General features: G+C 73.2%; 50 protein-coding genes and 2 pseudogenes (1 of these 52 cut by a window edge). 33 read left to right on the top strand and 19 right to left on the bottom strand.

The genetic code is table 11. From position 1 onward, the window contains the following. Positions 1-124 precede the first annotated feature (124 nt). The 3 genes from ACTVZO_RS04900 to ACTVZO_RS04890 are packed head-to-tail and all read left to right on the top strand — an operon-like array spanning position 125 to position 4,133. Positions 125-2,497, top strand: a complete 2,373-nt coding sequence (locus tag ACTVZO_RS04900; RefSeq protein WP_443297171.1) for an FHA domain-containing protein — start codon at positions 125-127, stop codon at positions 2,495-2,497. Then, a complete protein-coding gene (locus tag ACTVZO_RS04895) occupies positions 2,494-3,165 on the top strand; it encodes a hypothetical protein (RefSeq protein WP_443297170.1) in 672 nt (223 codons plus the stop codon). The genes ACTVZO_RS04900 and ACTVZO_RS04895 overlap by 4 nt, the downstream gene beginning before the upstream one ends. Then, a complete protein-coding gene (locus ACTVZO_RS04890) occupies positions 3,165-4,133 on the top strand; it encodes a serine/threonine-protein kinase (protein ID WP_443297169.1) in 969 nt (322 codons plus the stop codon). Before ACTVZO_RS04895 ends, ACTVZO_RS04890 begins: the two co-directional genes overlap by 1 nt. 49 nt (positions 4,134-4,182) lie before the next feature. Here the strand turns inward: ACTVZO_RS04890 and ACTVZO_RS04885 are convergent, their stop codons facing one another. Continuing rightward, positions 4,183-5,466 carry a streptophobe family protein gene (locus ACTVZO_RS04885; RefSeq protein ID WP_443297168.1) on the bottom strand — a complete coding sequence of 428 codons (1,284 nt, stop codon included), beginning with the start codon at positions 5,464-5,466 and terminating at the stop codon, positions 4,183-4,185. A gap of 339 nt (positions 5,467-5,805) precedes the next feature. On the opposite strand from ACTVZO_RS04885, the gene ACTVZO_RS04880 reads away from it, so the two are divergent. Then, positions 5,806-7,347, top strand: coding sequence for a DUF6777 domain-containing protein (locus ACTVZO_RS04880; protein WP_443297167.1), 1,542 nt, complete (start codon positions 5,806-5,808; stop codon positions 7,345-7,347). 40 nt (positions 7,348-7,387) lie between these two features. Here the strand turns inward: ACTVZO_RS04880 and ACTVZO_RS04875 are convergent, their stop codons facing one another. Continuing rightward, positions 7,388-7,627: a hypothetical protein gene (locus ACTVZO_RS04875; RefSeq protein WP_443297166.1), complete on the bottom strand. Its 240-nt coding sequence runs from the start codon at positions 7,625-7,627 to the stop codon at positions 7,388-7,390. Positions 7,628-7,753: 126 nt separating this feature from the next. Here ACTVZO_RS04875 and ACTVZO_RS04870 point away from each other — a divergent pair, with 126 nt between their 5' ends. The 3 genes from ACTVZO_RS04870 (at position 7,754) to ACTVZO_RS04860 (ending at position 11,992) form a co-directional block, all read left to right on the top strand. Further along, the gene (locus tag ACTVZO_RS04870) at positions 7,754-8,980 is read left to right on the top strand and encodes a sensor histidine kinase (RefSeq protein WP_443297165.1); all 1,227 of its coding nucleotides are present in this window, start codon (positions 7,754-7,756) and stop codon (positions 8,978-8,980) included. 18 nt (positions 8,981-8,998) lie between these two features. After that, positions 8,999-9,658, top strand: a complete 660-nt coding sequence (locus tag ACTVZO_RS04865) for a response regulator (RefSeq protein WP_443297164.1) — start codon at positions 8,999-9,001, stop codon at positions 9,656-9,658. 261 nt (positions 9,659-9,919) lie between these two features. Beyond that, the gene (locus ACTVZO_RS04860; protein WP_443297163.1) at positions 9,920-11,992 is read left to right on the top strand and encodes a SpoIIE family protein phosphatase; all 2,073 of its coding nucleotides are present in this window, start codon (positions 9,920-9,922) and stop codon (positions 11,990-11,992) included. Positions 11,993-11,998: 6 nt separating this feature from the next. Here ACTVZO_RS04860 and ACTVZO_RS04855 read toward each other — a convergent pair whose 3' ends face one another. The 3 genes from ACTVZO_RS04855 to modA form a co-directional block, all read right to left on the bottom strand. Next, the gene (locus ACTVZO_RS04855; RefSeq protein ID WP_443297162.1) at positions 11,999-12,823 is read right to left on the bottom strand and encodes a DUF4328 domain-containing protein; all 825 of its coding nucleotides are present in this window, start codon (positions 12,821-12,823) and stop codon (positions 11,999-12,001) included. A gap of 122 nt (positions 12,824-12,945) precedes the next feature. Then, entirely contained in the window at positions 12,946-14,916 is a 1,971-nt protein-coding gene (locus ACTVZO_RS04850; RefSeq protein ID WP_443297161.1) for an ABC transporter permease, read from the bottom strand. Between the two features lie 166 nt (positions 14,917-15,082). Further along, a complete protein-coding gene (gene modA, locus ACTVZO_RS04845) occupies positions 15,083-15,895 on the bottom strand; it encodes a molybdate ABC transporter substrate-binding protein (protein WP_443297160.1) in 813 nt (270 codons plus the stop codon). Positions 15,896-16,106: 211 nt separating this feature from the next. On the opposite strand from modA, the gene ACTVZO_RS04840 reads away from it, so the two are divergent. Then, a complete protein-coding gene (locus ACTVZO_RS04840) occupies positions 16,107-16,511 on the top strand; it encodes an RNA-binding S4 domain-containing protein (RefSeq protein ID WP_443297159.1) in 405 nt (134 codons plus the stop codon). 30 nt (positions 16,512-16,541) lie between these two features. On the opposite strand, the gene ACTVZO_RS04835 is transcribed toward ACTVZO_RS04840, so the two are convergent. From ACTVZO_RS04835 to dhaK (ACTVZO_RS04825), 3 genes and pseudogenes are all read right to left on the bottom strand, one after another. Next, on the bottom strand, positions 16,542-16,922 hold the full coding sequence (locus ACTVZO_RS04835; RefSeq protein ID WP_443303048.1) for a PTS-dependent dihydroxyacetone kinase phosphotransferase subunit DhaM: 381 nt from the start codon (positions 16,920-16,922) through the stop codon (positions 16,542-16,544). A gap of 186 nt (positions 16,923-17,108) precedes the next feature. Continuing rightward, positions 17,109-17,672 (bottom strand): annotated as a pseudogene (dhaL, locus tag ACTVZO_RS04830) (dihydroxyacetone kinase subunit DhaL); the annotation flags it as partial. Positions 17,673-17,767: 95 nt separating this feature from the next. Further along, entirely contained in the window at positions 17,768-18,772 is a 1,005-nt protein-coding gene (gene dhaK / locus ACTVZO_RS04825; RefSeq protein ID WP_443297158.1) for a dihydroxyacetone kinase subunit DhaK, read from the bottom strand. 165 nt (positions 18,773-18,937) lie between these two features. On the opposite strand from dhaK (ACTVZO_RS04825), the gene ACTVZO_RS04820 reads away from it, so the two are divergent. Next, positions 18,938-19,579, top strand: coding sequence for an alpha-ketoglutarate-dependent dioxygenase AlkB (locus ACTVZO_RS04820; protein WP_443297157.1), 642 nt, complete (start codon positions 18,938-18,940; stop codon positions 19,577-19,579). A 41-nt stretch (positions 19,580-19,620) separates the two neighbouring features. Further along, positions 19,621-19,992 (top strand): VOC family protein, encoded by a 372-nt coding sequence (locus ACTVZO_RS04815; protein ID WP_443297156.1) that lies wholly within the window; start codon positions 19,621-19,623, stop codon positions 19,990-19,992. A gap of 29 nt (positions 19,993-20,021) precedes the next feature. On the opposite strand, the gene ACTVZO_RS04810 is transcribed toward ACTVZO_RS04815, so the two are convergent. After that, positions 20,022-20,336: a YkvA family protein gene (locus tag ACTVZO_RS04810; RefSeq protein WP_443297155.1), complete on the bottom strand. Its 315-nt coding sequence runs from the start codon at positions 20,334-20,336 to the stop codon at positions 20,022-20,024. 48 nt (positions 20,337-20,384) lie between these two features. After that, the gene (locus tag ACTVZO_RS04805) at positions 20,385-20,849 is read right to left on the bottom strand and encodes a MarR family winged helix-turn-helix transcriptional regulator (RefSeq protein ID WP_443297154.1); all 465 of its coding nucleotides are present in this window, start codon (positions 20,847-20,849) and stop codon (positions 20,385-20,387) included. A gap of 127 nt (positions 20,850-20,976) precedes the next feature. Between ACTVZO_RS04805 and ACTVZO_RS04800 the strand changes: the two genes are divergently transcribed. Both ACTVZO_RS04800 and ACTVZO_RS04795 read left to right on the top strand, forming a co-directional pair. Continuing rightward, complete coding sequence (locus ACTVZO_RS04800; RefSeq protein WP_443297153.1) at positions 20,977-21,549, top strand: DoxX family protein; 573 nt, start codon at positions 20,977-20,979, stop codon at positions 21,547-21,549. A 64-nt stretch (positions 21,550-21,613) separates the two neighbouring features. Further along, entirely contained in the window at positions 21,614-23,419 is a 1,806-nt protein-coding gene (locus tag ACTVZO_RS04795; RefSeq protein WP_443297152.1) for a glycoside hydrolase family 15 protein, read from the top strand. 92 nt (positions 23,420-23,511) lie between these two features. Here the strand turns inward: ACTVZO_RS04795 and ACTVZO_RS04790 are convergent, their stop codons facing one another. The 3 genes and pseudogenes from ACTVZO_RS04790 to dhaK (ACTVZO_RS04780) form a co-directional block, all read right to left on the bottom strand. After that, positions 23,512-23,901 (bottom strand): PTS-dependent dihydroxyacetone kinase phosphotransferase subunit DhaM, encoded by a 390-nt coding sequence (locus tag ACTVZO_RS04790; RefSeq protein ID WP_443303047.1) that lies wholly within the window; start codon positions 23,899-23,901, stop codon positions 23,512-23,514. A gap of 117 nt (positions 23,902-24,018) precedes the next feature. Continuing rightward, positions 24,019-24,675: pseudogene (gene dhaL / locus ACTVZO_RS04785) on the bottom strand (dihydroxyacetone kinase subunit DhaL); the annotation flags it as partial. A gap of 35 nt (positions 24,676-24,710) precedes the next feature. Further along, the gene (gene dhaK / locus ACTVZO_RS04780) at positions 24,711-25,709 is read right to left on the bottom strand and encodes a dihydroxyacetone kinase subunit DhaK (RefSeq protein ID WP_443297151.1); all 999 of its coding nucleotides are present in this window, start codon (positions 25,707-25,709) and stop codon (positions 24,711-24,713) included. A 293-nt stretch (positions 25,710-26,002) separates the two neighbouring features. On the opposite strand from dhaK (ACTVZO_RS04780), the gene ACTVZO_RS04775 reads away from it, so the two are divergent. After that, entirely contained in the window at positions 26,003-27,112 is a 1,110-nt protein-coding gene (locus tag ACTVZO_RS04775; RefSeq protein ID WP_443297150.1) for a glycerol dehydrogenase, read from the top strand. A 74-nt stretch (positions 27,113-27,186) separates the two neighbouring features. Here ACTVZO_RS04775 and ACTVZO_RS04770 read toward each other — a convergent pair whose 3' ends face one another. Beyond that, complete coding sequence (locus tag ACTVZO_RS04770) at positions 27,187-29,247, bottom strand: SpoIIE family protein phosphatase (protein ID WP_443303046.1); 2,061 nt, start codon at positions 29,245-29,247, stop codon at positions 27,187-27,189. A gap of 314 nt (positions 29,248-29,561) precedes the next feature. Here ACTVZO_RS04770 and ACTVZO_RS04765 point away from each other — a divergent pair, with 314 nt between their 5' ends. From ACTVZO_RS04765 to ACTVZO_RS04750, 4 genes are all read left to right on the top strand, one after another. Further along, entirely contained in the window at positions 29,562-29,795 is a 234-nt protein-coding gene (locus tag ACTVZO_RS04765) for a FeoA family protein (RefSeq protein WP_443297149.1), read from the top strand. Then, complete coding sequence (feoB, locus tag ACTVZO_RS04760) at positions 29,792-31,957, top strand: ferrous iron transporter B (protein ID WP_443297148.1); 2,166 nt, start codon at positions 29,792-29,794, stop codon at positions 31,955-31,957. Before ACTVZO_RS04765 ends, feoB begins: the two co-directional genes overlap by 4 nt. A gap of 32 nt (positions 31,958-31,989) precedes the next feature. Next, on the top strand, positions 31,990-32,316 hold the full coding sequence (locus ACTVZO_RS04755) for a hypothetical protein (RefSeq protein ID WP_443297147.1): 327 nt from the start codon (positions 31,990-31,992) through the stop codon (positions 32,314-32,316). 134 nt (positions 32,317-32,450) lie between these two features. Then, positions 32,451-33,197, top strand: a complete 747-nt coding sequence (locus ACTVZO_RS04750) for a class I SAM-dependent methyltransferase (protein WP_443297146.1) — start codon at positions 32,451-32,453, stop codon at positions 33,195-33,197. A 52-nt stretch (positions 33,198-33,249) separates the two neighbouring features. Here ACTVZO_RS04750 and ACTVZO_RS04745 read toward each other — a convergent pair whose 3' ends face one another. Continuing rightward, positions 33,250-34,161, bottom strand: coding sequence for an alpha/beta hydrolase fold domain-containing protein (locus ACTVZO_RS04745; RefSeq protein ID WP_443297145.1), 912 nt, complete (start codon positions 34,159-34,161; stop codon positions 33,250-33,252). A gap of 214 nt (positions 34,162-34,375) precedes the next feature. Here ACTVZO_RS04745 and tdh point away from each other — a divergent pair, with 214 nt between their 5' ends. The 3 genes from tdh to ACTVZO_RS04730 all read left to right on the top strand — a co-directional run bounded on the left by tdh (position 34,376) and on the right by ACTVZO_RS04730 (position 37,684). Further along, positions 34,376-35,404, top strand: a complete 1,029-nt coding sequence (gene tdh, locus ACTVZO_RS04740; protein WP_443297144.1) for an L-threonine 3-dehydrogenase — start codon at positions 34,376-34,378, stop codon at positions 35,402-35,404. Positions 35,405-35,548: 144 nt separating this feature from the next. Then, on the top strand, positions 35,549-36,757 hold the full coding sequence (locus tag ACTVZO_RS04735) for a glycine C-acetyltransferase (RefSeq protein WP_443297143.1): 1,209 nt from the start codon (positions 35,549-35,551) through the stop codon (positions 36,755-36,757). Positions 36,758-36,769: 12 nt separating this feature from the next. Further along, complete coding sequence (locus tag ACTVZO_RS04730) at positions 36,770-37,684, top strand: LysR substrate-binding domain-containing protein (RefSeq protein ID WP_443297142.1); 915 nt, start codon at positions 36,770-36,772, stop codon at positions 37,682-37,684. Positions 37,685-37,700: 16 nt separating this feature from the next. Here the strand turns inward: ACTVZO_RS04730 and ACTVZO_RS04725 are convergent, their stop codons facing one another. Then, positions 37,701-38,480, bottom strand: a complete 780-nt coding sequence (locus ACTVZO_RS04725) for a DeoR/GlpR family DNA-binding transcription regulator (protein WP_443297141.1) — start codon at positions 38,478-38,480, stop codon at positions 37,701-37,703. Positions 38,481-38,626: 146 nt separating this feature from the next. Between ACTVZO_RS04725 and ACTVZO_RS04720 the strand changes: the two genes are divergently transcribed. From ACTVZO_RS04720 to ACTVZO_RS04700, 5 genes are all read left to right on the top strand, one after another. Beyond that, entirely contained in the window at positions 38,627-39,529 is a 903-nt protein-coding gene (locus ACTVZO_RS04720) for an SIS domain-containing protein (RefSeq protein ID WP_443297140.1), read from the top strand. Further along, positions 39,526-40,362 (top strand): class II fructose-bisphosphate aldolase, encoded by an 837-nt coding sequence (locus tag ACTVZO_RS04715; RefSeq protein ID WP_443297139.1) that lies wholly within the window; start codon positions 39,526-39,528, stop codon positions 40,360-40,362. Before ACTVZO_RS04720 ends, ACTVZO_RS04715 begins: the two co-directional genes overlap by 4 nt. A gap of 127 nt (positions 40,363-40,489) precedes the next feature. After that, positions 40,490-41,041: a DinB family protein gene (locus ACTVZO_RS04710; protein ID WP_443297138.1), complete on the top strand. Its 552-nt coding sequence runs from the start codon at positions 40,490-40,492 to the stop codon at positions 41,039-41,041. Between the two features lie 115 nt (positions 41,042-41,156). Continuing rightward, on the top strand, positions 41,157-42,347 hold the full coding sequence (locus ACTVZO_RS04705) for an acyl-CoA dehydrogenase family protein (protein ID WP_443297137.1): 1,191 nt from the start codon (positions 41,157-41,159) through the stop codon (positions 42,345-42,347). 293 nt (positions 42,348-42,640) lie between these two features. After that, the gene (locus ACTVZO_RS04700) at positions 42,641-44,248 is read left to right on the top strand and encodes a DUF6119 family protein (protein WP_443297136.1); all 1,608 of its coding nucleotides are present in this window, start codon (positions 42,641-42,643) and stop codon (positions 44,246-44,248) included. A gap of 83 nt (positions 44,249-44,331) precedes the next feature. Here the strand turns inward: ACTVZO_RS04700 and ACTVZO_RS04695 are convergent, their stop codons facing one another. The 3 genes from ACTVZO_RS04695 to ACTVZO_RS04685 form a co-directional block, all read right to left on the bottom strand. Next, entirely contained in the window at positions 44,332-44,985 is a 654-nt protein-coding gene (locus ACTVZO_RS04695; protein ID WP_443297135.1) for a CBS domain-containing protein, read from the bottom strand. 10 nt (positions 44,986-44,995) lie between these two features. Continuing rightward, positions 44,996-45,466: a cyclic nucleotide-binding domain-containing protein gene (locus ACTVZO_RS04690; protein ID WP_443297134.1), complete on the bottom strand. Its 471-nt coding sequence runs from the start codon at positions 45,464-45,466 to the stop codon at positions 44,996-44,998. A 94-nt stretch (positions 45,467-45,560) separates the two neighbouring features. Beyond that, a complete protein-coding gene (locus ACTVZO_RS04685; RefSeq protein ID WP_443297133.1) occupies positions 45,561-46,982 on the bottom strand; it encodes an MBL fold metallo-hydrolase RNA specificity domain-containing protein in 1,422 nt (473 codons plus the stop codon). A 175-nt stretch (positions 46,983-47,157) separates the two neighbouring features. Here ACTVZO_RS04685 and ACTVZO_RS04680 point away from each other — a divergent pair, with 175 nt between their 5' ends. From ACTVZO_RS04680 to ACTVZO_RS04645, 8 genes are all read left to right on the top strand, one after another. After that, complete coding sequence (locus ACTVZO_RS04680; protein ID WP_443297132.1) at positions 47,158-48,234, top strand: zinc-dependent alcohol dehydrogenase family protein; 1,077 nt, start codon at positions 47,158-47,160, stop codon at positions 48,232-48,234. Positions 48,235-48,239: 5 nt separating this feature from the next. Continuing rightward, the gene (locus ACTVZO_RS04675; RefSeq protein WP_443297131.1) at positions 48,240-48,926 is read left to right on the top strand and encodes a helix-turn-helix domain-containing protein; all 687 of its coding nucleotides are present in this window, start codon (positions 48,240-48,242) and stop codon (positions 48,924-48,926) included. Then, positions 48,923-49,681, top strand: coding sequence for an HAD family hydrolase (locus ACTVZO_RS04670; RefSeq protein ID WP_443297130.1), 759 nt, complete (start codon positions 48,923-48,925; stop codon positions 49,679-49,681). Before ACTVZO_RS04675 ends, ACTVZO_RS04670 begins: the two co-directional genes overlap by 4 nt. After that, positions 49,678-52,077: a glycoside hydrolase family 65 protein gene (locus ACTVZO_RS04665; RefSeq protein ID WP_443297129.1), complete on the top strand. Its 2,400-nt coding sequence runs from the start codon at positions 49,678-49,680 to the stop codon at positions 52,075-52,077. Before ACTVZO_RS04670 ends, ACTVZO_RS04665 begins: the two co-directional genes overlap by 4 nt. 83 nt (positions 52,078-52,160) lie before the next feature. After that, positions 52,161-52,610 (top strand): universal stress protein, encoded by a 450-nt coding sequence (locus ACTVZO_RS04660; protein ID WP_443297128.1) that lies wholly within the window; start codon positions 52,161-52,163, stop codon positions 52,608-52,610. 32 nt (positions 52,611-52,642) lie between these two features. Beyond that, on the top strand, positions 52,643-53,008 hold the full coding sequence (locus ACTVZO_RS04655) for an iron chaperone (protein WP_443297127.1): 366 nt from the start codon (positions 52,643-52,645) through the stop codon (positions 53,006-53,008). Between the two features lie 369 nt (positions 53,009-53,377). Continuing rightward, a complete protein-coding gene (gene ppsA / locus ACTVZO_RS04650; protein WP_443297126.1) occupies positions 53,378-55,819 on the top strand; it encodes a phosphoenolpyruvate synthase in 2,442 nt (813 codons plus the stop codon). 43 nt (positions 55,820-55,862) lie between these two features. Then, positions 55,863-56,111, top strand: partial view of a flavodoxin domain-containing protein gene (locus ACTVZO_RS04645; RefSeq protein ID WP_443297125.1) — the beginning only. Its footprint extends 252 nt past the window's final position; only the first 249 of its 501 coding nucleotides appear in the window; the start codon lies at positions 55,863-55,865; its stop codon lies off the right edge, out of view.

The following is a 56,111-nucleotide window of genomic DNA, read 5'->3' as shown; positions in this document are numbered from 1 at the left end:
AGCGCACCCCGGCGAGATGGGCAAAGGCTGCAACGGGGACCGTTGTCATTACCCTTAAGGGGCCTCTGACCTGCGGTGATGCCCGACCGGTGCCGTGTCGTCCGGATCGTGGGAAAATCTGGTCATGGTCCAGCGCCCCGGTGTGCCGACCGCGCCCGAGCTCGTTCTGGAGACCGACCGGGGCTCCACGCGGATGAGCCCGGGCCGGAGCTACCACGTCGGCCGCGACCCCCTCTGCGAGATCTGCCTCGAGGACGCCCGCGTCTCCTGGCACCACGCCGTACTGCGCCCCGACGGCGACCACTGGACGGTCGAGGACGAGGGCAGCACCAACGGCACCTGGGCCGACGGCCACCGCATCCACGAATGGATCGTCGGCCCCGGCAGCGAACTGCGCTTCGGCAGCGCCGACGACGGCCCGCGCGCCGTCCTGGCCGACGCACCACCGGCCGGACCGGCCGCCGGCCGCCCCTCCCAGGTCTCGAACCCGGGCATGACCGGCACCTTCAAACAGCCGACGACGGTGCGCCCGCTGCCGGCCCGCACCGCCGTCCGGATCGGCCGCGGCCCCGACAACGACCTGGTCATCGAGGACCTCATCGTCTCCCGCCGGCACGCCGAACTCCGCGCCCTCGCCGACGGCAGCTACGAGATCGCCGACCTCGGCAGCCACAACGGCACCTACCTCAACGGAGCCCGCGTCGACCGGACGGCCCGCCTCACCGAGGGGGACATCGTCGGCATCGGCCGCTCCGCCTTCTGCCTCGTCGGCGACGAGCTCCAGGAGTACGTGGACACGGGCGAGGTCTCCCTCGACGTCCAGGACCTCACCGTCGCCGTCGACCGGGGCCGCAAGACCCTGATGGACGGCGTCTCCTTCCCCGTCGGAGCCAAGTGCCTGCTCGCCGTCGTCGGCCCCAGCGGAGCCGGCAAGTCCACCCTGCTGGGCGCACTGACCGGGCTGCGCCCCGCCGACCGGGGCACCGTCCTCTATGACGGCCGCGACCTGTACCGCGACTACGCCGAACTGCGCAGCCGCATCGGCCTCGTGCCCCAGGACGACATCCTGCACGCCCAGCTCACCGTCCGCCGCGCCCTCGTCTACGCCGCCGAACTGCGCTTCCCGCAGGACACCGCCAAGGCCGAACGCGAGGCCCGGGTGGACGAGGTGATCCGCGAGCTCGGCCTCGTCCAGCGGGCCGGACAGCCCATCCACAGCCTCTCCGGCGGCCAGCGCAAGCGGGTCTCCGTCGCCCTCGAACTGCTCACCAAGCCGTCCCTGCTCTTCCTCGACGAACCCACCTCCGGCCTCGACCCCGGCATGGACCGCTCGGTCATGCACATGCTGCGCGGCCTCGCCGACGACGGCCGCACGGTCATCGTCGTCACCCACAGCGTGCTCAGCCTCGACGTCTGCGACCGGCTGCTGTTCCTCGCCCCCGGCGGGCGCGTGGCCTACTTCGGGCCGCCCGAGGAGGCCCTGGGCTTCTTCGGCTTCGAGCACTGGCCGGAGGCCTTCGAGGCGTTCGAGACCCAGCAGGACCGCGACTGGGCCGGGGCCTACCGCGCCTCGCCGGTCCACCGCCGGTACGTCGACGCCACCGTCAGGCCCGGATCCCCCGACGCGGCCGCGGTGCCCGCCCGGGCCGCGCCGCTGCCACCGCCCAAAGCGCAGAGCTGGGGCTCCCAGCTGTCCACCATGATCCGCCGGTACGCCGCCGTGCTCGGCGCCGACCGCACCTTCCTCGTCATCATGGTCGCGCTGCCGTTCATGATGGGCGCCATGGCCCGCGCACTCGCCGGGAGCACCCTCACCGCCGAGACCGCGTTGAACGCCCTGCTCATCCTGACCATCGGCGGAGTGCTCACCGGCGCCGCCAACGCCGTCCGCGAACTCGTCAAGGAACGCGTGATCTACCAGCGCGAACGCGCCGTCGGGCTGTCCCGCTCCGCCTACCTGATGTCCAAGGTGGTGGTACTCGGCACGATCACCGTCGCCCAGGCCGTGGTGCTGACCGTCGTGGCCCTCGCCGGAGTGAAGCTCAACGCCCCGGGCGGCAAGGGCGTCGTGATGCCACCGCTGATCGAGATCACCCTCGCCGTCGCCCTGCTGTCCTTCACCGCGATGATGCTCGGCCTGCTGATCTCCGCCCTGGTCCGCAAGGAGGAAGTGACCATGCCCCTGCTGGTCCTCCTCGCCATCGTCCAGGTCGTCTTCTGCGGAACCCTGCTCAAGCTCTACGACGTCGCCGTCCTCGAACAGGTGGCATGGCTCGCGCCGGCCCGCTGGGCGATGGGCGCGATGGGCGGCACCATCGGGCTCGCGGCGATCGTCCCCGGCCGGCTCACCCAGGACCCGATCTTCAAACACGACGCGGGCGTCTGGCTGATCAGCATGAGCATGCTGCCGGTCCTGTCCGTGCTCTTCGGCCTGCTGGTGTCCCGGCTGCTGCGCAGGCACGAGCCCGCCGTCATGCGGAAGCAGCCCCGGAAATGAGCTTCTCCGAGGGGGCCGAGGACTTCCGCCCCACCCACGTCGTCCCGCAGGAGGGCCTGCCCGCGTGGGAGACCCCGGACGTGTCCTACCCGACCGTTCCGCTCGACGCGTTCCTCCCCGTGCAGCTGCTGTCCCGGCGCGGGGACTGGGGCGAGGTGCTGTGCGCCAACGGCTGGTCCGCGTGGGTGGACGGTCGCCTGCTGGTCTCCGTACCGCAGCCGCCGCCGACGGCCGGAGGACGGGCCCCGGGGCGCGCCGAGGACCCCGGACCGCAGCTCGAGCGCGCCTCCGCGTCCCTGGAGCGCTACCGGCGGGCCGTCGCCGAACTCGCCGCCGGACGCACGGACGGCGAGGCCTTCCGGCGGTCCGTACGGGGCCTGCGCGCCGGGATCGTCATCGACGGGGAGTCCGTGTGGCTGTACGACGTGGCCGCGGGCCGGTGGATGTACGGCGACGGGACCCGCATGACGACCTACGCGGCCCTCGCCGGACCGGGAGCCCCGCCCGTACCGGGTGCCCCGCCCGCACCCGTCGGCCCGCCCGGGCACGCCCCGTCGGGGCCGCCCGACCCGGTCGCGGTCCAGCTCGACGTGGAGCCCGAGCCCCAGCCCGAGTTGGGGCACGCCCCGACCCGCATCGTGGACAAGCCCGGGCACGGCGGCGAGTGATGGCGACGCCCGATCCGGTCGGCGGCCGCCCCTCCGACCTGCGCGGCAAACGCATCGCCGGATACCAGGTGGAGAGCGAGATCGGGCGCGGCGGGATGGCCGTCGTCTACCGGGCGCGCGACCTGAACCTGGACCGTACGGTCGCGCTGAAGCTGCTGGCCCCCGAACTGGCCCGCAACGACACCTTCAGACAGCGGTTCGCGCACGAGTCGCGGGTGGCCGCCGCCATCGATCACCCGCACATCGTGCCCGTCTTCGAGGCGGGCGAGACGGACGGACTGCTGTACATCGCGATGCGCTTCGTCGCGGGGCAGGACCTGCGGGCGATGCTGAACCGCTCCGGGCCGCTCCCGGTGGACACGGCCGTCCGGATCGCGGGCCAGGTCGCCTCGGCGCTGGACGCGGCGCACGACCACGACCTCGTGCACCGCGACGTCAAGCCGGGCAACATCCTGGTTTCGCGGGGCACGGACAGCGACCACCCCGAGCACGTGTACCTCACGGACTTCGGGCTGACGAAGAAGTCGCTGTCCCTGACCGGTTTCACCAGTGTGGGGCAGTTCGTCGGGACGCTTGACTACGTGGCGCCGGAGCAGATCTCCGGCAAGCCGGTCGACGGCCGGTGCGATGTGTACGGCCTCGGGTGCGTCGTCTACGAGACCCTCGCCGGGGGCCCGCCGTTCGAGCGGGACGACGACATGGCCCTGCTGTGGGCCCACCAGTACGACGAGCCGCCGCCGCTCAGCTCACGGCGGCCCGGGCTGCCCGAGGCGCTGGACGGGGTCCTGGCGAAGGCACTGGCCAAGTCCCCGGAGGACCGCTGGAGCACCTGCCTCGAATTCGCCGGAGCCCTCCGCCGGGCCGGCGCGTCCGCCGCCCCGCCGCCCCGCCCGGAGCCCCCGCGGAACCTCGCGCCCCCGCCGCCTCCGGCGTGGGCGCTGCCGGTGTTCGAAGGCCGGGACGACTGAGCCGGGACGCTAGCCGGGACGCTTGAGCGGAGATGAGCGGAGAGGCGGGCTACCGCGGGACCGCGGCGGGTTCCCCGACGCGGCCGGGGTGGCGCAGGGGGCGGGCCAGCAGCCCGCCCAGGAAGCCCGCCACCGCGCCCCAGAGCAGGGCGAGGCCGACCGTGCGCCACAGGACCGGGACGAGTTCCACCGCGCCGCCGAGGCCGTCCTCCTCACCGATGCCCAGGAGGGAGAGGCCGAACCGGGCCTGGACCCGCGCGAGCAGACAGACCGTCAGGGTGGCGAGGGCCAGCGCCACACCCAGGTGGAGCGCGTGCTGCCAGGGCCGGACGTGCGCGGGCGACCGTACGGCCGCCAGCACGCCCGTGCCGAGCAGCATCACTGCGGCCACCGCCGCCAGCCACCACGCCCGGGAGTCCCGCTCCGCGAGCGAGGCCATGTCGACGGTGGACAGGTCGGAGCCGCGCAGCACCTCGTCCAGCAACTGCGGCATCGGCAGCCCGAACGGGCCCTCGACCCGGCCCTCCCAGGCGCCGCCGAAGCCCAGGGTGAGCGCGAGCCAGGCCAGGTTCGGCAGGCCCAGCAGGATCACGGCCAGGGTCCGGGCACCGTGGCCCTGCGTGAGGGTCACGACCACGCCGACCCCGATGCCGAGGACGACGTACGCGAGCAGCAGCGCGACGGTGGCGAAGGCGGCCGGGCGCACCGCCGCGTGGAAGCGGACCAGCCGGACCGGCAGCGGTGCGCGGCGCGACACCAGCAGGGCCACCAGCAACAGGCCCAGGATCCACAGCAGTCCGAAGAGGAGCGTGGCGGGCAGGTCGGCCCGGAAGCCCACGGTCGGGGCGGAGTCGAGGAGTTCGCCGATCACTCCGATGGGGGAGTCGCCGGTGGAGAGCCCGAAGGTGTGCCGGGCGAGGAGGGCCGTGCCGGTCAGGGCCAGCAGCCACAGGACGATCAACGGGGCGGCCCGGCCGAGGAGTTCGCGGGGCCGGGCGACCGCCCGGTTGTGCAGGGGACGCAGGAAGAGGTAGCCGGCCGTGAGGGCGCCGGCCAGGCTCACGGAGAGCGGGAGCACGGACAGGCTCGCGTCCGCCCCCGCCAGGAAGCCGGCGCCGCCCGACACCTCGACCGAACCGCCGGCCGCCATCACGACGACCGCGGCCGTCACGCGGGGGAACGCGCCGCCGGGCAGATCGCCCGCGCCCGCGCACGCGAGACCCGCCGCGGCGACCGCGGCCATCACGACGAAGGCCACGACGACGGCGACGAGCGCGTCACGCCATGCCCTTGCGGAGCCCCCGGACGACGGTGATCTCGGTGTCTGGCTCACCCTGCAACCGTGGCACTCTCGGCTTGCGGGCACCACCCGGACGGCGCACACAATGGTCCGCAGGGAACTCACTCCTCCTGTGAAGGAGAGCCCGTGACCACGCAACCCTCCGGCCGACCACCCTCGTCAGAGCGCCCCACCGGGCCGCCGTCAGGCCCGCTCTCGGGCGGGCAGCAGGGGTCTCCGCCGCCGCCCCCGCCTTCGGGGCCGCCCGGGGGGACCGGTGGGCCCGGCAGCACGGGAGGATCCGGGGGCGCCGGCGGCACCGGGGGCACCGGTGGCCCGGCCAAAGGCCCGTGGTGGCGCTCCATACCCCGGCTGGCCACCGCGCTCGTCGCGGTGGCCGCGGCCGTGGCCCTGGCCGTGGTGCTGACCCGGCCCACCGGCACCGCCGAGGGCGGCGAGGTGTTCCTCCAGCCGGTCGCCGCCTCGGGCCCGGACCCGTTCACCGAGTCCACCGCCGTGAGCGAGGCCCCACCGCCGCCGGAGACCCCACCGCCGCCCGGGACCGGGAAACCGCCCGGGACCGGGAAACCAGCCGAGACCGGGAAACCCACCGAGACCGGGAAACCCACCGAGACCGGAAAGCCGACCGGTCAGCAGAAGCCTCAGGAGACGCAGACGCCGCCCGCCGCCACGCGTCCGGGCACCACGGCCCCTGCGGGCACCCCGACCGTCAACGGGTCTTCGCCGGGCGTGTACGCCGGCACCAGGAACGTCGCGAGCTGTGACGTCGAGAAGCAGATCAAGGTGCTGACCGGGCAGCCGGCCAGGAACAGTGCGTTCGCCTCGGTCTCCGGCCTCCAGACGGGGGCCGTCCCCGGCTACCTCCGCTCGCTGACCCCGATGCAGCTGCGGATGGACACCCGGGTCACGAACCACGGCTTCCGGGACGGCAAGGCCACCTCCTACCAGGCGGTGCTCCAGGCCGGAACGGCCGTGCTCGTGGACGACCGCGGGGTGCCGCGGGTGCGGTGCGCGTGCGGGAACCCGCTCGGCCCGCCGGTGGCGCTCAAGGCCAATCCGAAGCGGTTCGGGCAGGTGTGGAACGCGTACCAGCCCTCGCGGGTCGTCGTCATCGCACCGGCCGTGTCCATCGTGAACAACTTCGTGATCTACGACCAGCGCAACGGGCACTGGTACGAGCGGGAGCGGGGCGACCGCCCCAGCACGCCCGACCGGCGCGTGCCGCCGCCCGTGTTCACGACTCCGCCGATCACCACGGTCACCCCGTCGTTCCCCACGCCGACCAGGCCCACCGGGTCGCCGTCGACGCCGACACCGACCGGGTCGCCGCGCACGCCGACACCTTCGGGCACGCCTACGGAGACCCCGTCCAGGACCCCGTCCGAGACGCCTTCCGGAACCCCGTCCACGACCCCTTCCGAGACGCCCTCGGAGACGCCCTCCGAGACGCCTTCGGGCACGCCTTCCGAGAGCCCGTTGACGTCGCCGTCCGAGACGCCCTCCGAGACCCCCTCGGCGACGCCCTCGGGGACACCGTCACCGACCCCGTCGGAGACCCCGTCCGAGACGCCGTCACCGACCCCGTCACCGACCCCGTCGGAGTCGCCGTCAGCTGTCGCGTCACCGACGCCGTCCCCGACCCCGCGGTCCCCGTCCCCGACCCCGGCGTCCGAGCCCCCGACCTCGGCGCCGCCGACCGAGCCGCGCTCGGTGGCCCCGTCGCCCCCGCCCCCGCCGCCCTCGCCCGAGGTGCCGCGACCGGTGCCGACTCCGGCGCCGCCGGCCGTCCCGACCCCGGAGGAGCCCGTACCTGAGGTGCCCACGCCTGCGGCGCCCACCGCCGAGCCGCCCGCTCCCGAGGAGCCCGAACAGGAACAGCCCGACCAGCAGGAGCCCAACCAGCAGCAGGAGTAGCGGCAGCCCGTAGGGGCCGCCCCCCTGGAGGGGGCGGCCCCTACGTACGCCGCCGTCCGGCGAGCGCGTCGCCGGCCGCCCCCACCGCGATCCCGAGCGCCGCCATCACCACGTAGCCGTAGACCTCGTAGCCCTCGGGCACCAGGAAGCGGACGAAGCCCATGAAGTGGATCCAGCCGAGCCATTCGTGCAGCAGCCCGCTCGCGCCGCCGACGACGAGGACGAAGCTGATCAGTCCGGTCACGGCCGTCACGGGGGATTTCGGTGAGGTGGAGGTCATGCTCCGACGGTAGGCGGGCCGCGTCGGGCGACGGATCGGCCGTTGGGCGCTCGCGGAGGGTACTTAAGTATCCGGTTCGCCGCGCGGATGCCCGGTCACGGCCCGCGCCGCGTAGATTTCCGGGACATGCGCCGCCTCCCCCGCGTCCCCGGCTTCCACCGGATCGCCCGCATCGAGCGGATCCCCCGCACCCGCCGGGACTGGGCCGCCGACCTGGCCCTCGTCCTCTTCGCCGCCTGTTTCGCGGCCGTCAGCTCGCAGTCCATCCCGGTCGCCGACAGCGTCGGACCCGCGTGGCGGGCCGCGGACCAGGCGGCCGGCGGACTGGCCTGCGCGGCGGTGCTGCTGCGGCGGCGCTGGCCGGTGCAGCTCGCGGTGGTGCTGCTGCTGGCGGGCACGCAGGCGCACTACCTGACCGGCCCGGCGCTGGTCGCGGTGTTCACGGTGGCCGCGACCCGGCCGTGGCGGGTCACGGCCTGGGTGGCGGCGCTGGCCTTCGCCCCGCTGCCGCTGTTCCTGTGGCGGCTGCCGGACATGACCGAGGACCGGGCGGGCCCGGCGGTGACGTACTTCGCCCTGATCGCCGGGGCCATCGGCTGGGGCCTGTTCCGGCGCTCCCGGCAGCAGCTCATCGCCTCGCTGCGGGAACGCGCCGAACTGGCCGAGGCGGACGCGGAGTCGAGGGCCCAGCGGGTGCGGATGGAGGTGCGTGAGGAGATCGCCCGCGAGATGCACGACGTGCTCGGGCACCGGCTGTCGCTGCTGAGCGTGCACGCGGGCGCCCTGGAGTACAACCCGGGCGCAGCGCCCGCCGAGACCGCGCGGGCGGCCGGGGTGATCCGCGAGAGCGCTCACCTGGCCCTGCACGACCTGCGCGAGGTGATCGGGGTGCTCCGGTCCGGAACGGGCATCGACACCGCCGAGGGCCGGCGGCCGCAACCCGAGCTGGCGGACCTGGAACGGCTGGTGGCGGAGGCCCGGGAGGCGGGCGGCCGGATCGAGCTGACCGGACCGCCCGACGGGCCCGCGCCGCCCGCCCTCGCGGGCCGTACCGCGTACCGGATCGTGCAGGAGGCGCTGACCAACGCGCGCAAGCACGCGCCCGGCGCGACGGTCCGAGTAAAGGTGGCGGGCGTCCCGGGGGAGCGGCTGACGGTGGAGGTGCACAGCGGCCGGCCGCCCGGTCCGGTGCCGGAGACCGGGCCGGACCGCGGGCCCGGCGTGGGCGGTGAGGGCGGCGGGCAGGGGCTGGTCGGGCTGGTCGAACGGGCCCGGCTGGCGGGCGGCGGCCTCACGGCCGGTCCCGCGGACGACGGCTTCCGGGTGGAGGCCTGGCTACCCTGGCAGAACTGAACGCAGGGAGGGGCGCGGGTGATCCGGGTACTACTGGTCGACGACGACGCGATCGTCCGGGCCGGGCTGCGCCTGATGCTGGGCGGCGCCCCGGACGTCGAGGTCGTCGCGGAGGCCGCGGACGGGGCCGAGGTGCCCGCGCTGGTCACCTCGTACCGCCCCGACCTGGTGCTGATGGACATCCGGATGCCGGGAGTCGACGGGCTGGCCGCCACCGCGGCGCTGCGGGCCCTGCCCGGCGCGCCCGAGGTGCTCGTCCTGACCACCTTCCACACCGACGCGCACGTCCTGCGGGCGCTGCGCGCCGGGGCGGCCGGCTTCCTCCTCAAGGACACCCCGCCGCAGGAGATCGTGACGGCGATCCGGGCGGTGGCCGCCGGGGATCCGGTGCTCTCGCCGGCGGTCACCCGCCGGCTGATCGACCGGGTGGCGGCCGGCACCGGCCAGGACACCCGGGTGACCGCCGCCCGCGAACGGCTGGAGCTGCTCGCGGGGCGGGAGCGGGAGGTGGCGCTCGGGGTCGGGCGCGGCCTGTCCAACGCGGAGATCGGACGGGAACTGCACCTGGCGCTGCCGACCGTCAAGACGCACGTGTCCCGGATCCTGACCCGGCTGGACCTCAACAACCGGGTCCAGATCGCCCTGTTGGTACACGACGCGACCTCGCCGGACGGCTAGGGCCTGTCGTCAAACTCCCGTCGTCGCCCGGAGGGCGGCCCTGCGGCGAGAGCGCGTGCCAGGCGTCGCGGGGCAGACGGGAGTTTGACGACAGGCCCTAGGGGCCGGTGTGGCCAGGCGCCTCCGGCGGACCCGGCCGCGGGCTGGACCGGATCAGGCCGGGGCGGCGGGGCCCGGCGGTCCTCGTCCCGGGAGAGGGGGCCGAGGACCAGGGGGTCCCGATATGAGGAGAAAGCCCGCGGAGGGTGAGACGCTGGCTGCATGGCCCAGTGGGGACAGAATCCCGAGGTCGACTGGCCCGCGCGGCCGGACACGAGCCTGGCGCTCAATCGCATGGGCACCTTCGACTGGGACCTCGACAGCGGGCGGATGTTCCTCGATCCGACCGCCCTCGAGGTCCTCGAGCTGCGCCCGGACGAGTTCGACGGGACCACCGCCGGGCTCCGCCCCCGCATCCCGCCCGCCGACGAGGCCCGGCTCGGGGCCCGCGTGGCCCGGGCCCTCGAGGACGGGCACAGCCACTACGGGGCCTACGTCCGCGGCCGCCGCCGCGACGGCACCCTGGCCTGGCTCCACATCCAGGGGCACATCATGCGGGACCCGGGCGGACGCCCGTACCGGGTCATCGGGATCCTCCGCGACGCCGCCCACGACCCCGGCGAGCCCGGCGCCGCCGGGGAGCGGGCCGAAGGGCGGCGCCGGATGACCGGCGTCGTCGAGCGGACCACGGCGATCCTCGCCCACGCCCGCACCGTCAACGACGTGACCGACGTCCTCAAGGACCCGGAGGCCCTCGGCCACCTCGGAGCGGTCAGCGTGATGCTGGGCGTCGTCGACGGCGGTCGCATCCACCTGGTCGCCGAGGGGCAGCTGGGCTCGTACGTGCCCGAGATCGAGTACACGCGCATCGACGCCCGGTTCCCGATGAGCGAGGCCGTACGCACCATGCAGCCGGTCTACCTCGCCTCGCGGGAGGAGTTCCAGCTGGGCTACCCGCAGCTGTGGCCGTACATCGAGCCGCTGTCCGTCCGCAGCGGGGTCTACCTGCCGCTGATCGCCCAGGGGCGGCCCATCGGCGCGCTCGGGCTGCTCTACACCCGCGACGGGGACTTCACCGCCGAGGAGCGGAACGTCCTGATGGCGCTCGGCAGCGGCATCGCACAGAGCCTCCAGCGGGCCATGCTCTTCGAGCAGGAGCACGACCTGGCGGAGGGCCTCCAGCGGGCCATGCTGCCCCGCCGGATCCCCGAGGTGCCGGGTGCGCTGATCGCCGTGCGCTACCGGTCCGCCCGGATGGGGCGGGACATCGGCGGCGACTGGTACGACGTGATCCCGCTCGGCGAGGGCCGGGTCGGCGTCATGATCGGCGACGTGGAGGGCCACGACACGGACGCCGCCGCCGTCATGGGCCAGCTGCGCATCGTGCTGCGCGCCTACATCGCCGAGGGGCACACCCCCGGCACCGCCATGGCGCGGGCCTCGGCCTTCCTGCGCGACCTGCAGACCGAACGCTTCGCCACCTGCACGTACGCCGAGGTGGACCTCATCAGCGGGATGCTCCGGATGGTCCGCGCAGGCCACCTCGACCCGGTGGTGCGGCGCGGGGACGGCAGCTGCCACCGGATCCAGGTGGCGGGCGGGCTGCCGCTCGGGCTGCCGGCCCGCGAGCAGTCCGGGACCGGCTCCGGCTACCCGGTCACCAGCCTGGAGCTGCACCCCGGTGACACGCTGCTGCTGTGTACGGACGGGCTGATCGAGCGGCCCGGATCGGACCCCGACACCGGTATGCGCGAGCTCATGGACGCGGTCCGCGGCGGCCCGGTCGACGTGGAGGAACTCGCCGACGTCCTGTGCGACCTGGTCGGGGACTCGGGCGGCGGGGACGACATGGCCCTGCTCGTCCTGCGCCGCCGCGGTACGCCCGCCGGGCGCGGCGGCGGCCCGCTGCGCCAGCGACTGGAACCCGGTGACCCGGACGGCCCGGCGATGGCCCGGCACCTGATCCGGGCTGCGGCGGCCGCCTGGGGAGCGCGGGACCGGGCCGACGAGATCGAACTCGTGGCGGACGAGCTGATGACCAACGCCCTGGTGCACACCGACGGCCCCGCCGAGGTCCGCATGCGGCTGACGGCGGACGGCCGGATCCGCGTCGAGGTCGAGGACTCCAGCAGCGCCCTGCCCAGGCGCCGTGAGGCGGGGGACTGGGCGGTCTCCGGGCGCGGGCTGCTCCTGGTGGAGCGGCTCGCGGACGCGTGGGGCGTGGAGCCCCGGGGCGGCGGGAAATGCGTGTGGTGCGAGTTTGCCGTCACCGCCCCGGAGCCGGCGGCCGGCTGACCTTCGTCAGGCGGCGGCGTACGGGCCCTGCACCGCCTTGGTGTTCTGCAGGGCGGTGAGCTTGCGGACGAACAGCACGGCGAGCGCCGCGGCGGCGACCATGAGCAGGTCGGAGAAGACACCGACGGCGGAGGCGTCGCGCACGGCCTCGGGGGTCTCGGCGTGCTTGTACATCTGTGAGAAGACGCGGTCGGCACAGGCCGCGAGGACCCAGACGAGCCACCAGGCCGTGAGGGGCGCGGCGGAGACGGGGCGGTGGGAGCCGTCGGGTGCGAACTGGGTGCTGGCCGTCCAGATCTGCCGTGCGGTCCGGAAGGGGAGGAACAGGTTGCCGATGGGGACGAACCAGGCGCCGATGGCCCAGCCGCGGCCCAGCGTGAAGACGTCGGGGCGGAAGATCTCGCCGTTCACGCGCACGCGGTGGAACCAGATGATGAAGACGGTCGCCGTGCCGAGCAGGATCAGGAGCTGCAGGCCCCCGGCGAGGGCGGTCAGCCCGTCCGACTGCGCGAGCGATTCCTCCGCGACCCCGTCGGCGTCGGCGATGAGGTCCTTCATCAGCGACCAGGCGAACAGGTTCGCGCCGGCCGAGAACAGGTTGACCGCGCCGGCTACGGACAGCAGCACCGTCAGCGCGGTCGCGAGGCCCTGCGGGGAGCGCAGCACGTCGACGGGCGGCGGCGGGCCGGGATACACCGGCGGGCCAGGGTACGGCTGCCCGGGGTACTGCTGCCCGGGGTGCGGCTGCCCCGCGTAGGGCTGGGCCGGATACGGCTGGCCCTGGTACGGGCCGGGCGGTGGCGGCGGTGAGCCGGGCGCGCTGAAGGACATGACGGAGGACCCCCCACGGGAAAACGCGTGAACTGCGGATGCCGCCCGACGGCGGGCGCACAGGCAGGGCCGAACATATGCCAGCCCGCTGACCTGCGTCCAAACGATTCCGGCGGGGTGCGCTACAGGCGTACGAGCGTGACCTCGGTGGCCTTCACGCTGGTCCACACCGCGGCCCCGTCGACGATGCCCAGTTCGGCGGCGGCCTCCGGGGTGATCTCGGCGACCAGGTCGGGCGCCTCCTCCGGGGAGATCAGCACGCGCAGCCTGCTGCCGACGGCCGTGATCTCCCGTACGATGCCCGGCCAGACGTTGCGGGGACTGCCGCCCGGGCGGTCCCGGTGCACGGACACCGCCTCCGGGGCGATGATCGCGAGGGCCTGCGCCCCCTCGGGCAGTGCCTCGGCGACGACGAGGCGGCCCCCGGCGGCCAGGTTCAGCCCGTGCGCGGACGCGGTGCCCGGCCAGGCGTTGCGCCCCAGCATCCGGGCCACCCACGGGGAGCGCGGGTGCCGGGTGACCTCGGAGGGCGGCGCGTCCTGGAGGGTCTGCCCGTCGGAGAGCACGAGCACCCGGTCGGCCAGCGAGACCGCCTCGACGGGATCGTGCGTGACGATGAGGCAGACCCCGCCGAAGCCGGACAGGTGCGTGCGCAGGGTGTGCCGGACGCGGGCCCGCGTGGTCTGGTCGAGGGCGGCGAGCGGCTCGTCGAGCAGCAGCAGCCGGGGGCGGGCCGCCAGGGCGCGGGCGAGGGCGACGCGCTGGGCCTGGCCCCCGGAGAGCTGGGCGGGCCTGCGCGCGGCCAGGTGCCCGACGCCGAGCCGGTCCAGCCAGGCCTGGGCCTCGATCCGGGCCTCGGCCCGCCCCACACCGTGGGCGCGCAGCCCGTACGCGGTGTTGGCCAGCGCGCTCAGGTGCGGGAACAGTGCGCCGTCCTGCGGAACCCAGGCGACCTGCCGGCGGTGCGGGGGCAGGGCGGTGACGTCGGTGTCGCCGAGCCTGAGCTCGGCGTGGGCGCGCGGGGTCAGGCCGAGGAGGGCGCGCAGCAGGGTGGTCTTCCCGGCGCCGTTCTCACCGACCACGGCGATCGTCGTGCCCGGCTCGGCATCGAGGGTGAGCCGGTTGAAGCCGGTGACGGTGGCGTGCAGCGACCAGTGCCCGCCCCCGGCCGGCGCGGCGTCCACCGGTCCACAGCGGAGCGCGGACGCGGACGCGGCTACGGGCGCGGATGCGGAGGTGGGCGCGGGTGCGGACGGCTCCTCGGCCGGCGCCGGAGCCCCGTCGGGCTTGCGGGTGACGGGAGTGCCCGTCCAGCGGCCGCGCAGGGCGATCAGTACGGCCATGGCGATCGCGAGCAGCAGCAGGGAGACGGAGGTGGCGGCCTCGGGCTCGTCCTGGAGCAGCAGGTACACCTGGAGCGGCAGCGTCTGGGTGGTGCCGGGCAGGTTCCCGGCGAAGGTGATGGTCGCGCCGAACTCGCCGAGCGCGCGGGCCCAGGTGAGCGCGGCTCCCGCGACCAGGCCGGGGGCCACCATCGGCAGCGTCACCGTGAAGAACACGCGGACGGGCGAGGCGCCGAGCGAGGCAGCGGTCTCCTCGTAGCTCTGCCGGAGCCCGCCGAGGGCGCCCTCCAGGCTGATGACGAGGAACGGCATCGCCACGAACGTCGCCGCGACGACGGCGCCCGAGGTGTGGAAGGGCAGGGTGACCCCGAAGGTCTCCTCCAGCCAGGGACCCAGCAGACCGCGCCGGCCGAAGCCGAGCAGCAGGGCGACACCGCCGACGGTCGGCGGCAGCACCATCGGCAGCAGCACCAGCGAGCGGACCAGCGCCTTGCCCTTGAACTCCACGCGGGCCAGCAGCCAGGCGAGCGGCACGCCGAGGAGCAGCGAGAGGCCGAGCGCCCAGAAGGACACGACGAGCGAGAGCTCCAGGGCCTCGACCACGCCGGGGCTGGTCAGGTGGGTGCCGAGCTCGCCCCACTGGGTCCGGCTGAGGATGCCGATCAGCGGCAGCAGCAGGAACGCGACGGCGAGCAGCGCCGGGAGCGCCAGGGTCACGGGGGGCCGGGTGCGGGTGCGGGGTCTGCTCATCGGGTGTTCCTGGCTCGGGGGGCGGCTGCGGGAAGCGTACGCGGGCCGGCCGCGTACACGGCGAAGGGCTGCCCGTCCCCCCGGACCGGGCAGCCCCACTCGGTGCGTGAAGGCGGCCGGCGGGCGGTGGACGCCAGGAGGGGCCCGCCGCCGGCCGGACCGGGGCCTACGCCTGCTGGAAACCGGCGTCCTGGAGGATCTTCTGCGCCTCCGGGGTGCTCAGCCAGGCCACGAACGCGGCGGCGGCCTCGGGGTTCTTGGACTGCTTCAGCGTGGCGGCCGGGTAGGAGGCCACCGCGTTCTCGGCGTCCGGGATGTCCACGGCGACGACCTTGTCGCCGGACTTGGCGGAGTCGGTCTTGTAGACGAGACCGGCGTCGGCCTCGCCCAGTTCGACCTTGCTGAGGACGGCGCGGACGTTGGGCTCCTGGGAGACGGGCTTCACCGTGATGCCCTGCTTGTCCAGGATCTCCTTGCTGTAGCGGCCCACCGGGACCTCGGGCGCGGCGAGCACGACCTTGATCTTGGTGTCGGCGAGGTCCTTGAGGGCGGCGATCTTGAACGGGTTGCCCTTGCCGGCCGCGATGACGAGGCGGTTCTTGGCGATGACCTTGGCCTCGCCGGTCTCGCCCTTGAGGCCGTCCATCGTCTTCGTGTCGGCGGTGACCAGGGCGTCGGCCGGTGCGCCCTGCTTGACCTGCGCGGCGAGCTCCTGCGAACCGGCGAAGGAGAAGGTCACCTTGGTGCCGGGGTGGGCCTTCTCGTACGCGGCGCCCGCGGTCTTGAAGACGTCCGTGAGGGACGAGGCGGCGAGGACGGTGAGGTTCGCGGCCTTCGGCTCGGCGGAGGCGGAGGCCGAGGGGCTGCCGGAACCGGCGGCCGGCTTGGCGTCACCGCCGTTGCCGCAGGCGGCCAGCGGGACGAGCAGGGCGGCGGTCAGCACGGCGGCGGCACGGCGGCGGTTCAGCGTCGCGGACATGGGTTGATGCTCCTCGGTGGGTCGGCGGCCGGCCTTGTGCCGGGACCGGGGCGGTCCTGGATGCGGCGGGACTGCACGTGCGACAAGGTAGGGCCATCGGTGACGCATTTGCAATTGGCTTGGGCTCATCTACATGGCAGGTGCCGTACGCCTTGTGATATCCGCCGAAAGTCCTTCGGTGATCCCGGGCCCGCCTCGCTAAAGTCGGGGCATGGCTGATACGGGATCGGGATCGGGATCGGGCGCGGACACGGGATCCGTACGGGTGGACGCGTGGATCTGGTCCGTGCGCCTGACGAAGACCCGCTCGACGGCGGCGACCGCCTGCCGGGCGGGTCACGTGAGGGTCAACGGGGAGCGCGCCAAGCCGGCCCAGCCGGTGCGCGCGGGCGACGAGGTCCGGTTGTTCCACGCCGGGCGGGAGCGCATCGTCGTGGTGCGCCGGCCCGTGTCCAAGCGGGTGGGCGCTCCGGTCGCCGCCGAATGCCTGATCGACAAGAGCCCGCCGCCGCCGAGCCCCGTCGAGGCCGCCGTGGTGGGCATCCGCGACCGCGGCGCGGGCCGCCCGACGAAGCGCGAACGCCGCGAGATCGAAACCCTCCGCGGCCGTCCGTAGCCTCCGGGCGGGGCGGGCACGAGCCGGGGGTCAGGTCTTGCGGTAGGTGTAGGCCTCGGCCGCGGTCGATTCGACCATCGTCAGGGGGGCGCCGGCGGAGGCGGTGACCACCGCCGCCACCGCGCCCTCCAGGAACGGCGCGTCCACCAGCCGGGAGCCCGGCGGCAGTTCGCCCTGCGCCAGCAGGGTCTTCACGGTCAGCACGGAGCTGCCCAGGTCCGCCAGCAGGGCCACACCGGCGCCGCGGTCCACCTCCCGCGCGGCCGCGAGGATGCGCTCCGCGCTCGTGCCCAGGCCGCCGTCGGCCGTGCCGCCCGCCGCGGCCACCGCCGCCATCGGGCCACCCGCCGCCAGGCCCCGGGCGAGCTCGGCCACGGCCTCGGCGACCGGCGCACTGTGCGAGACCAGCACGATGCCGACCAGGCCCTGCCCCGTGTCGTCGCCGTCCCGTACGGGTGCGGCCTCGGAAGCCACCGCCGCGGAGCCCGCAGTCCCCGCGTCCTCGACCGTTCCCGCGCCCTCCGCCGCGTCCTCGACCGTTCCCGCGCCCTCCGCCGCGTCCTTGGTCGTCCCCGTGCCCTCCGCCGCCTCCGCGCCCTCCGCCGTGTCCGCCAGCGCCGTCAGCAGCAGCGCCGACGAGGTCGCACCCGGATCCTGGTGCCCGATGCTCCGCTCGCCGAGGTAGCTGGCCCGTCCCTTGCGCGCCCGCAGCGGTGCCGTCGCCAGCGCCCCCTGCTCCGCCGCGTCCGCGGCCGCCGCGTACGAGGTGCCCAGCGCGGCCACCCCCGGGACCAGGGCGTCCAGCATCGTCTTGTCGCCCGGCGCGGCCCCGCCCAGCCGGGCCACCGCACCCACCCCCGCGTACAGGGCCTGGCGCAGCGCCTCGTCGGAGACCTCCGCGGCCTCCCCGAGCTCCTTGCCGGTGCGCCTCAGCAGCGTCCCGTACAGTGGCCCGGACGCGCCGCCGACGGTCGAGATCAGGGTCCGCCCGGCGAGCTGGAGCACCGCCCCCGGAGTGGCCGGAGCGTCCGCGGCCAGGGCCGTGCGCACGGCGCCGAAGCCCCGCATCAGGTTGCTCCCGTGGTCCGCGTCCCCGATGGGCGAGTCCAGCTCGGTCAGCCGGTCCGCGTCGCGCTCCACCGCGGCGGCCGCGGCCGTCATCCAGCGCCGGAAGAAGTCTGCGTCGCGCACCGGATCTCCTCGTATCGGGATCAGCCCGGGCGGGCCTCACGGCCACCTTACGTTCAGCCCCGCGGTCAGCGGCCCCAGCGCAGCGCGGCCGTCTGCACGGGGGCGTCCCACAGCCGCAGCAGTTCCTCGTCGACCCGGCACAGGGTCACCGAGCAGCCCGCCATGTCCAGCGAGGTGACGTAGTTCCCGACGAGCGTCCGCGCCACCGGCACCCCGCGCGCCTCCAGGACCCGCGCCACCTCGGCGTGGAACCCGTACAGCTCCAGCAGCGGTGTCGCCCCCATGCCGTTGACCAGCGCCAGCACCGGCCCGTCGGCCGGGCCCACCTCCGCCAGCTCCTGCAGTACGGCGCCCACCGCGACCTCGGCGATCTCCCGGGCGGGCATCATCGGGCGCCGCTCGCGGCCCGGCTCTCCGTGGATCCCGATGCCCAGCTCGAGCTCCCCGTCGGGCAGGTCGAAGGTGGGACTGCCCTTCGCGGGCGTGGTGCAGGCGCTCAAGGCCACGCCGAAGCTGCGCGAGGACTCGTTGACCCGCCGGGCGACCGCCGCGACCCGCTCCAGCGGCGCCCCCTCCTCGGCCGCCGCCCCGGCGATCTTCTCCACGAAGAGCGTGGCCCCGGTGCCGCGCCGCCCGGCCGTGAACAGGCTGTCGGTCACGGCGACGTCGTCGTTGACGAGGACCCGCTCCACGCGCAGGCCGTCCTCCTCGGCGAGCTCGGCGGCCATCTCGAAGTTCAGCACGTCGCCGGTGTAGTTCTTGACGACGAACAGCACCCCCTGGCCCGAGTCCACGGCCGCGGCCGCCCGCAGCATCTGGTCGGGCACGGGCGAGGTGAACACCTCCCCGGGACACGCGGCCGACAGCATCCCGTACCCCACGAACCCGGCGTGCAGCGGCTCGTGCCCGGAGCCGCCCCCGGACACCACCCCGACCCGGCCCCCGCCCCGTGCGTCCCGCCGCACGACGACCCGCCGCTCCACGTCCACGTCGAGCTCGGGATGAGCGGCCGCCATCCCCCGCAGGGCGTCGGCGACCACGGTGTCCGGACTGTTGATCAGCATCCTCATGCGCATCTCCCGGTGAGGCCGGCGGGTGCCTTTCCCCACGGCTCGTCACTCCGACGGTAGGCGACCGGGCCCCACGGCGACAGGAGGCCGGACCGCTCGCCCGCGGAGCGGATGGCGCCCGACGGGATTCGTGCAGGTGTTCGGTTTTGGGGTTAGGGTGGGGGTATGCACGCGGTACAGGGCATGGGCCTGCAGGGTTCCCTCTTCGATCAGGGTGACGAGGTCGGGTTCGGGTCGCTCGGCGGTCTGCGGCGGGTCGGGCTCGGGGCCGGGGCCTGGGTCGATCACCTGCCCGGCTGGGTGAGCGGCGCCGACGCGCTCTTCGGGCGGCTGGCCGCCGAGGTGCCCTGGCGTGCCGAGCGGCGGCAGATGTACGAGCGCGAGGTCGAGGTGCCCCGCCTGCTCGCCTTCTACGGGGCGGACGAGGCTCTGCCGCATCCCGTCCTCACCGAGGCCCGCGAGGCCCTGAGCCGTCACTACGCCGCCGAGCTCGGCGAGCCCTTCGTCACCGCCGGGCTGTGCCTGTACCGCGACGGCCGCGACAGCGTCGCCTGGCACGGGGACCGTACGGGCCGCTCCTCCACCGAGGACACCATGGTCGCGATCATCTCCGTCGGGGATCCCCGGGACCTCGCCTTCCGCCCCCGCGACGGCGGAGCCACCCTGCTGAGGCTGCCCCTCGGGCACGGTGACCTCGTGGTCATGGGCGGCTCCTGCCAGCGGACCATGGAGCACGCGGTGCCCAAGTCGGCGCGGGCCGTCGGCCCCCGCATCAGCGTCCAGTTCCGCCCCCGCGGCGTGATGTGACCCGGGTTGCGGCCCTCCGGAGGGACATCCAGGCTGTTCGCATGGATCTGGGCGCGTTCTCCGTGAGTCTCACCGTGCAGGACCTGGAGGCCTCCAGGGAGTTCTACGAGAAGCTGGGATTCCGCCCGTTCGGCGGGAATCCGGCCGAGAACTGGCTGATCATGAAGAGCGGCGACCACGTGATCGGGCTGTTCCAGGGCATGTTCGAGAAGAACATGCTGACCTTCAACCCCGGCTGGGACAGCGACGCCGAGGCGCTCGACTCCTTCACCGACATCCGCGAGCTCCAGCGGGAGCTGAAGGCGCGGGGCGTGCCCTTCGTGACGGAGGCCGACGAGTCCGGCTCCGGCCCGGGCAGCTTCGTGCTCGCCGACCCGGACGGCAACCCGATCCTCTTCGACCAGCACCGCTGATCACGCGGGCAGGGCGCGCCCCGCCGCGGTCACACCCGGTCGGGCTGCTTCGCGGGCTTCGCCGGGTCTGCCGTCGCCGTCGCCGCCGCGGCGGCCGCGTGCAGTGAGCGCAGGGCCAGCATCAGGACGCCGATGTCGTCCAGGTACACCGGGTCCGGGACCAGGTCCACCGGCGAGACGGTGTAGATCACGGCGACCCAGAACAGGGCCTTGTCGCGCAGCGGGATCCCCGCGTCCAGCAGCAGCCGCCGGGCCCGCACGACGCGTACCAGGAGCACCCCGGCCGCGATCGCGAGTCCGGCCGCGACGGCCAGGGCGAGCCCGATCCAGATCGTTCCGTCCATGGGGCGCCTATACCCGTCCGGCGGGCCCGCGTACCGCGGCGCCGTGGTTCAGGAGCCCTGTGCGCGCAGCCGCCGGCCGACCTCACCCAGGCCGTCGGCGAGCGCGTCGAGCTGCTCGGGGGTCAGGACGTCGATGAGGACCTCCCGGACCGTGGTCACGTGCCCGGGCGCCGCCTCGTCCAGCCGGGCCCGGCCGGCCTCGGTCAGGACGGCGAAGACCCCGCGCACGTCGGAGGGGCAGCTGCGGCGGCGGACCAGGCCGGCCTTCTCCATCTGGGTGACCTGGTAGGTCAGCCCGCTCTTGGAGTTGATCAGGCCATTGGCCAGTTCGGTCATCCGCAGCTCGCCGTCGGGCGCCGCGGCGAGCCGTACGAGGATCTCGTACTGGGGGTGCGAGAGCCCGGAGTCGTCCTTCAGTTGCTGGTCGAGGCGGCGGTTCACCAGGGCCGAGGCGGCCAGGAACCCGCTCCAGGCGCGCTTCTCGCGGTCGTCCAGCCATCTCGTTTCAGCCATGGCGCCAGCCTACACGGGTTGTTCCAATTTGAATCAAGGGCTAGGGTCGGGCCACGGCGGTTCGAATTTGAACAACTCCTGCCCCATCCGTCCCCCTCGGACCGCCCGACCGGAAGGATCTCCCCCCATGACCAGCCCCTCCGCCGCCACGGCGAAGCCGCAGGCCCCCGCACCGGCCGTACAGTCCTCCACCGCCGGCTCCTTCGCCCTCTCGACCCCGGGTCACGACACCGGGCTGCTGCTCCTGCGCCTCGTCCTGGGCCTGACCATGGCCGCGCACGGCTCCCAGAAGCTCTTCGGCTGGTTCGGGGGCGGCGGCGTCAGCGGTACCGGGCAGTTCTTCAGTGCCAGCGGATACCCCGCCGGAGAGGCCATGGCCGTACTCGCCGGCCTGACCGAGACCCTGGGCGGCCTCGGCCTCGCCGCCGGACTGCTGACCCCGCTCGCGGGCGCCGCCGTCGTCGGCACCCTCGTCAACGCGATCGCCGTCCACGGCGCCGGATCCTTCTTCGCCCCCGAGGGCATCGAGTACGAACTGCTGCTGACCGCGGGCGCCGCCGCCCTCGCCCTGACCGGCCCCGGCCGGTACGCGGCCGACCGCTTCCTGCCGGTCCTGCGCGACCACCGCCTGGCCCACGGCGCCCTCGCCGTCGCCCTCGGCGTGGTCCTCGGCGGGGTCCTGCTCCTCGTACGCGGCTAGCGCGCCCGGGGGTGTCCGGGGCCCGTGCTGATTGGTCCTGGACATTCGGGGGAAGAGCGCACAAATGACACAACCCATCGAAGACTACGCACTCATCGGCGACCTCATGACCAGTGGGCTGGTCGGCCGCGACGGGTCCATCGACTGGCTGTGCCTGCCGCGCTTCGACTCGGCGGCCTGCTTCGCCAAGCTCCTCGGCGACGAGGAGAACGGCCACTGGCGCATCGCGCCCCTCGACGCCCCCGACGGCGCGCAGTGCACCCGCCGGGCCTACGTCGAGGGGTCGCTGGTCCTGGAGACCTACTGGGAGACCGAGACCGGCACCGTCAAGGTCATCGACTTCATGCCCCAGCGGCAGGTCTTCCCCGACGTCATCCGCATCGTCGAGGGCGTCACCGGCCGGGTCAGGATGCGCAGCACCCTGCGCCTGCGGTTCGACTACGGCCACGTCGTCCCCTGGGTGCGCCGCGCCGACGGGGACCGGGTCGCCGTCGCGGGGCCCGACTCCGCCTGGTTCCGCAGCGACCCGCCCGTGCGCACCTGGGGCGAGGCGAACAGCACCTGCTCGCAGTTCCCGATCGCCGCGGGGGAGCGGGTGGCCTTCGTGCTCACCTGGCACCCCTCGCACGAGCCGCGCCCCGAGCCCATCGACCCGCACACGGCCCTGGAACAGGCCCTCGCCGACTGGTGGGACTGGACCCGGCAGTGCACTTACGAGGGCCCCTACCGGGAGGCCGTGACCCGCTCCCTGATCACCCTCAAGGCCCTCACCTACGCCCCGACCGGCGGCATCGTCGCCGCGGCCACCACCTCGCTCCCCGAGGAGATCGGCGGGGTCCGCAACTGGGACTACCGCTACTGCTGGCTCCGGGACGCCACCCTCACCCTCGGCTCGCTCCTCGCGACCGGTTTCCTCGACGAGGCCCGCGCCTGGCGGGGCTGGCTGCTGCGCGCGGTCGCCGGAGACCCCGCGGACCTCCAGATCATGTACGGGATCGCCGGCGAGCGGCGGATCCCCGAGTCGGGCCTGCCGTGGCTGCACGGCTACGCCTCCTCCGCCCCCGTACGCGTGGGCAACGCGGCCGTCGACCAGCTCCAGCTCGACGTGTACGGCGAGGTGATCGACTCGCTGCACCTGGCCCGGTCCGCCGGGCTCCCCGCCGAGGAGCACTCCTGGCGGATCCAGCTGGCCCTCCTGGACTTCCTGGAGCGCAACTGGCACCGGCCGGACGAAGGCCTGTGGGAAGTGCGCGGCCCGCGCCGCCACTTCGTGCACTCCAAGGTGATGGCCTGGGTGGCCGCGGACCGGGCCGTGCGGACCCTGGAGGGCGACCCCTCGATCCCGGGGGACGTGGAGCGCTGGCGCGACATGCGCGACGCGGTGCACCTCGACGTGTGCGAGAAGGGGTACGACGCGGAGCGCGGCACGTTCACCCAGTACTACGGCTCCCAGGAGCTCGACGCGGCGACCCTGCTCATCCCGCGCGTCGGCTTCCTGCCGCCCGACGACCCGCGCGTGATCGGCACGGTCGATGCGGTGCGCGAGGAGCTCGGCCGCAGTGGCCTGGTCCGCCGCTACAGCACCGAAGGCCCCACCGTCGACGGTCTGCCCGGCGACGAAGGGGCCTTCCTGGCCTGCTCGTTCTGGCTGGCTGACGCCCTGTACCTGACGGGCCGGCGCGACGAGGCCCGCACTCTCTTCGAGAGGCTGCTGACGGTGCGCAACGACGTGGGCCTGCTCGCCGAGGAGTACGACCCCGTCTCCGGGCGCCAGCTCGGCAACTTCCCCCAGGCCTTCAGCCACGTCGGCCTGGTCAACACCGCGCTGACCCTGGCCCTGGACGAGCCCGGCGGCCGCGACTCCGGCTGACCGCGGGCCTGCGGTCAGTGCCCGCGGTCCGCGCCCGCGGTCAGTGCCCGCGGTCCGCGCCCGCGGTCAGTGCCCGCGGTCCGCGCCCGCGGTCAGTGCTTGCGGTACTGGCGCGCGTCCTCGGCCGCGGCCAGGACCGCGTCCAGGTCGCCGCCGAGGGCCGAGGTCAGCGTGATGGCGACGGCGCCCTCGAGGAACGGCGCGTCCACGATGCGGGTTCCGGCCGGCAGCGGTGAGGGGTCCTCGGCGAGCAGCGACCGCAGGGTGAGCACGGCGCTGCCCATGTCGCACAGCACGGCCACGCCCTGGCCCTCGTCCACCAGGCGCGCCGCCGCGAGGACCAGCTCAGCGCTGGTGCCCACGCCGCCGTCCCGGGTGCCGCCGGCGACGGCGAGCGGGGCGGGGTCGACGGAGCCCAGCAGGGCCCCCGACAGCTCGGCCACGGCCGAGGCGACCTGCGCACTGTGCGAGACCAGGACCACGCCGACCCGCCCGGTACGGGTCTGCGCGCCGGACGAGGGCGCGGAGGCGGGCACGGACGCGGAGGAGGCCTCGGACGGGGCCTCGGGGTCCGCCGTGCCCGTCGAGTCCGTCGCGTCCGCGGAGCCCGCGCCGTCCACCGCCGTACGGAGGGCCTCCATCAGCAGCACCACCGAGTTGGCCCCGGCGTCCTGGTGGCCGACGCTGCGCTCCCCGAGGTAGCTGGCCCTGCCCTTGCGGGCCTGGAGCCCGGCCGTGGCATCGGCGCCGTCCCGCGCCGCCTCGCAGGCCATGTCCAGGGCCTCGCGCAGCGGCCGGCCCGCCTCGGCGGCCTCGGACAGCGCGGCCACCCCCGGTGCCAGGGCGTCCACGAGCGTGGCGTCGCCGATCTCGGCGCCGCCCAGCTTCTGTACGGACCGCAGCCCGGCCCCCAGGGCGGTGGCCAGCTCGATCCCGGTCGGCGCCTCGGTGCTGCCGAGCACCTTGCCGGTACGGCGCAGCGCGGTGCCGAACAGCGGGCCGGAGGCGCCGCCCACGGTGTTCGTCAGGGTGGTCCCGGCCAGGGTGAGCAGGGCCCCCGGAGTGGCCGGCCGGGCCTCGGCCACGGCTGCCCCGACGGCGCCGAAGCCCCGTACGAGATTGGCTCCGTGGTCCCCGTCGCCGATGACGGCGTCGAGTTCGGTCAGGCGCGCGCTGTCCCGGCGTACGAGACGGGCGGTCTCGTCGAGCCAGCGGCGGAAGCAGGCGGTGTCCAGGACAGGGGTGGTGGTCGTCATGGGTGACGGCTCCTCAAACAGGTGTGACGGAAGGTTCAGCAGCCCCAGCGCAGGGACGGGGTGTCGACCGGCGCGTCCCACAGCCGCAGCAGTTCGTCGTCGGCGCGGCACAGGGTGAAGGTGCAGCCGGCCATGTCCAGGCTCGTGACGTAGGACCCGACCAGCGACCGGGCGACGGTGATGCCGCGCTCGGCGAGCACCCGGCCGGCCTCGGCGCGCATCACGTACAGCTCGACGGGCGGGGTCCCGCCGAGCCCGTTGACCAGCAGGATGACCGGGGCGCCGGAGGCCTCCGGGAGGTCGTCGAGGATGGCGTCGAGCATCGCCTCGGCGGTCTCGGCGGCGGTCATCAGCCGGCGCCGCTCACGGCCGGGCTCGCCGTGGATGCCGATGCCGAGTTCGATCTCGTCGGGGCCGAGCTCGAAGTTGGGGCTGCCCTTGGCGGGGGTGGTGCAGGAGCTCAGGGCCACTCCGTAGCTGCGGGAGAGGGAGTTGACCTTGCGGGCGACCGCGACGACCTCGGCGAGGGACGCGCCCTCCTCCGCGAGGGCGCCCGCGATCTTCTCCACGAACAGGGTGGCGCCCGTGCCCCGCCGGCCCGGCCCGCCCTCCACCACGGTCACCGCGACGTCGTCGTCCACGACGACCTGCTCGACCTCGATGCCCTCGTCCTCGCAGTCCTCGGCCGCCATCGCGAAGTTGAGGATGTCCCCGGTGTAGTTCTTCACGATGTGCACGACGCCCGCGCCCGAGTCCACGGCGGCCGTCGCCCGAGCGATGTTGTCCGGGACCGGAGAGGTGAACACCGGACCGGCCACGGCGCCCGCCAGCATGCCCGGGCCGACGAAACCGGCGTGCAGCGGCTCGTGCCCGCTGCCGCCGCCGGACAGCAGCGCGACCTTCCCGGCCGCCGGGCCCGACGCCCGCGTGACGATGCCCGTCTCCGCCTCGACCGACAGCCCCGGGTGGGCGGCGGCCATGCCGTGCAGCGCGTCGCCGACGACACTCTCGGGGGAATTGATGAGCTTCTTCACGGGAGCCTCTTTTCTGGATTCCGAAACGTGCGCCCGAAAGCGGAAAACATGAATTCCGGCTCGGTATATGCGGCGTGCCGTTATCCGTCCGTATCCGTCCGTGACCGCTCCCGGCTCACTTACAGGCACGTTACCCCGTGTCGCACCTGCTGCGGGCGGGGCCTTTGGTCCCGTTCACGGGCGCGGAAAGGCCCCTCCCGTACGGGCTGTCCACATATTTACGGCCGTCCGCGAATCCGTGATAGGCATGAAATGCAGTTGCGGAAATGAATTCCCATCCTGGAGGTTTGGCCGTGAAGACCGTCGGTACGCGCATGATGATCAGCCCGCCGAAGTACGTGCAGGGTGCCGGGGCGATGCACGACCTGGGTGAGCACACCGCGCGCCTCGGCGAGAACGCCGTCGTCCTCGCCGACAAGAGCGTGTGGGGCTTCGTCGACACGGCGGTGACCGACTCGATGGCCTCGGCCGGGGTGAGACTGACGAAGGAGGTCTTCGGCGGGCTGTGCACGCAGAAGGAGATCGACCGGGTCGCCGCGGCGGCGAAGGCCGCCGGCGCGGACGTGATCGTCGGGATCGGCGGCGGCACCGCCATCGACACGGCCAAGGCGGTCGGTCACGCGCTGGGCGACATCGCCGTGGTCAGCGCCCCCACGGTCGCCTCCACCGACGCGCCGACCAGCGCGCTGGCCGTCATCTACACCGAGGACGGGGCCTTCGAGCGCTACTCGTTCTTCCAGCGCAATCCCAATCTCGTCCTCGTCGACACCGCGCTCGTCGCCGCCGCGCCGAGCCGCTTCATCGTCTCCGGCATGGGCGACGCGCTCGCCACCTGGTACGAGGCGCGCGTCTGCGTTGCCGCGAACCGGACCGCGATGGCCGGCGGGCTGGCCACCGAGGCCTCCCTCGCCCTCGCCAAGCTGTGCTGGGAGACCCTGATGGAGTACGGCCACCAGGCGCGGATCTCCGCCGAGCAGCACGTGGTCACCCCCGCCCTGGAGAAGGTCACCGAGGCCAACACCCTGCTGTCCGGGCTCGGTTTCGAGTCCTGCGGCCTGGCCGCCGCCCACGGCATCCACAACGGGCTGACCGTCTCGCACAAGGTGCACGGCATGATGCACGGCGAGAAGGTCAACATCGGCACCCTCGCCCAGCTCGTCCTGGAAGGCGCCCCCACCGGCGAACTGGACACCTACCTGAAGTTCAGCCGCGCCGTCGGACTGCCCACCACCCTCGCCGGGATCGGCCTGGTCGACCCGGCCCGCGAGGAACTCCTCGCCATCGGGCGCGCCGCGACCGCAGAGGGCGAGACCACCCACAACATGCCGTTCCCGGTGACCCCGGACATGGTCGCGGACGCGCTGCTCGCCGGTGACGCGTACGCCCGTGCCACCGCGGGCTGACCGTCCCGGCTCCGCCGTCTGACCGTCCCGGCCGCCGCGGCTCCGCCGGCCCGGGCCCCCCTTTCCCGGGCCGTCTACGCGGCTCCGCCCGTCCGGCACGCCAGCAGCAGGGCGATGTCGTCCGGCCGGTCGGCGGCGCTGCCCGCCTCGCTGATCAGCCGGTCGGCCGTCTCGGTCAGCGGGTCGGGGCGGGCCGCGGCCAGCGCCTTCCTCAGCCGCTCCACCCCGACGTCGATGTCGCAGTCCGGCTTCTCCACCAGCCCGTCCGTGTACAGGGCGAGCACCGAGCCCTTCGCCAGGCGCAGTCCGGTGACCGGGTACGTGGCCTCGGGGTCGATGCCGAGCACCACCCCGCCCGGCAGGTCCAGCACCTCGGTCCGGCCGTCGGGGTGGCGCAGCAGCGGCTGCGGATGACCGGCCCGGACGGCCTCGGCGGAGCCCGTCGCCGGGTCCAGCAGCACGTAGCAGCAGCTGGCGAACTGGCCGGGGTCCAGGTCGATCAGCAGCTGGTTGATGCCGCGCACCACCTGTTCCGGCGTATTGCCGGTCAGTGCGAAGGCCCGTACGGAACTGCGCAGTTGGCCCATGGTCGCGGCGGCGGCCACCCCGTGCCCCTGGACGTCCCCGATCACCAGCGCCAGGCGTCCGCCGCCGGTCTCGACCACGTCGTACCAGTCCCCGCCGACGTCCATGCCCTGGGTGCCGGGCAGGTAGCGGCCCACCGTGTCCACCTGCTCGTGCACCGGCAGCCGGTGCGGCAGCAGCCCGGACTGGAGGCCACGGGCGAGCGCCGCCTCGCTGTCGTAGCGCCGGGCCCGTTCCAGGGCCTGGGCGATGAGCCCGGCCAGGGCCGTGAGCACCGTACGCTCCTCCGGGCTGAAGCCGCGGGGCGCGTCGAAGCCGAGGATGCACGATCCGACGGGGCGGCCGGACGCGATCAGCGGCAGGAACGCGCGGGCGCCGACGTGGGCGTCCAGAGGGATCCCCGGATACGCGGCGGCCAGGTGCTCCATCGACTCGAAGAACAGCGGCCGGCCCGAGGTCAGGGTCTCCACGCCCGGCAGCCGCACGTCGAGCCCCACCCCGTCGAACCGGTCGAGGAAGCCCTGCGGGAAACCGGTCTCCCAGGCGAGGTGCAGGTGCCGCTCGTCCAGCAGGTAGATCGCCAGCTGGCGGCCGCCGAAGGCCGGCAGCAGCTCCTCGGTGACGACCGCCGACACCTGGCGGGCCGTGACCGCCTCGGTCAGCGCGATGGCCAGGGCCACCGGCCGGTAGAGCGCGGAGGCCCGGTCGGCGGGGGAGCCGAGGCCCCCTCCCGGGCGGGCCATCGAGGCGGGCGCGTAGGAGGGCTTCTCGGTGGCGCCGATGGTCACGGTCACCCCGTCGGTGCCGGGGTACAGGTCCACCGACATCCACTCGTCGGGCGCATGCCGGCCGCGCCGGGCCGGGAAGTGCACCGGCTCGGTGGACATGAAGACGGCCCGGAAGTGGTCCTCGTACGCCGGATGCCCGAGCCAGGGCAGCGCCTCCCACAGCACCTGTCCGCGCAGCTCCGGCCCGGCCGTGCCGAGCAGCTGCTCGGCGGCCGCGTTGACGAAGCCGATCCTGGCCTGCCGGTCGACCGACAGCAGCGCCTGCTCGAGGCGGTCCACGGCTTCCAGGGCGCCCCCGGCGGCGTCGGGCCGCTCGGTGTACAGCGGGTCGCCGTCCCAGACCACCGCGTCTCCGGCCGCCGCCAGCTCCGCCAGCTCCCCGGCCAGCCGGTCCGCCGCCCGGCGCAGCCGCTCGCGGTCGGCCGGCGCCACCGCGATCCCGGGGGTGGCCGCGCGCAGCACCATCAGCACGCCGAACCGCCCGGCACCGGAGGTCACCGGTTCGAACATCGAGGCGAAGGGGAAGGGCAGCCCGGCCATCAGCTGCGGGAAGCGCCGCATGGCCGCCTCCGCGTCGGGCAGGTGCACGGACTGCCCGGACCGGTAGGACTCGGCCACCGGATAGGGGCGGCTCAGGTTCATCCGCCACCAGGGCCGGAACAGGGGCCCCGGGAGCCCCATGAGCACGGCCATCCGCAGCTGCCCCGGCTGCTGCCCGGAGCGCAGGTACACCCCGCCCGCGTACCCGCCGACGGCCGTCACCGCCTCCACCGTGGCCCGGGCGAGCACCTGGGCCACGGCACCGGGGGCGGGGCCGCCACTGTCCGGTCTCGCCGTCACACGCCCAGGATGCGCCTTCCGGCGCGGTGGCCGCACCCCGGGGCGGCGGCCGGGCGGGGGCCGTCCCGGCCGAACGGCCGAGGGGGGAGCGGGACCGGCGGGCTGAAAGTCCCCTGCGATCAGGGACTTTGAGCGGCGGTCCGGGGCGCCGGGCCCTGCTTAGGCTGGCCTAAGCAGGGCCGGTCCTGACGTGCCGGACCTTGCCCGAACCCCCGACCCCCGAAGAAGGTGCGCTGGTGCCGTCGCTCAACGACAGCCGACCCGGGACGACCGTCCGCCTCACCGGGATAGCCCCCGCCCCGGGCCGGGCCGGCGGGAGCCGCAGACGCCTGCTGGAGTTCGGCTTCGTGCCCGGCGCCGACGTCACCGTCATCGCCCGCGGAGCGACCGGCGGCGTGCTCGTCGGCCTCGGAGCGACCCGGGTCGCGCTCGACGCGGGTACGGCCGGCCGGCTGAAGTGCGGCCGATGAGCTGCCACGATGCCGGGACGGCCACGGCCGTCATCGACAGCGGTACCCCGCTCGTGGCCCTAGCGGGGAACCCGAATGTCGGCAAGTCGACCCTCTTCAACGCCCTCACCGGCGCCCGCCAGCGCGTCGGCAACTGGCCCGGCAAGACCGTGGCCGTGGCCCAGGGCGCATGGCGGACGCCCGGCGGGAACCGGCTGCGCCTCGCCGACCTGCCCGGCTCCTACAGCCTGCTGCCCGACTCCCCGGACGAGGCGCTCGTCCGCGACGTGCTCACGGCCCCGCCGCAGGCCCGCCCCGACCTGGTCGTCTTCGCGCTCGACGCGGCCAACCCGGCCCGCAACCTCTACCTGCTCTCGCAGATCCTCGACACCGGGATTCCGGTCGTGGTCGCGCTGACCATGACCGATGTCGCCGCCCGCCGCGGCACGGCCCCCGACCCCGGCGCGCTGGCCCGCGAACTCGGGCTGCCCGTCGTACCGGTGGAGGGCCGCGAGCGGAGCGGGCTCGACCTGCTCGCCGACGCCGTGACGGACGCGCTGAAGGCCCCGGCGTCCCCGGCGGCCCGCTGGTCGGCCGGATCGCCGGTCGAGCCCGAACTCGAGGCGCTCGTACGGGCTTCCGCGCGGGCCCCGCACCCCTACCCGGAGCGCTGGCTGGCCGTGAGCCTGCTGTGCGGGGAACGGCCCGCCGACGCGCCCGCCGACCTGGTGTCCCGGGCCCGGGCCGGCGCCGCCCGGCTGGAGCACGCGGCCGACGGCCCCGCACCCGGCACGGACCCGGCCCCCGGCTCCGCCCCCGGCCGCGACTGCGCCGGCCCCATCGAGGCAGCCGACGCCGAACTCCTCGTCGCCGAAGCCCGCTACGGCTGGGCGCACGCCGTCATCGAGCGCGCCGCGCCCCGGCCCGCGCACGCCCGGCCCACCCTCACCGACCGCGTGGACCGGCTGCTGCTGTCCCGCTCCTTCGGCATACCGTTCTTCCTCGCCGTCATGTGGGGCGTCTTCCAGGCCACCACCACCCTCGCCAAACCGTTGCAGGACGGTCTGGGCGACTTCGTCTCCGGGCCGGTCAGCGGTGGCGCGCAGGCACTCCTGGACGCCGTGCACGCCCCGGGATGGCTGACCGGGCTGCTGGTCGACGGCCTGATCAACGGGGTGGGCCAACTGCTCACCTTCGTACCGCTGATGGCCATCATGTTCGCGCTGCTGGCCCTCCTGGAGGACTCCGGGTACTTCGCCCGCGCCGCCTTCGTCGCCGACCGCCTCATGCGCACGCTGCGGCTGCCCGGCCGGGCCTTCCTCCCGCTGGTCGTGGGCTTCGGCTGCAACGTTCCGGCCTTCGCCAGCACCCGGATCCTCAGCCGCCGCTCGCACCGGCTGCTGGTCGGCCTGCTGATCCCCTACACGAGCTGCACCGCCCGCCTCGCCGTCTACGTCATGATCGCCGGGGTCTTCTTCGGCTCGCACTCGGGCACCGTGGTCTTCTTCCTGTACGTCGCCTCCGTGCTGCTGGTCGTCGGCATGGGGCTGCTCCTGCGCCCGCTGCTCTTCCCCCACATGCGGGAGGAGCCGCTCGTCCTGGAGCTGCCGCCGTACCGGCTGCCCACCCTCCGCGTCACCGGCAGCCAGGTCCGGCAGAAGCTCGGCGCCTTCCTGCGCACGGCCGGCGGCATCATCGTGGCCACGGCGGCGGGCGTCTGGCTGCTGATGGCCGTCCCCGCGGGCGCCGCCGCGGGCGGGGGGTTCGGGAACGTGGCCGTGGAGCAGAGCGTCTTCGGCCGGGTCACCGAGGCCGTCGCGCCGGTCATGGCACCGGCCGGATTCGGCGACTGGCACGCCACCGCCGCCCTCGGTACCGGCCTGATCGCGAAGGAGGGAGTGGTCTCCACCCTCGCCCAGACCTACTCGGCCGAGGAGGACGGCGGCCCGCGGCTCACCGCGAGCCTGCACGCCACCTTCGAGGAGTCCTCCGGCGGGCACCCTGAGGCCGCCGCCCTGGCCTTCCTGGTCTTCGTCCTCGCCTACACCCCGTGCATGGCCACCGTGGCCGCGCAGCGCGCCGAGATCGGCACCCGGCTCACGCTCATCGGGCTCGGGCTCCAGCTGGCCGCCGCCTGGCTCCTCGCCACCGGGGTCTTCCAGATCGCGCGGCTGCTGTGGTGAGCGGCGTACGAGGACCGGGGGCGGGGCCCGGCATGCTGCGCAGGCTGCTGCGGGAGGTCGAGGAGGCGGCTCCGGGCGAAGGGCTGCCCCGGATCGCCGCCCGGCTGGGCATCAGCCCGGCCGAGGCCGCCGAGCTCGCCCGCTACTGGGTCCGCAAGGGCCGCCTGAAGCGCGAGGAGATCGGCGCTCCGCAATGCGCCGGGTGCTTCTTCGCCACCGCCGGCTGCGCCTCCGCCTGCACGGACCCACCCGGCGGGCCCGTCCGCCCCGGCCCGTCCGGCCCGCCCCGCCCGGTGCTGGTCGCGCTGAGCCCCGTACGCGGCGAGGGCGGCGCGGACCGGGACCGGCGTCCGCGATAGGCCGACCGCTTCCCTCGTCCGGGGGACGCACGGGTGTACGGCCGCGCGCCGGGCGCGCCGCGGGGCACGATACGCACGCGTCCCACCCCCCCCCCCCCCCCCCCCCCGCCCGGCAGGCCACCGGAAGGCAGAGCATGCGGTTCCAGTACGACACCCTCGGCGAGCGGTACGCCGAGTCCAGGACCACGGCGGCCTTCTCGGCGGCCGACACCTACACCCTCCACGGGGCCCTCGACGCCCTCGGCGGGGTGCGCGGGCTCGACGCCCTCGACCTCGCCTGCGGCTACGGCTACAACACCCGTCTGCTGGCCCGCGGCGGCGCCCGGCGGACCGTCGGCGTGGACGCCTCGGAGGAGATGATCAAGCTGGCCCGCGAGCACCACGCGGAGCAGGACGGGCCGGCCGGCGGGAGCGTCGAATACCACGTCGCCGATGCCGCGGGCCTCCCCGCCCTCGGGCCGTTCGACCTCGCCACCGCCGTCTACCCCTTCAACCACACGCCCGACCGGGTCTCGCTGCACGCGATGTTCCGCTCGGTCCGCGCCAGCCTGCGCGCGGGCGGACGGCTGCTCGCCATCGTGCCCAACGCCGGGGCGTTCCCGCGCGTCGACTGGTCCCCGTACGGGGTCCGCATCCTCGACCGGGTCCTGGCCGGCGACGCGCCCCTGCTGAAGGCGCACTTCCTCACCGAACCGCCGGTGGCCTTCGAGTTCCACGAGTGGGCCCACTCCGAACTCGCCGAAGCGGCCGTCGAGGCGGGGTTCAGCACCATCGGATGGCAGCCGAACCGGACCCCGCCCGCCGATCCGGAACACGACGACGCGTACTGGACGGCCTACCGCGCCTGGCCGATCAGCTCCCTGATGACCTGCGTGGCGTAGGGCCCGTCCGTGGCGCGGGGCCCGTCCCGCGGACCGGGCCCCGGCCGGAGCCTCACACCTCCGCGGCCGCCGCCCGGACCAGCTCGACGATCCGGTCGCGGGCCGCCCGGCCCTCCGGCAGCGGCAGCAGCGGGTACACGTGCGGCAGCCCCGCCTCCTCGTGGAACTCCACCTCCACCCCGGCCGCGCGGGCCCGGCGCACCAGCTCCCGGCTGTCCGTGGTCAGCACGTCCCGGGTCCCGGTGAACACCGTCAGCGGCGCCAGCCCTTCGAAGGACCCGCGCAGCGGGCTCACCCGGGGGTCGTCGGCGGCCAGGGTCCCGGCGTACAGCCGCCCGGCCTCGCGCAGCCCCGGACGGGCCAGCATCGGATCGTCCGCCTCGATGCCCGCCTGGTCCGGATGGCTCATGGTCACGTCCAGCCACGGCGAGACCAGCACGATCCGGGAGGGCTGCGCCCCGGTCCGGTCGCGCAGCCGCTGGGCGGCGGCCAGGGCCAGCCCGGCCCCGGCGGAGTCCCCGAGGAGCACGGTCCCGCCCGAGCCCCCGCTCGCTATCAGGCCGCTGAGCAGGTCGGCGGCGACCGGGACGGTACGGTCGGCGGTGCCGCGCGGGGCGAGGATGTACGCGGGTACGACGACCCGCGCCCGCGCCTGCGTGACCAGCGTCCGGATCATCGTCCAGTGCGGGCGGACGAGTTCGTTGATGTAGCTGCCGCCGTGCACGTACAGCACCCGGGCCGCGGGCTCGATCCCCCGCGGGGAGACCTCGTACACCGGCCAGGCCCCGACGAAGGTCCGCGAGATCTCCGCGACCCGCCCCAGCGAGCGCGGCGGCAGATGGGAAGCGGGCCGTCGGGCGGACTCCGCCACCCGGGTCCGCACCGCTTCGACGCTCGCGAACCGTCTTCGCCGTCCCGTCGCGATCAGCGCCGCCGACAGCGCCCTGCTGCGCAGACTCGGCACGCCCCTCACCTCCCCTTTTCCCCGGACCACCCCCGGCCCCGGGACCCTACCCCGTCATCGGAGGAGCATAGGCGTGAAGCTGGGCTGTCGACCCGCTTAAGAAAGTCTCGATGGACTGATCACCGGGCATCTCGGCAGATTGGTGAGCGTCACCGATGCCGTCCGCGCCCCCGCGCCGTGCGGCGCCCCCTTCCGCATGCCTGGAGCCACCCCCATGAAGGCACTCGTCAAGCACAAGGCCGAACCCGGACTGTGGCTCATGGACGTCCCCGAGCCCGAGTACGGCCCCGGCGACGTGCTGATCAAGGTGCTGCGCACCGGCATCTGCGGAACCGACCTGCACATCCGGGCCTGGGACGGCTGGGCGCAGGGCGCGGTGAAGACCCCGCTGGTCCTCGGTCACGAGTTCGTCGGCGAGGTCGCCGCCCTCGGCGCTGACGTCCGCGACATCGAGATCGGCGCGCTGGTCAGCGGCGAGGGCCACCTGGTGTGCGGCAAGTGCCGCAACTGCCTGGCCGGGCGCCGCCACCTGTGCCGCAGCACGATCGGCCTCGGGGTCGGCCGCGACGGTGCCTTCGCCGAGTACGTGGTGCTGCCGGCGCAGAACGTGTGGGTGCACCGGACAGCGGTGGACCTGGACGTCGCGGCGATCTTCGACCCATTCGGCAACGCCGTGCACACCGCGCTGTCCTTCCCGCTCGTCGGCGAGGACGTGCTGATCACCGGCGCCGGCCCGATCGGCATCATGGCGGCGGCCGTGGCCCGGCACGCCGGTGCGCGCAACGTGGTGATCACCGACGTCAGCCCCGAGCGGCTGGAGATCGCCCGCAAGGCGGGTGCCACGCTCGCGGTGAACGTAGCCGAGTCCTCCATCGCCGACGCGCAGGCGCAGCTGGGCCTGCGCGAGGGCTTCGACATCGGCCTGGAGATGTCCGGCCGCGGCGAGGCCATGCGCGACATGATCGACAACATGACGCACGGCGGCCGGATCGCCATGCTGGGCCTGCCCGCGCAGGAGTTCCCGGTCGACTGGGCCAAGGTGGTCACCTCGATGATCACCATCAAGGGCATCTACGGCCGCGAGATGTTCGAGACCTGGTACGCGATGACGGTGCTGCTGGAGGGCGGGCTCGACCTGAGCCCGGTCATCACCGGCCGCTACTCGCACCGCGACTTCGACGCCGCCTTCGACGAGGCCTCGACCGCCCGCAGCGGCAAGATCATCCTGGACTGGACCGCGTAGCACCGGCCGGGCGGCAGCCCGCCTCCGCGCGCCGCGCACCGAAAGACCATCTCCCCCCGGCCGGGCCCCGCACACCCTCCCCCCTCCGCGGGGCCCGGCCCCCCTCCCGCCCGTCGCCCTCCGCCGCACAAGGAGAACCGCACCATGTTCGAGTCCGTCCGCGAGGACCTGCGCACCACCCTCGACGAGATCCGCGCCGCCGGCCTGCACAAGCCCGAGCGCGTCATCGGCACCCCGCAGAACGCGGCCGTCGCCGTCACCGCGGGCGGGGCTCCCGGCGAGGTCCTCAACTTCTGCGCCAACAACTACCTGGGGCTGGCCGACCACCCCGAGGTGGTCGCCGCGGCGAAGGACGCCCTCGACCGCTGGGGCTACGGCATGGCCTCGGTCCGCTTCATCTGCGGCACGCAGGAGGTGCACAAGGAGCTGGAGGCGCGGCTGTCGGCGTTCCTCGGCCAGGAGGACACCATCCTCTACTCCTCCTGCTTCGACGCCAACGGCGGTGTCTTCGAGACCCTGCTCGGCGCCGAGGACGCGGTCATCTCCGACGCCCTCAACCACGCCTCGATCATCGACGGCATCCGCCTGTCCAAGGCCCGCCGTTTCCGCTACGCCAACCGCGACATGGCCGAGCTGGAGACGCGCCTGAAGGAGGCCACCGAGGGCGGTGCCCGCCGCAAGCTCATCGTCACCGACGGCGTCTTCTCCATGGACGGCTACGTCGCCCCCCTCCAGGAGATCTGCGACCTCGCCGACCGCTACGACGCCATGGTCATGGTCGACGACTCGCACGCCGTCGGCTTCGTCGGCCCCGGCGGCCGCGGCACCCCGGAGCTGCACGGGGTCATGGACCGCGTCGACATCATCACCGGCACCCTCGGCAAGGCCCTGGGCGGCGCCTCCGGCGGCTACGTCGCGGCGCGCACCGAGATCGTCGAGCTGCTGCGCCAGCGCTCGCGCCCGTACCTCTTCTCCAACTCCCTCGCCCCGGTCATCGCGGCGGCCTCCCTCAAGGTCCTCGACCTGCTGGAGTCGGCCGGCGACCTGCGCGAGCAGCTCGCCGCCAACACCGCGCTCTTCCGCACGAAGATGACCGAGGCCGGTTTCGAGATCCTGCCCGGCGACCACGCCATCGCCCCCGTGATGATCGGCGACGCGGCCGAGGCGGCCCGGATGGCCGAGCTGCTGCTGGAGCGCGGCGTCTACGTGATCGGCTTCTCCTACCCGGTCGTGCCGATGGGCGCGGCCCGCATCCGCGTGCAGCTCTCGGCGGCCCACTCGACGGCCGACGTGGAGCGCGCGGTCGCCGCGTTCGCCGATGCCCGTGCGGCGCTGGTGGCCGACGGGGCCTGAGACAATGGTGGGGTGATCGACCCCCGCCGGCTGCGCATCCTGCGGGCCGTGGCGGACCACCGTACGGTGACCGCCGCGGCCGCAGCCCTGTACCTCACCCCGTCCGCCGTCTCCCAGCAGCTCGCGGCTCTGGAACAGGAGACGGGCCACGCCCTGCTCACCCGCAGCGGCCGGGGCGTACGGCTCACCGCGGCCGGTGAGATCCTGCTCGGCCACGCCCACGAGGTGCTGGCCCAGCTGGAGCGGGCGGAGGCCGAACTCGCGGCGTACGCGGGCGGCTCGGCGGGCGAGGTGACCGTGGCCGCCTTCGCGACCGGCATCGCGGAGGTACTGGCCCCGGCCATCGCCCGGCTGGCGCTGGAGCACCCCGGGATCCGGCTGCGGGTGCGGGACGCGGAGGGCGACCAGAGCCTGCCGCTGCTGCTGGACGGCGAGGCGGACGTGGCCCTGGCGGTCGAGTACCGGGGCGGGCCCGGGGCGGACGACGCCCGGCTGTCCGTCCTGCCGCTGTACGCGGAGCCCTTCGACGCCGTGCTGCCCTCGGGGCATCCGCTGGCCGATCTGCCCGCCGTGGCCCTCGCGGACCTGTCCGACGCGGACTGGGTGGGCCAGTACCCCGGCAACCCCTGCCACGACGTGACGTTGCTGGCGTGCGAACTGGCCGGCTTCCAGCCCCGGTTCGTCCACTGCTCCGACGACTTCCGCGCGGTGACCGCGCTGGTGGGCGCGGGGGCCGGGGTGGCCCTCGTACCGCGTTCGGCGCTGCGCGGCATGGACCTCAAGGAGGTCCAGGTCCGCCCGGTCTCCGGCCCCGCCGCCACCCGCCGGGTCTTCGCGGCCACCCGCCGCGGCGGCGAGGTGCACCCGCTCATCGCCCCGGTCCTGGCCGCCCTGGTCCGGGAGTCGGAGCGGCTGCCCGCGCACTGACCCGGCCGCGGTCCGGTCACACCCTCACCACCTCGACCCCCGCCGCCTCGAACTCCCGGGCGACCTCGGCCGTCAGGCCCGTGTCCGTCACCAGGACGTGCACCGACGAGGTCGGGCAGATCCGGGCGAAGGCGCGTACGCCCAGCTTGCTGGAGTCCGCCGCGATCACCACCCGGCGGGCCCGCTCGCAGAGCAGCCGGTTGACCGACGCCTCGTCCTCGTGGCGGGTCGCCGCGCCGTCGGCCGGGTCGAAGCCGTCCACGCCCAGTACCGCGGTGTCCACCGCGAGCTGCCCGAGCACCTGCTCGGCCAGCGGGCCCGTCAGCTCGTAGGACTGCGGGCGCGCCACCCCGCCCGTCAGCACGATCTTGAACTGCGGCCGGATCACCAGCTCGCCCGCGATGTTGAGGGCGTTGGTCACCACGGTGAGCGCGGGGGAGCCCTGCGCCAGGTCCGGCCGGGCGGCCAGGGCCCGGGCGATCTCGGTGGTCGTGGTGCCGCCCGTCAGGCCGATCACCTCGCCCGGGGTGATCAGCGCGGCGACCGCCTCGCTGATCCGGCGCTTCTCGGCCGCGCGGCGCGAGGTGCGGTAGCGCAGGGGCAGTTCGTACGAGACGCCGTGCAGCACGGCCCCGCCGCGCGTACGGACCAGCAGCTGCTGTTCGGCGAGCTGGTCGAGGTCGCGGCGGATCGTCGCGGCGGACACGCCGAGCGCCTCGGCGGCCGGCTCCACCTCCACCTCGCCCCGCTCCACCAGCAGGTCCAGCAGTGCCTGCCAGCGCTCCTTGCGGGTCATCGGCCGCCCCCTTCGGTGTGCTCCATCGGCCTACCCGCCGAGATTAACTCAGGAGATCACCTCGCAGATGCTTGAAGTTGCGCGAAAATGCCCGCTACCTTGCAGGAAAACGCATTCAGTCCCGTCTGCCGCACCAGGGAGCCTGTATGAGCCACGTCGCGCACGAGTTGGGCACACAGCCCGAATGCTGGGAACGGGCCGCCGAACTGGCCCCGGCCAGGCGGTCGGTGCTGCCGCAGCCGGGGGAGCGTACCGCGATCGTCGGGTGCGGGACCTCGTACTACATGGCCCAGGCCGCCGCCGTGTCGCGCGAGGAGGCCGGCCAGGGCGAGACCGACGCCTTCCCGGCCTCGGAGTTCCCGCGCCACCGCCGCTACGACCGGGTCGTCGCCCTCACCCGGTCCGGGACCACCACCGAGGTGCTGGACCTGCTGGCCGGCCTGCGCGACGCGGGCGTGCCCACGACCGCCGTCATCGGGGATCCCGCGACCCCGGTGATGACCCTCGCCGACGACCTCGTCGTCCTCGACTTCGCCGACGAGCGGTCCGTCGTGCAGACCCGGTTCGCCACCACCGCGCTGACCCTGCTCCGCGCCCACGCCGGACTGCACTCCGCGCGGGTGGTCGCCGACGCCCGCACCGCGCTCGCCGAGCCGCTCCCCGCAGAGCTGGAGAGCCGCGGGCAGTTCACCTTCCTCGGCCGCGGCTGGAGCGTCGGCCTCGCGAACGAGGCCGCGCTGAAGATGCGCGAGGCCTCGCTGTCCTGGGCCGAGTCCTACCCGGCGATGGAGTACCGGCACGGACCCATCAGCGTCTCCGGGCCCGGCACCGTCACCTGGTCGCTCGACGAGGCCCCCGACGGGCTCGCCGAGCAGGTGCGCGCCACCGGCGCCCAGTGGGTGGCGGGCCGCCTCGACCCGCTCGCCGAGCTGGTCCGCGTGCACCGCCTCGCCCTCGCCGTCGCCGCCCACCAGCAACTGGACCCGGACGCACCGCGCCACCTCACGCGCTCGGTGATCCTCACCACCGGAGAGGAGGCGGTCCGATGAGCCTCGTCCCCGCCGGCACGCTCGTCCGCGAGGCGGTGGCCGCGGGCCGCGCCGTCGCCGCCTTCAACATCATCACCCTGGAGCACGCCGAAGCGGTCGTCGCGGGAGCCGAGGCGGCCGGGCTCCCGGTCATCCTCCAGCTCAGCGAGAACGCCGTGAAGTTCCGCGGCGGTCGGCTGCTGCCCATCTCCCGCGCGGCCGCCGCCTGCGCCGAGGCCGCCGGGGTGCCCGTCGGCCTGCACCTCGACCACGTCAAGAGCTCCGACCTGCTGCGCCAGGCCTGCGACGCGGGGTACGGCTCGGTGATGTACGACGCCGCGCACCTGCCGTACGCCGAGAACCTGGAGGCCACCCGCTCCGCCGCTGACTGGGCGCACGCCAACGGGCTGTGGATCGAGGCCGAGCTGGGCGAGGTGGGCGGCAAGAACGGCGCCGCCCCGCTGGACCCGCACGCGCCGGGCGCCCGTACCGACCCCGACGAGGCGCGCCGGTTCGTGGCCGACTCCGGGGTCGACGCGCTGGCCGTCGCCATCGGCAGCACCCACGCGATGACCAGCCGGACCGCCTCCCTGGACCACGCGCTGCTGGCCCGGCTCGCCAAGACGGTGGACGTGCCGCTGGTCCTGCACGGTTCCTCGGGGCTGCCGGACGCGGAGCTCGCGGCGGCCGTCGCCGGCGGCATCCGCAAGGTCAACATCGGCACCGCCCTGAACGTGGCCATGACCGGGGCGATCCGCACCCACCTCACCCCGGCGGACCCCCGGCCCTACCTGGCGGCGGCCCGTACGGCGATGGCGGAGACGGCCACGGCCATGATCAACGTCCTGAACTGACGGGCGCGCGGCCTCCCCTGCCGCGCCGTCCCGCACCCCCGCACCCCCGCGCCCCCGCACCCTGGCACCCGCCGCACCCCGACCCCGCTCGAGCCCGCCGCCGGATCCCCGTCCCATAATCGCGGGCATGACGAACCGACGCAGCAGAGCCGAGGTCTTCCCCGCACCCGGGCCGGACCGCCGCTTCACCGGACCGGCGACCGGGGACGAACGGCGGGTGCTGGCCGCCTTCCTGGCGGACCAGCGAGCGACCCTCGAGCTGAAGTGCTCGGGTGTGGAGGAGGAGTTGTCCCGCCGGTCCGTGGAGCCGTCCACGCTCTCCCTGCTCGGCCTGGTGCGCCACCTGGCCGACGTCGAACGCCGCTGGTTCAGGGCCGTGCTGGCGGGACAGGAGGCCAAGCCCCTGTTCTCGTCGGAAGCGGACCCCGACGGGGGCTTCGACGGGGCGGCCCGCGGACCCGCGGCCGTCGACGAGGCCTGGCGGGCCTGGCGGGCCGAAGTGGCGTTCGCGGACCGCTTCGTGGCCGAGGCGCCCGACCTCGACGTGGAGGGCGACGACGCGTGGCGCGGGAGGGTCTCCCTGCGCTGGGTCCTCGTCCACATGGTCGAGGAGTACGCGCGGCACAACGGCCACGCCGACCTGCTGCGCGAGCGGATCGACGGGGCCCTCGGCATCTGAACGCGCCCGCAGGCACGTCCGGCCCTCCCGCGCCCCTTCCGAATTTCTGGAACTGGTTCTAATCTGACCGCCGCCACACAGCGACCGGCTGGACCGCGAGACACCCGGAGGGGCCGTGCACCTCGAATACACGCCTGAGCAGCAGCAGTTGCGCACCGAGCTGCGCGCCTACTTCGCCGATCTGGTGCCCGAGGACGTCTACGCCCGCTACGAGGACCCGGCCGCCCAGAAGCGCTTCTACCGGGAGACCATCCGCCGGCTCGGGGCCGACGGATGGCTCGGGGTCGGCTGGCCGAAGGAGTACGGCGGCCGCGGGATGTCGCCGATGGACCAGTTCATCTTCTTCGACGAGGCGGCGCAGGCCGTCGTACCGCTGCCCCTGATGGCGCTCAACACCGTCGGGCCGACCATCATGCAGTTCGGCACCGACGAGCAGAAGGCGTACTTCCTGCCGAAGATCCTCGCCGGCGAGATCGACTTCGCCATCGGCTACAGCGAGCCGGACGCCGGCACCGACCTCGCCGCGCTCAAGTGCAAGGCGGTCCGCGAGGGCGACGAGGAGACCGGCACCTACGTGGTGAACGGGCAGAAGATCTGGACCACCAACGGCGACACCGCCGACTGGGTCTGGCTCGCGGTGCGCACCGACCCGCAGGCCCCCGCCCACAAGGGCATCACCATGCTCCTGGTGCCGACCGCCGACCCCGGCTACTCCTGCACCCTCATCAACACGCTCGCCTCGCACGACACCACCGCCAGCTACTACGAGGACATCCGCGTCCCCGCCGCCCGCCGGGTCGGCCAGGAGAACAAGGGCTGGCGCCTGATCACCAACCAGCTCAACCACGAGCGCGTCACCCTCGCCGCCCACGGCACCATGGCCATCCGTGCCCTGCACGACGTCCAGCGCTGGGCCGCCGACACCAAGCTCGCCGACGGCCGCCGGGTCATCGACCTGTCCTGGGTCCGCGGCCGCCTGGCCCGCACCCACGCCCGGCTCGACGCGATGAAACTGCTCAACTGGCAGATGGTGAACGCCGTCCAGTCCGGCACCCTCACCCCCCAGGACGCCTCCGCGGTCAAGGTCTACGGCTCCGAGGCCCGCCGCGACGCCTACGCCTGGCTGATGGAGGTCGTCGGCGCGGCCGGGTCCCTCAAGGACGGCTCCGCCGGTGCGGTCCTGCACGGCGAACTCGAACGCGGCTACCGCAGCGCCGTCATCTTCACCTTCGGCGGCGGCAACAACGAGATCCAGCGCGAGATCATCTCCTGGATCGGCCTCGGCATGCCACGCGTCCGCCGCTGACGGGCTGTGACTCACAACGATAGTTGGCACATAACAGCCGTTGTTGTCACCGGACGTGCGTGCGAACGCTCGGTGGGCTCAGATACCCCCAGTCCGCCCTTGCTGGCATCCCTTCTCGGCTGCCATCCGCGCGAAACTCGGGTGGTCAGTTCAGTGGCGGGGACGCCTCCTGTCTGCTTTCTTGGTAGGTCCTGCGTTGTACGTGCGTGGAGGCCACCTTGGGCGATACCCGCAGAACCCGACCCGCCACCCGTAAGTCCACGCTCCACCGGTTGAGGGCCGAAGGGCATGCCGTGGAGCTGAGCGAGTTCGTGCGTGACAGGTACCTTGACGGCGCCGACTATGAGGTCCGGAACTTCACCCGTGAAGGCATCGAGGGACTGCTGGTGACGGGAGGAGTCCCTCGCGAGCGCGCTGACTGGTGCGACACCGTCGAGTCCATCACCGGCCTCAACGTCAACGAAAGGAATCGCGCTGCAGCCGGCCTAGTCATCATGCGTACGGCCCGTGGGGTCTACGCGCTGAGTTACGGAGTAGGGCACCACATGCTGGACCCCTACTACCGCGACGATGAGTTCGGGCTGGAATTCGCAACCCGCTGCCTCGACGACGCCGGAGTCATCAAGGTCCGCAATCAGATCATGGACGGCCGGGGCAGGGTCGACGAGTACTCGGTCTCGCGCGGCGAACGCATCGACGATTTCGGACTGGACCGCTTTGGTGCTGTCGTCCGCCGCATATGCGGCACCGTAAGCGGGCTGGCGCTGACGTCATTGGAATCGGGCCGGATACGTCGAGTGCGGGTCGAATGCTCCCAGGCCACCATAAAACTCCCTCTGGCCACCAGCCTGGAAGAGTTCCTCAGCGACCTACGGACGATCGAAGACGTCTGCGCAAGACCCGATCCGCTACCTCAGCTGCGATTCGTCAGCAGGGTCCATACCCTCAACAACGGCAGCCGCAAGGCTGTCGAAGCCCAGAAAATCCTTGAGGGCCTCCTCGCAGACCCGGGCAGTCCCCGCCTGACCACCGGAGTTCCCGACGCCTGTCAGGAAAGCCACAGCTCGGCCCAGGCGTTCCGCATCCGACGCGGAGCCCGAGTGATCGAAACCAACGAACTCGAATTGAGCCAGCTGCTGGCCTTCGTGAAGGACAAGCCGCACGGCGAGCGACTGAAGGCGCTCGCCGACGTCCGGGTGACCATGTTCAGCGACGACGACTGCCAAACCCCTGCCGGCGTCGCCACCAATGGCAAGGAGTGGCTGATCGCTGACATACAGGCCAACCCCGACCGGCTGTTCTACGGCAACGGAAAATGGTTTGAGGTGGGAGCTGGCTTCATCGAAACCCTCGAAGAGGAGCTCACCAGCCTCTTCGAGGCCCCGCGGACCGTCACGCTGCCCAGCTGGACGAGGGGACCGCTCAACTCAGACGGTCAAGATTCCCACGATGAAGACTGGTTCAACCACCGGGCAGCGGAGCAGGACGGGTACCTCCTCTTCGACAAGAAGAATGTCCGCACCAGCAAATTCAAGGGCGGGGGGTTGGAGATCTGCGACGTCTTGGGCCCTGACAGTCAGCTGATCTGCGTCAAGAAGGCCACTTCGAGTACCGCCCCCCTCAACCACCTCTTCGCCCAAGGGGTGGTCGCCGTGGAGACCTTGCGGAGTGATGCGGAGGTGCGAGCCAAGTTCCTCAAGCAGGTAGCCGCCCACAGCCCAAACCACCGCCTCATCCAAGACTTCGGTACGCTCCGCGTGGTCTTCGGCATCCTGCTGAAGGACGGCGAGGATATCGCCGTCGACTCTCTCTTCGCCTTCGCTCAAGTCTCGCTGCTACAAGCGGTGCGGAGGCTGCGCGCCATGAACGCGGACGTCGAGGTCATCGCCATCCGGCGCTGACCGCAGGGCCTGGTCGTCGCTGCGCTCCTCGTCGGTACGGGCCTCTGCGCGGCATCGTCCCAGCACGGCTCCGCGGTCGGACTTCACGCCTCGGCCGGTGCATCCAGTCGGCAGTGGACGTCGACGATGCCCTCGACGGACCGGGCGAGGCGTTCGGCCAAGGGGATCAGGCTGCCGTCGCGGACCTCGCCGGTCAGGGTGGCGATCCCTTGGAACACGGTGACCTTGACCGCCTCGTGGGAGAGGGGGAAGAGGCGGTCGACGACCGTTCGGCGGATCTCGGTGGTGAGGTCTTCATCGGTGCGGAGGAAGACCTTCAGGAGGTCGGCGCGGCTGACGATGCCCTTGAGGGTGCCGTCGCCGTCGACGACCGGGAGGCGCTTGATGTGCCGGTCGGCCATGAGGTGGGCGGCCTGAGGGAGCGTGGCGTCGGGGCGGATCGTGACGGCCGGGGTGGTCATCATGTTCTCGGCCCGGGTGGAGCCCGCCTTGGCGGTGTCGCCCAGCCGGCGCATCTGCTCGATCAGGCCCGGGCGGTGCTCGTGGAACTCCTCCTTGGGGAGGAGATCGGCCTCGGAGACCACACCGACCACGTGTCCCTCGCCCTCGATGACGGGGAGGGCGGTGACCTTCCACCGTTCCATCGCGGTGGCGATGTCCTTGAAGCCGGTCGATGGGGTGACGGCGATGACCTTGGTGGTCATGACGTCGGCGACGGTGTACGGGGTGGAGGTCATGGCGGGGTCCTCAGCGTGCGTAGGCGAGCGGGGTGCCGCTGCCGTGAGGGGCGAACAGGTCGAGGAGCCGGGTGCGGGCGGAGTCGAGCCGGTCGGCGATGACGGCGGCCACGGTGATGGAGACGGACCGGCCGACGGCGGAGTCCTCGTTGCACAGCTCGCGTACGGCCGCGGCGTCGAATTCCAGGGCGCGTACCTCGTGGGAGGCGGTGGCGCCGAGGTGCCAGCTGTAGGGAGGGAACATCCAAGACCAGCCGAGGAGCTCGCCGTAGCCGAGAGTGTCGACGACCACGTTCTTGGGGCCGGGGACGTGGGTGTCGAGGTCCACGGTGCCGCACTGGATGATCCAGAACTTCTCGGCCCGCCGACGTTCGTTGAAGATGCGCGTGCCGGCCGGGAAGGTCACCTGGTGGGAGTGGGCGAGCAGGGCCTCGCGGGCTTCGGGTGCCATCGCTTCGAGGATGGTGTGCATGGTGCTCATGGAGTGCCTCCAACCCTTCGCATCCACCCTGCTCGGTGGGCCGCCGTGCCCGGGAGGGCCGCGCGGTGCACACCGAGGGACCGCCCGGCCCACCTCAGCGGACCAGGACGGCCTCCCCGGACTTGGGTACGACGGCCGTCCATCCCAGCTCGTCGTCGATCCGGTCCCGCAGGGTTTCGGCGGCGCTCTCCTCGCCGTGGACCAGGTAGGTGGTGTGCGGGGCCGGAGCGGCCCGCAGCCAGTCGATGATCTGGTCGGCGTCGGCGTGTGCGGAGAAGTGCGGGACGTCGGCGACCTCGGCGCGTACGGGGACGTACTCGCCGAACATCTTGAGTGTGCGGGCGCCGTCCACGAGGTCGCGGGAGCGGGTACCGGCGGCGGCAAAGCCGACGATGACCACGGCGTTGCGGGGGTCGGGCAGGATCCGGTGGAGGTGGTGCAGGACGCGGCCGCCGGTGGCCATGCCGGCGGACGAGACGATGATCGCCGGTCCGGTGGCGTTGTTGATGTCGATGGACTCCTGGACGGTCCGGGCGGCCAGGAAGGGCTCCGGGCTGATCGCCGCCTCGCCTTGGGCGAGGATCTCGGGGCGCAGCTCGGGGGAGTGGGCCCGTACGGCGTCGCGGTAGACGTCGAGGGCGGCGAGGGCCATGGGGCTGTCGACGTAGACGGGTACGTGGCGGGGCAGGGTGCCGTCGCTGCGCAGGGTGGCCAGCTCGTGCAGGACGACCTCGGTGCGGTCGATCGCGAAGGCCGGGATGACCACGGTTCCGCCACGGGACAGCGTCCGGGTGATCACCGAGGCGAATTCCCGGCGGGCGCTCTCGTGGTCGTGGTGGCGGTTGCCGTACGTCGACTCCATCAGCAGGACGTCGGCGCCGGAGAACGGCTCGGGCGGCAGGAGGAGCGGGTGGCCGGGGCGGCCGAGGTCGCCGCTGACGGCGAGGGTGTGGCCGTCTTCCAAAGTCAGGTGGGCCCAGGCGGAGCCGAGGATGTGACCGCCGTGGTGCAGCATCAGCTTCGTGCCGGCCATGATCTCGATCTCGCTGCCCACCGGTACCGGGTCGAAGTACTTGATCGTGTGCTCGACGTCGTCATCGTCGTAGAGCGGCTTGGCGGGGCGGTGCTTGGACCAGCCGTGCTGGTTGGCGTGCTCGGCGGCTTCCATTTGGAGGCGGGCGCTGTCGCGGAGCACGATCTCGGCGAGCCGGGCGGTGTGGGCGCTGGTCAGGATCGGGCCGCGGAAGCCGTGCCGGACCAGTCGAGGCAGGTAGCCGCAGTGGTCCAGGTGGGCGTGGGTCACGACGACGGCGTGGATGTCGGAGGCATCGCAGGGCATCTTGTCCCAGTTGCGGCGGCGCAGGTCCGCGACACCCTGGAATAGTCCGCAGTCGACGAGGATCCGGGCGTGGTCGCTCTCGACCAGGAACTTGCTGCCGGTGACCGTCCGCACGCCGCCGAGGAACCTCAGCAGGGCCGGGCGGGCGGAAGCAGGGGATGGGGCTGACTGGGACATGGCAGCAGCCCTCCTTTCGGAACGGATACCGGTCTCCACCGTCGCACCGGAACGTGCTGCCCGCTGGGGACCTACCGGCCCCTGGTAGGGGCCGACCGGCCCAAGCGCGACGGAGGGACACAGGCACAGCCTGACGGTGAACCCTCCCGCACAGCACACAGAGAGAAGGCCCGCCATGAAGGCACTCGTCTTCCACGGTCCCGGGCAGACCTCCTGGCAGGACGTCCCGGACCCCTCCATCAAGGACGCCGCCGACGCGATCATCAGGGTCGACGCCGTCACCATCTGCGGCACCGACCTGCACATCATCAAGGGCGACGTGCCCGAAGTGACCCCCGGCCGGATCCTGGGCCACGAGGCCGTCGGGACCGTCGTCGAGACCGGCGGCGACGTCCGTAGCGTCCGCCCCGGCGACCGCGTCCTGATCTCCTGCATCTCCGCCTGCGGCCGCTGCCGCTTCTGCCGCGAGAGCCACTACGGACAGTGCCGCGGAGGCGGCGGCTGGGTCCTGGGCCACACCATCGACGGCACCCAGGCCGAATACGTACGCGTCCCCTTCGCCGACCTCTCCATCCACCCGCTGCCCAGCGCCCTGGCCAGCCACGACGCCGTCCTGCTCGCCGACATCTTCCCGACCTCCTACGAGGTCGGCGTGCTCAACGGCAACGTGCGCCCCGGCGACACCGTCGTCGTGGTCGGCGCCGGCCCCATCGGCCTGGCCGCCATCGCCACCGCACAGCTCTACAGCCCCGGGCGGATCATCGCCGTCGACCTCGCCGCGTCCCGGCTCGCTGCCGCACGCGACCTCGGCGCCGATGCCACCGCGAGCGCGGACGAAGAGCCCGAGCGCTTGGTGGAGGACCTCACGGACGGGCTCGGGGCGGACGTGGTCATCGAGGCCGTCGGCGTGCCCGAGGCCTTCGAGATGTGCACCCGTATGGTCCGCCCAGGCGGACGGGTCGCCAACATCGGCGTCCACGGCAAGCCCGCCGTCCTCCACCTCGAAGACCTGTGGATCAAGGACGTCACCATCACCACCGGCCTCGTCGACACCCACTCCACCCCCATGCTGCTGCGCATGATGGCCGCCGGCCGCCTCCCCGGTACAGCGATGGTCACCCACCGCTTCGAACTGGACCAGATGGAAGAGGCGTACGACGTCTTCTCCCGCGCCGGCGAAACCGGCGCCCTCAAGGTCGTGCTCGGCGGACCGCAGCACGACACGGTCGCCGTACCGCCCCAGGAGCAGTGAGCGCCGTGAAGAGCACGCCGAGCACCCACCCGCAGCAGTCCGGCGAGATGGCCGGACGCACCGACCTGGGCCGCCGCCTGGCGGCCCGCCGCGAAGCCCTCGGCCTGAGCCGCGACGAACTGGGGCGGCGGTGCGGCGCCGACGGCACGTACATCGCCTACCTCGAGGAGCACGCCGCCAGTCCTGCCATCGGCACCCTGGTCCGGGTGGCCGACGCCCTCGGCCTCACCGTCGACGACCTGACCGGTGCCAGTGCCCACCGCGTCGCGGGCCGAGCCACCGCCCGGCGCGACAGTACGCTCGTACCGCTGGACGAGACCGAATGCCGGCGGCTGCTGAACACGCACGGCGTCGGCCGCATCGCCGTCTTCACCCCCGAAGGCCCGGCCGTCCTCCCCGTCAACTACCTGATCGCAGGACCCGACATCGCCTTCCGCACCTCTGCGGAAGCCGTCACGGCCAGAGCGGCAGGTACCGAGGTCGCCTTCGAGATCGACAACATCGACGACGTGACAGCCACTGGTTGGAGCGTGCTGGCCGTGGGTGGACTGGAAGCCGTCACCGACCCGGACGAGGTCCACCACCTCAACACCACGGCTCGCTCCCAACCTTGGGCCGGTGGTCCGCGCAGCCACTGGATGAAGCTCGCCCCCGCTCGGATCACCGGCCGCCGCGTGGTGCACGACTCATGAGCGACCTGCGCGCGGTCGTCTTCGACACCGACGGAGTGCTCCTCGCCACGGCGGACCGCCACGCGGCCGCCTGGAAGGAGACCTTCGACGGCTGCCTGCCCGAGTGGCAGCCGTCGTACGCCGGGGTACGACCGCGTCCGTTCGACCCCGTGCGCGAGTACCGGGACCTGGTCGACGGCAGGTCCCGCCTCGACGGCGTGCGCGCCTTCCTCGGCGCCCGTCACATCGGCCTCCCGCCGGGAACGCCTGGGGATCCGCCCGGGTGCACCACCGTTCACGCGGTCGCCGCCCGCAAGGAGGAGGTCTTCTCCGCGATGCTGCGGACCGACGGCGTCCGCACCTTCGACGACGTACGGCCCGCGCTCCAGCGACTACGGGAGATGGAGGTGCGATGCGCAGCCGTCTCGGCTTCGCGGCACGCCCGCTCCCTCCTGGAGGCCGCGGAGCTCATCGGCTACTTCGACACCCTGGTGGACGGCCAGGACGCGGCCGCACTTGATCTTCCGGGTAAGCCTGACCCTGCCCTCTTCCTCGAAGCTGCCGGCCGTCTCGGCGGGACCCCCGGTCACACCGCCGTGGTGGAGGACGCACTCGCCGGCGTCGAAGCGGGACACCGAGGCGGTTTCCGCCTGGTGGTGGGACTCAACCGCGAAGGCGACCCGCACATGAGGGACGCCCTGCGCGCGCACGGCGCCCATCTCGTCCTCCCCGACCTCGGCGGGCTGCCCGCCGCACTCGAAGGCGACCGCCCGTGACCACGGCCTGGCGCTGGGAATACCACCGCTACGACCCCAAGACCGAGCGGCTGGTCGAGTCCCTCTGCACACTGGGCAACGGCCGTTTCGCCACGCGTGGTTCGGCCCCCGAAAGCGTCGCCGACGACGTCCACTACCCCGGCACCTACCTCGCGGGATGCTACGACCGGCTCGACTCCGCAGTCGGCGGACGCACGGTCTCCAACGAGGACATGGTCCGGCTGCCGGACTGGACCGCGCTGCGGTACCGCTGCCTGCCCGAGGGGGCACCGCCCGGCGACTGGCTCACGCCCGACCACCCGACCCTGCGCCACAGCCACGTGTCGCTGGACCTGCGTGCCGGGACGCTCACCCGCCGCATGCTCTTCCACGACGCCGACGGCCGCCGCCTGGGCGTCGCCCACACCCGCCTCGTCCACATGGGAGATCCGAACCTGGCAGCTCAGAACACGGTGTTCAGAGCGTACGGCTGGAGCGGCCGGATCGAGATCGAGTCCGTACTCGACGGCGACGTCACCAACGCGGGAGTCGACCGCTACCGCGCCCTGGCCGGGCGGCACCTCGTCGAGCACCGGGCCGGAGTCGAGGCGGAGGGCACCGCCTGGATCGCCTGCACCACGGCCACCTCCCGGATACGGATGGGGCTCGCGGTCCGGACAACGGCACGTCCACTGGCGCCGGTGGGCCGGGCGTGCACAGCCACCGCCGCCACGCAGACGTTCGTCCTGCCGATCAAGCGGACCGCCCCGGTCGTCGTGGTGAAGACAGCCGCCCTGTGTACCTCGCTCGACCGTCCCCCGGCCGATCCGCTGCGGCGGAGCATCGACTGCGCCACACACGCCCCGGACTTCCCTTCCTTGCTGAACTCCCACCGGGCGTCCTGGCAACGCCTCTGGAGCGAAGGAGAGTTGAAAGTACCCGGAGAGACGGGCAAGGTTCTGCGGCTGCACGCCTTCCACGTCCTGCAGACGCTCTCGCCGCACACCGCCGAGCTCGATGCCGGCGTCCCCGCCCGCGGCCTGCACGGCGAGGCGTACCGGGGCCACGTCTTCTGGGACGAGCTGTTCGTCCTGCCCTTCCTGGACCTCCACCTCCCCGAGACCGCCCGCGCCCTGCTGATGTACCGGCACCGACGGCTCCCCGCGGCCCGGGAGGCCGCTCGCCGGGCCGGGGCGAAAGGAGCCATGTTCCCCTGGCAGAGCGGCAGTTCCGGCACCGAGGAGACCCAGCGCCTGCACCTCAATCCACGCTCCGGCCGCTGGCTGCCGGACCACTCCCACCTCCAGCACCACGTGGGGTCGGCCATCGCCTGGAACGTGTGGCAGTACGGGCTGGCCACCGGCGACGCCGGATTCATGCACGGCCCGGGCGCCGAACTCCTGCTGCACACGGCCCACTTCTGGGCGGACACGGCGACGTGGGACACCAACCTCGGCCGCTACCGGATCCGCGGCGTCGTCGGACCGGACGAGTACCACGACGCCTACCCGGACGCCGCCGCCCCCGGCATCGACGACAACGCCTACACCAACGTCACCGCCGCATGGGTGCTGGCCCGCGCCCTCGACCTGTACGGGGAACTCCCTACCGCCCGACGCGCCGAGCTCCTCACGCAACTGGGCATCGGCCCCGACGACCTCACCGTCTGGGAGGACGTCTCCCGCCGCCTGTACGTGCCGTTCCACCGCGACGTGATCAGCCAGTTCCACGGCTACGGCGACCTGGCCGAGCTCGACTGGGACGGCTACCGAGCCCGCTACCACGACATCCGCCGCCTGGACCGCATCCTGGAAGCCGAAGGCGACACGCCCAACCGCTACCAGGCGTCCAAGCAGGCCGACACCCTCATGCTCGGGTACCTCTTCCGCCCCGCAGAGCTGGAGCAACTCTTCCTTCGGCTCGGACACCGCCTTGACGACGGCCTCTGGCGCCGGACGGTGGACCATTACCTGCGGCGGACCTGTCACGGCTCCACGCTGAGCAGCCTCGTCCACGGCTGGGTCCTGGCCCGGGAGCAGGGCCCGGATGCCTGGCGCTACTGCCAGGAAGCCCTGCTCGGTGACATCACGGACGTCCAGGGCGGCACCACGGGCGAGGGGATCCACCTCGGTGCCATGGGCGGCACCCTGGACCTCGTCGAGCGCGGCATCGTCGGACTCGAGCCCCACGGCGACGGCCTGCACATCGACCCGGTGCCCCTCTCCGAAGTGCCCGGTTCCTCGTTCTCGATCTCCTACCTGGGGCACCGGGACATCCGCATCCGGTTCCGGCCCGGCCGGCTCGGCATAAGCGTCCCTTCGTCACTTCTGGGCCCGGTGCCCCTGGTCCTGCCCGGAGACCGGCACGAACGCATTTCCGCAGGCCAGGAGCGGTGGTTCCGGCTACCCAAGGGTTGATCGGCAGTCGCCGCATGCTCGCGTGGCGCTGCGTGCGCAATGCGCACACTGTGGATGTATCAGCCGTCGGAAGGATGAGCGGAATGGACAGGCAGCAAGAGGCTCCGCGGATCGTGGTGGGCGTCGACGGATCGCCCTCGTCCCAGGCCGCGCTGCGCTGGGCGGTCCGGTACGCAGGGCTGGTGAGCGGACGAGTGGAGGCGGTCGCGGCATGGGACCTCCCCGGTGCCGCATCATGGTCGGCCCCAGCGGTGGACACCACGTTCGACGAGGAGGAGGCCGAGCGACGTCTGGTCGAGGAGGTCCGCTCGGTCCTCGGTGAGGACGGCGCCTCCTCCGTGCACCAGCGCCTGGTACGCGGCAATCCAGTAGACGTCCTGGTGGATGCGGCAGACGGCGCGGACATGCTGGTCGTGGGCAGCCGTGGTCGCGGCGGCTTCAGCCGAGCCCTGCTCGGTTCGGTGAGCCACCAGACGGCGCTCCACGCACCGTGCCCGATCACCATCGTCCGGGCGGACATCCCCGTCGAATAGCTCCACCTCGGGCTGGCGCATAACCTCACGGAATGGTGCAGAGCAAGGCAGGCGACGTCGACGGCTACCTGACCGAGGTTCCCGAGGAGCGCAGGGGCGCATTGGCCAAGGTGCGGCAGCTGTGCCGTGAAGAGTTGGTCGGCTTCGACGAAGTCATGGCTTACGGGATGCCCGCGTACGAGCGCGACGGCGCCTGCGAGATCGCGTTTGCCAGCCAGAAGCAGTACATCTCCTTCTATCTCATGCGCAGTGACGTTCGCGAAGCGTTCGAGGAACGGCTGGCCGAGCAGGACATGGGCAAGGGGTGCCTGCGGTTCCGCAGGCCGGCGAGCATCGACTTCGACCTGCTGCGGGACCTCCTCAAAGCGACGGCTGCCCGGCCCGGGAAGGTCTGCTGAGGCTCCCGTCCCCCCTCGCCGTGGTCATCGGCGGCCCGGCGCGTGGTGAACGGTGTTTCCGGCATGGTCCTGAGCAGGACGGACACAGTCCTGCCGCAGGCCAGGCAGCCACTCAGTACCGGGACCTGGGCCGATCGGCCCCGCGTGAATGGCCCCCTCGGCACTGCGGTCTTCCTGGCCTACTGCGTGATCGTGGAACCCAGACGCCAATCCGGCGCCGCCTTCCGAAGAGGGTGACCACGATGCAGCGCATTCGGATCCAGACCCGGCCCAAGCAGCCCCACAGGCCCGCGCCGCTGGATCTGCGCACGCCGTCCGGCCGCCCCCTGCCGTACTGATCCCTGCTGATACGCAGCCCCGGAGGACGTCATGGGACACACGCGACGCGTCGTACCGTTCACCGAGCTCAGCCGAGGCGACATCGGCAGGGTCGGCGGCAAGAACGCCTCCCTCGGAGAGCTGACCAGACGGCTGACCGATGCCGGCCTGCGTGTGCCGCCCGGCTTCGCCACGACCGCCGACGGCTACGAGGAACTGCTCGACGGCCACGGCCTGCGTACCCGCATTCAGGAGCAGCTCGACCGGCTCCACGACGGTGTCGCGCTCGAAGACGTCGGAGCGGGCATCCGCTCAATGATCATGGGCGAGACCCTGCCCGAAGCCCTGACGGCAGAGATCATCACGGCGTACGAGGAGCTCGGCCGGGAGCTGGGCCGCTCCGACCCGGAGGTCGCCGTACGCAGCAGCGCCACCGCCGAAGACCTGCCGGAGGCCAGTTTCGCCGGCCAGCAGGAGACCTACCTGAACGTGAGTGGCACCGTGCAGCTGCTGGACTCGGTGCACCGATGCTTCGCCTCCCTCTACACCGACCGCGCGATCGACTACCGGGAGCGGATGGGCTTCGACCACCTCCAGGTCGCCCTGTCCGTCGGCGTCCAGGTGATGGTCCGCTCCGACCTCGCCGGGGCAGGGGTGATCTTCACCCTTGACCCTGAGAGCGGCTTCCCGAACGTCGTCGTGGTGAGCGCGGCCTGGGGGCTGGGCGAGACCGTGGTCAGCGGGCAGACCGATCCAGACGAGTACACCGTCTTCAAGCCCGGCCTCAAGGACCCGGCCCTGAACCCCGTGATCGACGTACGGATCGGCGCCAAGCGCCGCAAGGCCGTGTACGCGGAACACGGGCTGACCGACACCGTCGACACCACCCCCGAGGAACAGGCCCGGCGGGTCCTGACCGACGCCGAGGTGCGGCAGCTCGCCGGATGGGCCGTTGCCGTCGAGGACCACTACGGCTGCCCGATGGACCTGGAGTGGGCGAAGGACGGCATCACCGGCGACCTGGCGATCGTGCAGGCGCGGCCCGAAACCGTGCAGTCCCGCCGACGCACCACGACCCTGCGCCGCTGCCGTCTGACCGCCGGCCCGGGCGATGCCCTGGTCGAAGGCATCGCGGTGGGCGAAGCCATCGGAGCGGGTGCCGTCTGCCGCATGGACACGCCGGTGGACCTGGAACGCTTCCCGGCCGGAGCCGTGCTCGTCACCTCGATCACCGACCCGGACTGGGAACCGATCATGAAGCGTGCCGCGGCCATCGTCACCGACCACGGCGGCCGCACCTCACACGCCGCGATCGTGAGTCGGGAACTCGGCGTCCCGGCGGTCGTCGGCACCGGGAACGCCACCGAGGTGCTGCGAGACGGCGCCGACATCACCGTCTCGTGTACCGAGGGCAGCCGGGGCAAGGTCTACGAGGGCCGGCTCCCGTACGAGGAGACCGAGACGGACCTGTCCGCCTTGCCCGCCACCCGCACGCGGGTGATGCTCAACCTCGCCGACCCTTCCGCTGCCTTCCGCTGGTGGCGGCTGCCTGCGGACGGGGTGGGCCTGGCCCGTCTGGAATTCATCGTCGCGCACCAGGTCAAGGTCCACCCCATGGCCCTCCTGCACCCGGAGCGCCTGGATCCCGCCGACCGCTGCGCCATCGACCAACTCACCGAGGGCTACCTCGACCGCGGCCGGTACTTCACCGACCGCCTCGCGTACGGCATCGCCCGGATCGCCGCCTCCCGCTGGCCCGACCCCGTCGTCGTCCGCACCAGCGACTTCAAGACCAACGAGTACGCCAAGCTCCTCGGCGGCCGCCCCTTCGAACCGGTGGAGGCCAACCCGATGATCGGATGGCGCGGCGCCAGCCGCTACTACAGCGACGGCTACCGGGAGGGCTTCGCCCTCGAATGCCAGGCCCTGCGCCGGGTGCGCGAGGAGATGGGCCTGACCAACGTCATCGTGATGATCCCGTTCTGCCGCACCTTGGAAGAGGCTGACAAGGTCTTGGAGGTAATGGCGGCTGAAGGGCTCCGGCGAGGCGAGAACGGCCTCAAGGTCTACGTGATGGCCGAGATCCCCGCCAACATTCTCCTCGCCCAGGACTTCGCCCAGCGTTTCGACGGCTTCTCCATCGGCAGCAACGACCTCACCCAGCTCACCCTCGGAGTCGACCGCGACTCCGGAGCCCTCGCCCACGTCTTCGACGAGAACGACCCGGCCGTCACCGACCTCATCCGGATCCTGCTCCCACGGGTCCAGACCCTGGGACGTCCGGTGGGCCTGTGCGGACAGCGGCCCAGCGACGACCCGGCGTACGCCGCATTCCTCGTCCGCGCCGGAATCGACTCGATCTCCGTCGCCCCCGACAGCTTCGCGTCCGTCAAGCAGCACGTCGCCGCTGCCGAGGACGAGCGCTACGGGGAGGACCGAATGGCCCCTGTAGGGATCCGTCCGGCCCAAGCGGAGCAGCCGTCGGCCGCGTGACAGTGGCATCAGCCCCGCACCACGAAATCGAGGAGCACCCGCCATGAGCACCAAGCGAGTCCTGGTCGCCTACGGGACCAAGCACGGAGCCACCGCAGGCATCGCCGAACAGATCGGCAAGACTCTCCGCGAGGACGGTCTCGACGCCGTCGTACTGCCCGCCGACGATGTCCACGACGTCCGCGCCTACGACGCCGTCGTCCTCGGCGGCTCCCTCTACGCCGGCCACTGGAGCACCAAGGCCAAGCACTGCGCCGAACGCAACGCCGACTCCCTGCGGCACCGCCCCGTG

This window comes from Streptomyces sp. IBSNAI002 (assembly GCF_052244475.1).
In the GTDB taxonomy this organism is placed as follows: Bacteria; Actinomycetota; Actinomycetes; order Streptomycetales; family Streptomycetaceae; genus Streptomyces.
This window is presented reverse-complemented; position numbering and strand designations above follow the sequence as displayed.

Coding starts and splice junctions, on each gene's coding strand:
- ACTVZO_RS04900 (WP_443297171.1), top strand. CDS start 125: ATGGTCCAGCGCCCCGGTGTGCCGACCGCGCCCGAGCTCGTTCTGGAG.
- ACTVZO_RS04895 (WP_443297170.1), top strand. CDS start 2,494: ATGAGCTTCTCCGAGGGGGCCGAGGACTTCCGCCCCACCCACGTCGTC.
- ACTVZO_RS04890 (WP_443297169.1), top strand. CDS start 3,165: ATGGCGACGCCCGATCCGGTCGGCGGCCGCCCCTCCGACCTGCGCGGC.
- ACTVZO_RS04875 (WP_443297166.1), bottom strand. CDS start 7,627: ATGACCTCCACCTCACCGAAATCCCCCGTGACGGCCGTGACCGGACTG.
- ACTVZO_RS04870 (WP_443297165.1), top strand. CDS start 7,754: ATGCGCCGCCTCCCCCGCGTCCCCGGCTTCCACCGGATCGCCCGCATC.
- ACTVZO_RS04860 (WP_443297163.1), top strand. CDS start 9,920: ATGGCCCAGTGGGGACAGAATCCCGAGGTCGACTGGCCCGCGCGGCCG.
- ACTVZO_RS04855 (WP_443297162.1), bottom strand. CDS start 12,823: ATGTCCTTCAGCGCGCCCGGCTCACCGCCGCCACCGCCCGGCCCGTAC.
- ACTVZO_RS04850 (WP_443297161.1), bottom strand. CDS start 14,916: ATGAGCAGACCCCGCACCCGCACCCGGCCCCCCGTGACCCTGGCGCTC.
- modA (WP_443297160.1), bottom strand. CDS start 15,895: ATGTCCGCGACGCTGAACCGCCGCCGTGCCGCCGCCGTGCTGACCGCC.
- ACTVZO_RS04840 (WP_443297159.1), top strand. CDS start 16,107: ATGGCTGATACGGGATCGGGATCGGGATCGGGCGCGGACACGGGATCC.
- dhaK (WP_443297158.1), bottom strand. CDS start 18,772: ATGAGGATGCTGATCAACAGTCCGGACACCGTGGTCGCCGACGCCCTG.
- ACTVZO_RS04820 (WP_443297157.1), top strand. CDS start 18,938: ATGCACGCGGTACAGGGCATGGGCCTGCAGGGTTCCCTCTTCGATCAG.
- ACTVZO_RS04815 (WP_443297156.1), top strand. CDS start 19,621: ATGGATCTGGGCGCGTTCTCCGTGAGTCTCACCGTGCAGGACCTGGAG.
- ACTVZO_RS04810 (WP_443297155.1), bottom strand. CDS start 20,336: ATGGACGGAACGATCTGGATCGGGCTCGCCCTGGCCGTCGCGGCCGGA.
- ACTVZO_RS04805 (WP_443297154.1), bottom strand. CDS start 20,849: ATGGCTGAAACGAGATGGCTGGACGACCGCGAGAAGCGCGCCTGGAGC.
- ACTVZO_RS04800 (WP_443297153.1), top strand. CDS start 20,977: ATGACCAGCCCCTCCGCCGCCACGGCGAAGCCGCAGGCCCCCGCACCG.
- ACTVZO_RS04795 (WP_443297152.1), top strand. CDS start 21,614: ATGACACAACCCATCGAAGACTACGCACTCATCGGCGACCTCATGACC.
- feoB (WP_443297148.1), top strand. CDS start 29,792: ATGAGCTGCCACGATGCCGGGACGGCCACGGCCGTCATCGACAGCGGT.
- ACTVZO_RS04755 (WP_443297147.1), top strand. CDS start 31,990: ATGCTGCGCAGGCTGCTGCGGGAGGTCGAGGAGGCGGCTCCGGGCGAA.
- ACTVZO_RS04750 (WP_443297146.1), top strand. CDS start 32,451: ATGCGGTTCCAGTACGACACCCTCGGCGAGCGGTACGCCGAGTCCAGG.
- tdh (WP_443297144.1), top strand. CDS start 34,376: ATGAAGGCACTCGTCAAGCACAAGGCCGAACCCGGACTGTGGCTCATG.
- ACTVZO_RS04735 (WP_443297143.1), top strand. CDS start 35,549: ATGTTCGAGTCCGTCCGCGAGGACCTGCGCACCACCCTCGACGAGATC.
- ACTVZO_RS04725 (WP_443297141.1), bottom strand. CDS start 38,480: ATGACCCGCAAGGAGCGCTGGCAGGCACTGCTGGACCTGCTGGTGGAG.
- ACTVZO_RS04720 (WP_443297140.1), top strand. CDS start 38,627: ATGAGCCACGTCGCGCACGAGTTGGGCACACAGCCCGAATGCTGGGAA.
- ACTVZO_RS04715 (WP_443297139.1), top strand. CDS start 39,526: ATGAGCCTCGTCCCCGCCGGCACGCTCGTCCGCGAGGCGGTGGCCGCG.
- ACTVZO_RS04710 (WP_443297138.1), top strand. CDS start 40,490: ATGACGAACCGACGCAGCAGAGCCGAGGTCTTCCCCGCACCCGGGCCG.
- ACTVZO_RS04695 (WP_443297135.1), bottom strand. CDS start 44,985: ATGACCTCCACCCCGTACACCGTCGCCGACGTCATGACCACCAAGGTC.
- ACTVZO_RS04690 (WP_443297134.1), bottom strand. CDS start 45,466: ATGAGCACCATGCACACCATCCTCGAAGCGATGGCACCCGAAGCCCGC.
- ACTVZO_RS04685 (WP_443297133.1), bottom strand. CDS start 46,982: ATGTCCCAGTCAGCCCCATCCCCTGCTTCCGCCCGCCCGGCCCTGCTG.
- ACTVZO_RS04680 (WP_443297132.1), top strand. CDS start 47,158: ATGAAGGCACTCGTCTTCCACGGTCCCGGGCAGACCTCCTGGCAGGAC.
- ACTVZO_RS04670 (WP_443297130.1), top strand. CDS start 48,923: ATGAGCGACCTGCGCGCGGTCGTCTTCGACACCGACGGAGTGCTCCTC.
- ACTVZO_RS04660 (WP_443297128.1), top strand. CDS start 52,161: ATGGACAGGCAGCAAGAGGCTCCGCGGATCGTGGTGGGCGTCGACGGA.
- ACTVZO_RS04655 (WP_443297127.1), top strand. CDS start 52,643: ATGGTGCAGAGCAAGGCAGGCGACGTCGACGGCTACCTGACCGAGGTT.
- ppsA (WP_443297126.1), top strand. CDS start 53,378: ATGGGACACACGCGACGCGTCGTACCGTTCACCGAGCTCAGCCGAGGC.